This is a genomic window from Streptomyces sp. NPDC090106, assembly GCF_044747265.1.
Lineage (GTDB): Bacteria > Actinomycetota > Actinomycetes > Streptomycetales > Streptomycetaceae > Streptomyces.
The window spans coordinates 55,422-111,549 of sequence record NZ_JBIVDS010000005.1 but is presented as its reverse complement, the minus strand read 5'-3'; the positions used below and the strand labels follow the sequence as shown (position 1 = coordinate 111,549).

At 72.2% G+C, this 56,128-nt stretch carries 50 protein-coding genes, 1 other RNA gene and 1 pseudogene (1 of these 52 running past the window's edge); 25 read left to right on the top strand and 27 right to left on the bottom strand.

Annotated elements, in window-relative coordinates:
• Positions 1–1,354, bottom strand: partial view of a BTAD domain-containing putative transcriptional regulator gene (locus tag ACIPSE_RS17565; protein ID WP_401663370.1) — the 5' portion only. The gene continues 1,913 nt to the left of window position 1, outside the view; 1,354 of the gene's 3,267 nt are visible here — the first part of the coding sequence; its start codon is at positions 1,352–1,354; its stop codon lies beyond the left edge, outside the window.
• Positions 1,355–1,378: 24 nt separating this feature from the next.
• Entirely contained in the window at positions 1,379–2,608 is a 1,230-nt protein-coding gene (locus tag ACIPSE_RS17560) for a DUF6578 domain-containing protein (RefSeq protein WP_401663368.1), read from the bottom strand.
• A gap of 113 nt (positions 2,609–2,721) precedes the next feature.
• Between ACIPSE_RS17560 and ACIPSE_RS17555 the strand changes: the two genes are divergently transcribed.
• On the top strand, positions 2,722–3,519 hold the full coding sequence (locus ACIPSE_RS17555; protein WP_401663365.1) for a site-2 protease family protein: 798 nt from the start codon (positions 2,722–2,724) through the stop codon (positions 3,517–3,519).
• On the opposite strand, the gene ACIPSE_RS17550 is transcribed toward ACIPSE_RS17555, so the two are convergent.
• Both ACIPSE_RS17550 and npdG read right to left on the bottom strand, forming a co-directional pair.
• On the bottom strand, positions 3,509–3,679 hold the full coding sequence (locus ACIPSE_RS17550) for a hypothetical protein (protein WP_401663364.1): 171 nt from the start codon (positions 3,677–3,679) through the stop codon (positions 3,509–3,511). The two genes, ACIPSE_RS17555 and ACIPSE_RS17550, sit on opposite strands and share 11 nt — an antisense overlap.
• An 84-nt stretch (positions 3,680–3,763) precedes the next feature.
• A complete protein-coding gene (gene npdG, locus ACIPSE_RS17545) occupies positions 3,764–4,468 on the bottom strand; it encodes an NADPH-dependent F420 reductase (RefSeq protein WP_401663362.1) in 705 nt (234 codons plus the stop codon).
• Between the two features lie 317 nt (positions 4,469–4,785).
• Here npdG and ACIPSE_RS17540 point away from each other — a divergent pair, with 317 nt between their 5' ends.
• Both ACIPSE_RS17540 and ACIPSE_RS17535 read left to right on the top strand, forming a co-directional pair.
• Positions 4,786–5,388 carry a hypothetical protein gene (locus tag ACIPSE_RS17540; RefSeq protein ID WP_401663360.1) on the top strand — a complete coding sequence of 201 codons (603 nt, stop codon included), beginning with the start codon at positions 4,786–4,788 and terminating at the stop codon, positions 5,386–5,388.
• 42 nt (positions 5,389–5,430) lie between these two features.
• On the top strand, positions 5,431–6,726 hold the full coding sequence (locus ACIPSE_RS17535; RefSeq protein ID WP_401663358.1) for an MFS transporter: 1,296 nt from the start codon (positions 5,431–5,433) through the stop codon (positions 6,724–6,726).
• Between the two features lies 1 nt (position 6,727).
• Here ACIPSE_RS17535 and ACIPSE_RS17530 read toward each other — a convergent pair whose 3' ends face one another.
• A complete protein-coding gene (locus ACIPSE_RS17530) occupies positions 6,728–6,955 on the bottom strand; it encodes a hypothetical protein (RefSeq protein ID WP_401663356.1) in 228 nt (75 codons plus the stop codon).
• Between the two features lie 58 nt (positions 6,956–7,013).
• Between ACIPSE_RS17530 and map the strand changes: the two genes are divergently transcribed.
• Together map and ACIPSE_RS17520 are read left to right on the top strand one after the other, a co-directional pair.
• On the top strand, positions 7,014–7,871 hold the full coding sequence (map, locus tag ACIPSE_RS17525; RefSeq protein WP_401663354.1) for a type I methionyl aminopeptidase: 858 nt from the start codon (positions 7,014–7,016) through the stop codon (positions 7,869–7,871).
• A gap of 135 nt (positions 7,872–8,006) precedes the next feature.
• Positions 8,007–8,654: a heme oxygenase (biliverdin-producing) gene (locus ACIPSE_RS17520; RefSeq protein WP_401663351.1), complete on the top strand. Its 648-nt coding sequence runs from the start codon at positions 8,007–8,009 to the stop codon at positions 8,652–8,654.
• Between the two features lie 46 nt (positions 8,655–8,700).
• On the opposite strand, the gene ACIPSE_RS17515 is transcribed toward ACIPSE_RS17520, so the two are convergent.
• The 3 genes from ACIPSE_RS17515 to ACIPSE_RS17505 form a co-directional block, all read right to left on the bottom strand.
• Positions 8,701–9,357: a PhzF family phenazine biosynthesis protein gene (locus ACIPSE_RS17515; protein WP_401663349.1), complete on the bottom strand. Its 657-nt coding sequence runs from the start codon at positions 9,355–9,357 to the stop codon at positions 8,701–8,703.
• A gap of 97 nt (positions 9,358–9,454) precedes the next feature.
• Positions 9,455–10,957 carry an HtaA domain-containing protein gene (locus tag ACIPSE_RS17510; RefSeq protein WP_401663346.1) on the bottom strand — a complete coding sequence of 501 codons (1,503 nt, stop codon included), beginning with the start codon at positions 10,955–10,957 and terminating at the stop codon, positions 9,455–9,457.
• A 107-nt stretch (positions 10,958–11,064) separates the two neighbouring features.
• Positions 11,065–12,486: an HtaA domain-containing protein gene (locus tag ACIPSE_RS17505; RefSeq protein WP_401663344.1), complete on the bottom strand. Its 1,422-nt coding sequence runs from the start codon at positions 12,484–12,486 to the stop codon at positions 11,065–11,067.
• A gap of 132 nt (positions 12,487–12,618) precedes the next feature.
• Between ACIPSE_RS17505 and ACIPSE_RS17500 the strand changes: the two genes are divergently transcribed.
• From ACIPSE_RS17500 to ACIPSE_RS17475, 6 genes are all read left to right on the top strand, one after another.
• A complete protein-coding gene (locus ACIPSE_RS17500; RefSeq protein WP_401663342.1) occupies positions 12,619–13,707 on the top strand; it encodes a FecCD family ABC transporter permease in 1,089 nt (362 codons plus the stop codon).
• 73 nt (positions 13,708–13,780) lie between these two features.
• The gene (locus ACIPSE_RS17495; RefSeq protein ID WP_401663340.1) at positions 13,781–14,605 is read left to right on the top strand and encodes a heme ABC transporter ATP-binding protein; all 825 of its coding nucleotides are present in this window, start codon (positions 13,781–13,783) and stop codon (positions 14,603–14,605) included.
• Between the two features lie 104 nt (positions 14,606–14,709).
• A complete protein-coding gene (gene efeO / locus ACIPSE_RS17490) occupies positions 14,710–15,864 on the top strand; it encodes an iron uptake system protein EfeO (protein WP_401663337.1) in 1,155 nt (384 codons plus the stop codon).
• Positions 15,865–15,880: 16 nt separating this feature from the next.
• On the top strand, positions 15,881–17,119 hold the full coding sequence (efeB, locus tag ACIPSE_RS17485) for an iron uptake transporter deferrochelatase/peroxidase subunit (protein WP_401663335.1): 1,239 nt from the start codon (positions 15,881–15,883) through the stop codon (positions 17,117–17,119).
• Positions 17,119–18,000 carry an iron uptake transporter permease EfeU gene (efeU, locus tag ACIPSE_RS17480; protein ID WP_401663332.1) on the top strand — a complete coding sequence of 294 codons (882 nt, stop codon included), beginning with the start codon at positions 17,119–17,121 and terminating at the stop codon, positions 17,998–18,000. The genes efeB and efeU overlap by 1 nt, the downstream gene beginning before the upstream one ends.
• Complete coding sequence (locus ACIPSE_RS17475; RefSeq protein WP_401663330.1) at positions 17,951–18,955, top strand: hypothetical protein; 1,005 nt, start codon at positions 17,951–17,953, stop codon at positions 18,953–18,955. The genes efeU and ACIPSE_RS17475 overlap by 50 nt, the downstream gene beginning before the upstream one ends.
• Before the next feature lie 21 nt (positions 18,956–18,976).
• On the opposite strand, the gene ACIPSE_RS17470 is transcribed toward ACIPSE_RS17475, so the two are convergent.
• The 5 genes from ACIPSE_RS17470 to ACIPSE_RS17450 form a co-directional block, all read right to left on the bottom strand.
• Entirely contained in the window at positions 18,977–19,711 is a 735-nt protein-coding gene (locus tag ACIPSE_RS17470; RefSeq protein ID WP_401663327.1) for a bifunctional DNA primase/polymerase, read from the bottom strand.
• 164 nt (positions 19,712–19,875) lie between these two features.
• The gene (locus ACIPSE_RS17465) at positions 19,876–20,499 is read right to left on the bottom strand and encodes a TetR/AcrR family transcriptional regulator (RefSeq protein ID WP_401663324.1); all 624 of its coding nucleotides are present in this window, start codon (positions 20,497–20,499) and stop codon (positions 19,876–19,878) included.
• A gap of 159 nt (positions 20,500–20,658) precedes the next feature.
• Positions 20,659–21,654, bottom strand: a complete 996-nt coding sequence (locus ACIPSE_RS17460) for a small ribosomal subunit Rsm22 family protein (RefSeq protein ID WP_401663321.1) — start codon at positions 21,652–21,654, stop codon at positions 20,659–20,661.
• 621 nt (positions 21,655–22,275) lie between these two features.
• A complete protein-coding gene (locus tag ACIPSE_RS17455; protein WP_401663319.1) occupies positions 22,276–23,451 on the bottom strand; it encodes a serine hydrolase domain-containing protein in 1,176 nt (391 codons plus the stop codon).
• Positions 23,403–24,758: a multidrug effflux MFS transporter gene (locus tag ACIPSE_RS17450; protein WP_401663317.1), complete on the bottom strand. Its 1,356-nt coding sequence runs from the start codon at positions 24,756–24,758 to the stop codon at positions 23,403–23,405. The genes ACIPSE_RS17455 and ACIPSE_RS17450 overlap by 49 nt, the downstream gene beginning before the upstream one ends.
• A 126-nt stretch (positions 24,759–24,884) precedes the next feature.
• Between ACIPSE_RS17450 and ACIPSE_RS17445 the strand changes: the two genes are divergently transcribed.
• Positions 24,885–25,898, top strand: coding sequence for a Gfo/Idh/MocA family protein (locus ACIPSE_RS17445; RefSeq protein WP_401663315.1), 1,014 nt, complete (start codon positions 24,885–24,887; stop codon positions 25,896–25,898).
• A gap of 66 nt (positions 25,899–25,964) precedes the next feature.
• On the opposite strand, the gene ACIPSE_RS17440 is transcribed toward ACIPSE_RS17445, so the two are convergent.
• Positions 25,965–27,605: an alkaline phosphatase D family protein gene (locus tag ACIPSE_RS17440; protein WP_401663313.1), complete on the bottom strand. Its 1,641-nt coding sequence runs from the start codon at positions 27,603–27,605 to the stop codon at positions 25,965–25,967.
• Positions 27,606–27,756: 151 nt separating this feature from the next.
• Between ACIPSE_RS17440 and ACIPSE_RS17435 the strand changes: the two genes are divergently transcribed.
• The gene (locus tag ACIPSE_RS17435) at positions 27,757–28,515 is read left to right on the top strand and encodes an SDR family oxidoreductase (protein ID WP_401663311.1); all 759 of its coding nucleotides are present in this window, start codon (positions 27,757–27,759) and stop codon (positions 28,513–28,515) included.
• A gap of 264 nt (positions 28,516–28,779) precedes the next feature.
• Here the strand turns inward: ACIPSE_RS17435 and ACIPSE_RS17430 are convergent, their stop codons facing one another.
• The gene (locus ACIPSE_RS17430; protein WP_401663309.1) at positions 28,780–29,913 is read right to left on the bottom strand and encodes a D-alanyl-D-alanine carboxypeptidase family protein; all 1,134 of its coding nucleotides are present in this window, start codon (positions 29,911–29,913) and stop codon (positions 28,780–28,782) included.
• A 213-nt stretch (positions 29,914–30,126) separates the two neighbouring features.
• Between ACIPSE_RS17430 and ACIPSE_RS17425 the strand changes: the two genes are divergently transcribed.
• Together ACIPSE_RS17425 and ACIPSE_RS17420 are read left to right on the top strand one after the other, a co-directional pair.
• Positions 30,127–31,605: an ABC transporter permease gene (locus tag ACIPSE_RS17425; RefSeq protein WP_401663307.1), complete on the top strand. Its 1,479-nt coding sequence runs from the start codon at positions 30,127–30,129 to the stop codon at positions 31,603–31,605.
• A 127-nt stretch (positions 31,606–31,732) separates the two neighbouring features.
• Positions 31,733–32,485: an ABC transporter ATP-binding protein gene (locus ACIPSE_RS17420; RefSeq protein ID WP_401663305.1), complete on the top strand. Its 753-nt coding sequence runs from the start codon at positions 31,733–31,735 to the stop codon at positions 32,483–32,485.
• 228 nt (positions 32,486–32,713) lie between these two features.
• Here ACIPSE_RS17420 and ACIPSE_RS17415 read toward each other — a convergent pair whose 3' ends face one another.
• A complete protein-coding gene (locus ACIPSE_RS17415) occupies positions 32,714–33,040 on the bottom strand; it encodes a nuclear transport factor 2 family protein (RefSeq protein ID WP_401663302.1) in 327 nt (108 codons plus the stop codon).
• A 126-nt stretch (positions 33,041–33,166) separates the two neighbouring features.
• Between ACIPSE_RS17415 and ACIPSE_RS17410 the strand changes: the two genes are divergently transcribed.
• The 3 genes from ACIPSE_RS17410 to ACIPSE_RS17400 all read left to right on the top strand — a co-directional run bounded on the left by ACIPSE_RS17410 (position 33,167) and on the right by ACIPSE_RS17400 (position 34,936).
• Positions 33,167–33,736, top strand: a complete 570-nt coding sequence (locus ACIPSE_RS17410; RefSeq protein ID WP_401663299.1) for a DoxX family protein — start codon at positions 33,167–33,169, stop codon at positions 33,734–33,736.
• A 46-nt stretch (positions 33,737–33,782) separates the two neighbouring features.
• On the top strand, positions 33,783–34,286 hold the full coding sequence (locus ACIPSE_RS17405) for a DUF6153 family protein (protein ID WP_401663297.1): 504 nt from the start codon (positions 33,783–33,785) through the stop codon (positions 34,284–34,286).
• A 74-nt stretch (positions 34,287–34,360) separates the two neighbouring features.
• Complete coding sequence (locus ACIPSE_RS17400) at positions 34,361–34,936, top strand: DUF305 domain-containing protein (RefSeq protein WP_401663295.1); 576 nt, start codon at positions 34,361–34,363, stop codon at positions 34,934–34,936.
• A 71-nt stretch (positions 34,937–35,007) separates the two neighbouring features.
• Here ACIPSE_RS17400 and ACIPSE_RS17395 read toward each other — a convergent pair whose 3' ends face one another.
• From ACIPSE_RS17395 to ACIPSE_RS17380, 4 genes are read right to left on the bottom strand one after another with little or no spacing between them, the layout of a single operon-like run.
• Positions 35,008–36,348 carry a hypothetical protein gene (locus ACIPSE_RS17395; RefSeq protein WP_401663293.1) on the bottom strand — a complete coding sequence of 447 codons (1,341 nt, stop codon included), beginning with the start codon at positions 36,346–36,348 and terminating at the stop codon, positions 35,008–35,010.
• The gene (locus ACIPSE_RS17390; protein ID WP_401663291.1) at positions 36,345–37,703 is read right to left on the bottom strand and encodes a dipeptidase; all 1,359 of its coding nucleotides are present in this window, start codon (positions 37,701–37,703) and stop codon (positions 36,345–36,347) included. Before ACIPSE_RS17390 ends, ACIPSE_RS17395 begins: the two co-directional genes overlap by 4 nt.
• Positions 37,700–38,143 carry a hypothetical protein gene (locus ACIPSE_RS17385; protein WP_401663289.1) on the bottom strand — a complete coding sequence of 148 codons (444 nt, stop codon included), beginning with the start codon at positions 38,141–38,143 and terminating at the stop codon, positions 37,700–37,702. The genes ACIPSE_RS17390 and ACIPSE_RS17385 overlap by 4 nt, the downstream gene beginning before the upstream one ends.
• Positions 38,140–39,612: an APC family permease gene (locus ACIPSE_RS17380; RefSeq protein WP_401663287.1), complete on the bottom strand. Its 1,473-nt coding sequence runs from the start codon at positions 39,610–39,612 to the stop codon at positions 38,140–38,142. Before ACIPSE_RS17380 ends, ACIPSE_RS17385 begins: the two co-directional genes overlap by 4 nt.
• 299 nt (positions 39,613–39,911) lie before the next feature.
• Between ACIPSE_RS17380 and ACIPSE_RS17375 the strand changes: the two genes are divergently transcribed.
• From ACIPSE_RS17375 to ACIPSE_RS17350, 6 genes are all read left to right on the top strand, one after another.
• Entirely contained in the window at positions 39,912–41,225 is a 1,314-nt protein-coding gene (locus ACIPSE_RS17375; RefSeq protein ID WP_401663285.1) for a threonine/serine exporter family protein, read from the top strand.
• A gap of 28 nt (positions 41,226–41,253) precedes the next feature.
• Positions 41,254–42,381 carry a M24 family metallopeptidase gene (locus tag ACIPSE_RS17370; RefSeq protein WP_401663283.1) on the top strand — a complete coding sequence of 376 codons (1,128 nt, stop codon included), beginning with the start codon at positions 41,254–41,256 and terminating at the stop codon, positions 42,379–42,381.
• Positions 42,382–42,555: 174 nt separating this feature from the next.
• Entirely contained in the window at positions 42,556–43,020 is a 465-nt protein-coding gene (locus ACIPSE_RS17365) for a hypothetical protein (protein WP_401663280.1), read from the top strand.
• A gap of 7 nt (positions 43,021–43,027) precedes the next feature.
• Positions 43,028–43,273 carry a hypothetical protein gene (locus ACIPSE_RS17360; RefSeq protein WP_401663278.1) on the top strand — a complete coding sequence of 82 codons (246 nt, stop codon included), beginning with the start codon at positions 43,028–43,030 and terminating at the stop codon, positions 43,271–43,273.
• Between the two features lie 102 nt (positions 43,274–43,375).
• On the top strand, positions 43,376–44,878 hold the full coding sequence (locus tag ACIPSE_RS17355) for a DUF4246 domain-containing protein (protein ID WP_401663276.1): 1,503 nt from the start codon (positions 43,376–43,378) through the stop codon (positions 44,876–44,878).
• 275 nt (positions 44,879–45,153) lie between these two features.
• Positions 45,154–45,282 (top strand): DUF6408 family protein, encoded by a 129-nt coding sequence (locus tag ACIPSE_RS17350; RefSeq protein WP_401663273.1) that lies wholly within the window; start codon positions 45,154–45,156, stop codon positions 45,280–45,282.
• 48 nt (positions 45,283–45,330) lie between these two features.
• Here the strand turns inward: ACIPSE_RS17350 and ACIPSE_RS17345 are convergent, their stop codons facing one another.
• From ACIPSE_RS17345 to ACIPSE_RS17315, 7 genes and pseudogenes are all read right to left on the bottom strand, one after another.
• Positions 45,331–47,445, bottom strand: a complete 2,115-nt coding sequence (locus tag ACIPSE_RS17345; RefSeq protein ID WP_401664446.1) for a DUF2075 domain-containing protein — start codon at positions 47,443–47,445, stop codon at positions 45,331–45,333.
• A 177-nt stretch (positions 47,446–47,622) separates the two neighbouring features.
• Positions 47,623–49,533, bottom strand: a complete 1,911-nt coding sequence (locus ACIPSE_RS17340) for a DNA/RNA helicase domain-containing protein (RefSeq protein WP_401663270.1) — start codon at positions 49,531–49,533, stop codon at positions 47,623–47,625.
• A gap of 251 nt (positions 49,534–49,784) precedes the next feature.
• Positions 49,785–51,020: an HNH endonuclease gene (locus tag ACIPSE_RS17335; protein ID WP_401663268.1), complete on the bottom strand. Its 1,236-nt coding sequence runs from the start codon at positions 51,018–51,020 to the stop codon at positions 49,785–49,787.
• A 393-nt stretch (positions 51,021–51,413) separates the two neighbouring features.
• An RNA gene (gene rnpB, locus ACIPSE_RS17330) (RNase P RNA component class A) lies at positions 51,414–51,821 on the bottom strand.
• A 103-nt stretch (positions 51,822–51,924) separates the two neighbouring features.
• Positions 51,925–52,674, bottom strand: a pseudogene (locus ACIPSE_RS17325) (DMT family transporter); the annotation flags it as partial.
• Positions 52,675–52,711: 37 nt separating this feature from the next.
• Positions 52,712–53,557, bottom strand: coding sequence for an AraC family transcriptional regulator (locus tag ACIPSE_RS17320; RefSeq protein WP_401663266.1), 846 nt, complete (start codon positions 53,555–53,557; stop codon positions 52,712–52,714).
• A 71-nt stretch (positions 53,558–53,628) separates the two neighbouring features.
• Positions 53,629–55,056, bottom strand: a complete 1,428-nt coding sequence (locus tag ACIPSE_RS17315) for an RNB domain-containing ribonuclease (protein WP_401663264.1) — start codon at positions 55,054–55,056, stop codon at positions 53,629–53,631.
• Between the two features lie 97 nt (positions 55,057–55,153).
• On the opposite strand from ACIPSE_RS17315, the gene yaaA reads away from it, so the two are divergent.
• On the top strand, positions 55,154–55,936 hold the full coding sequence (gene yaaA, locus ACIPSE_RS17310) for a peroxide stress protein YaaA (RefSeq protein WP_401664445.1): 783 nt from the start codon (positions 55,154–55,156) through the stop codon (positions 55,934–55,936).
• Positions 55,937–56,128: the final 192 nt, after the last annotated feature.

Here is a 56,128-nt window from a genome sequence, read left to right as displayed (position 1 = left end):
CGGCCACCGAGAACCCGGGCCGTGCCGAGGCCCCCCGGTCGGCGAGCAGGCGCAGCGCCACGGGTTCCGGCAGGGGTTCCACGGGGCGCAGCAACTCCCCCGGTACGCCGAGGGGTTCGCGGCTGGTGGCGAGGACGGTGAGATGCGGGCAGCGTTCCAGCAGGGCCTCGACGACCCGGGCGGCGGCCTCGACGACGTGCTCGCAGTTGTCGAGGATGAGGAGCATCCGGCGCCGTCCGCAGTGCTCGGCGAGCCGCTCCAGGGGGTCGTCGTGGCGTTCGTTGCTGGCCCGCATGGCCTCGGCGCCGGCGCCGTACAGGACGGTCTCGCGGGCGCCGACGGCGGTGAGCACGGCCTCGGGCACGGCGGCCGGGTCGTCGACGGGGGCGAGTTCGGCGAGCCACACCCCGTCCCGGGCGGCGTCCCGCACGGTCTCGCCCGCCTCCTGCGACAGCCGGGTCTTGCCCGCCCCGCCGGGCCCCAGGAGGGTGACCAGGCGGGCGGCGGCCAGGTCGCCGCGGATGGTCGCGATGTCGTGCTCGCGTCCGACGAAGGAGGTGAGGCGGGCGCGGAGATTGCCGGGCGCCGGGGAAGGGGCCGGGGAGGGGACCGGCGCGGGCGCCGCCGGGAGCGCGAGCAGTTCGGCGTGCAGGGCCCTGAGTTCGGGTCCGGGGTCCGCGCCGAGCCGGTCGGCGAGCAGCCGCCGTACGTCCTCGTAGGCGGCGAGGGCCCGGGCGGTGCGGCCGGAGTCGCGCAGGGCGCGCAGCCGCAGGGCCTGGAGGGGTTCGTCCAGGGGATGGCCGTCGCACAGGGCGGTCAGTTCGGGCAGGGACCGCTCGGCGTGGCCGAGGGCGAGGGCGGCGGTGTGGCGGGCGCGCAGGGCGTCCAGGCGGCGGGTCTCCCAGCGGGCCGCCTCGGCGGTGCGGTCGGGCAGGTCGGCGAGGGCGGGGCCGTGCCACAGGGCGAGGGCGTCGTCCAGGACGACGGCGGCCTTGGCGGGGTCGCCGTCGGCGAGCGCGTGGGCGCCCTCGCCGGTGAGCCGCTCGAAGCGGTGCAGGTCGATGTCGTCCGGTGCGGCGACGAGCCGGTACCCGCCGTCCACGGAGGCCACGGCGTCGGCGCCGATCGTCCGCCGCAGCCGGCCCACCAGGGCCTGGAGCGCGGCGGGGGCGTCCGCGGGCGGGTCGCCGTCCCACACCTCGTCGACCAGGGTGCCGGGGCCGACGGTGCGGCCGGGCCGCAGCGCCAGCACGGTCAGCAGCGCGCGCAGCCGTGCGCCGCCGACCGGGAGGGGGGTGCCGTCGGGACGCAGTGCCTGGGTGGTGCCGAGAATGCGATAGCGCACGAGGTCCATTGTCCCTTGGTGGTTCGGGGCCGGTCACGGGGTTCGGGGGCGGGGTGTGTCGGCACGGCCTGCGCGGGTGTCCGCCGTGCCGGGCGTCTCCGGCAGGGCCACGAGCACGGGGCCGTCGCCGCCCGCGGTCCCCACTCCGGGCGGAGCGTCCGAGAGCAGGCCTCGCGAACGGCGTGGGAGAGCCAGGCATCGGTGCCAGGGACCTCCAGGGCGCCCGCGCCGACGTCCCGCAGGGGGCGTCCGTCCGGGCCCGGCCCGGCCTCCCGCCCGGAGCGGAGACCACGGGCGGGGTGTTTCGGCACGGCCTGCGCGGGTCTCCGCCGTGCCGGGCGTCTCCGGCACGGCCACGAGCACGGGGCCGTCGCCGCCCGTGGTCCCCACTCCGGGCGGAGCGTCCGAGAGCAGGCCTCGCGAACGGCGTGGGAGAGCCAGGCATCGGTGCCGGGGACCTCCAGGGCGCCCAGGGCACCCGCGCCGACATACCGCCGGGGCCGACCGTCCGGGCCCGGCCCGGCCTCCCGCCGGGCGCACCGCTCCGTGCGGCCCGCCCCGGCCCGGGGCACCGGTTCCCAGGCCGCGCCGGGCCCGGGGCGGGCGTGGCCCTGGGTCACCGGCCGGACGGCCCGGACCGCGTCGACGTACCGCCGGGGCCGACCGCCCGGACACGGACCCGTCCGCCGCCCGACGCACCGCTCCCGGCGGCACGCCACGCCCCGCAGCCGGGCGTCCCCGGGGCACCGGCTCCCCCGCCTCGCCGGGCCCGGGACGGGCGTACCCCTGGGTCACCGGCCGGACGGCCCGGACCGCGTCGACGTACCGCCGGGGCCGACCGCCCGGACACGGACCCGTCCGCCGCCCGACGCACCGCTCCCGGCGGCCCGCCACGCTCCGCAGCCGGCGTTCCCGCGGCACCGGTTCCCAGGCCGCGCCGGGCCCGGGGCGGGCGTGGCCCTGGGTCACCGGCTGGACGGCCCTCACCCGGCCCCGTACCGGGGGCGGCACGGTGCCGTGGGTCCCGGCGGTGAGCATCCCGACGAGCCGGACCCGGTCCCCGGACCCGGGCCCGCACCTCCGCGACGGCGGCCTGAAGCCCGTTCCCGTCCGGTCCGCCCGTGAGCGGCCCCGCGGCCTTGGTGAGCTGGTCGTACCAGCCGCCGCCGAGCACCCGCTCCACCTCGCCTCGTCGCCGACCGGGAACGGCTCCCCTCGGCGTTCCGTCCGCCGGTCCTCGCAGAACCCATGCCACAGCCCCATGGGCCCACCTTCTACGGAACCAAGGACGGACCGCGAGACGTTTTCGGCACGGGACGGGTACCGTCGGGCCGTCCCAGAGGCCAGTAAGCGCGTACGAGAGTCGGGGGAACCCCATGAGCACCACAGCAGCCCGCCGCAGCGACCGGCGGATCAGTCCCGTCTTCGCCGGGCTCCTGGCCGTCACCGCGGTGACGGGCTGGGCCACCTGGACCGGCTTCGCGGAGCAGCCCGGGGTCGCGGTGTTCCTGTTCGTGACGGCCGCGTGGATCGTGTCCCTGTGCCTGCACGAGTACGCGCACGCGCGCACGGCCCTGCACAGCGGTGACATCTCGATCGGCGCGAAGGGCTATCTGACGCTCAACCCGCTGAAGTACACGCACGCGCTGCTGAGCATCGTCCTGCCCGTCCTGTTCGTGATCATGGGCGGGATCGGTCTGCCGGGTGGCGCCGTGTTCATCGAGCGGGGGCGGATCCGGGGCCGGTGGAAGCACAGTCTGATCTCGGCGGCGGGCCCGCTGACCAACGTGCTGTTCGCGATCGTGTGCACGGCGCCGTTCTGGCTGGACGCGCTGGACGGCGTCCCGGCGGACTTCCGGTTCGCGCTGGCCTTCCTCGCGCTGCTCCAGGTGACGGCGGCGATCCTGAACTTCCTGCCGGTGCCGGGCCTGGACGGCTACGGGGTCATCGAGCCGTGGCTGTCGAACAAGGTCAAGCGGCAGGTGGAGCCGTTCGCCCCGTTCGGTCTGCTCTTCGTGTTCGCGCTGCTGTGGGTGCCCTCGCTCAACAGCGCGTTCTTCGACATCATCGACTCGATCCTGAGCGCGCTCGGGATCAGCGACTTCGAGACGTACTGCGGGCAGGACCTCTACCGCTTCTGGCAGACGAGCGACTTCTGCACGGTCAACCCGTGACCTTGGCCCGCTTCACGTAGTACCAGCACATGTTGCTGGACAGGCCCACGATCAGCACCCACACGACGCCGACCAGCCAGCTGCCCTGCACGAAGGACACGACCGCGGCGGCCACGGCGAGAAGGCAGACGATCAGGGCGTAGACGGCGAGGCGGGGCATGGGGAGGGTTCTCCTGTCGGGGGACACTGCGGTGCCGGGCCGGGTCGCGGACCCGGCCCGGGGCCTCCAGTGTCCCCCATCGCCTCACACGTCCGTGACGCGCAGGCCCGCGTGCGCCTTGTAGCGGCGGTTCACGGAGATCAGGTTGGCGACCAGGGACTCGACCTGGTGGGCGTTGCGCAGCCGGCCGGCGAAGACACCGCGCATGCCGGGGATGCGGCCGGCGAGGGCCTGGACGATCTCGACGTCGGCGCGCTCCTCGCCGAGCACCATGACGTCGGTGTCGATCTCGTCGATCTCCCGGTCCATCAGCAGCACGGCCGACAGGTGGTGGAAGGCGGCGGCGACCCGGGAGTCGGGGAGCAGGGCGGCGGCCTGCTCGGCGGCGCTGCCCTCCTCGGGCTTCAGGGCGTAGGCGCCCTTCTTGTCGAAGCCGAGCGGGTTGACGCAGTCGACGACGAGCTTCCCGGTGAGTTCCTCGCGCAGTGATTCGAGGGTCTTGCCGTGGCCGTCCCAGGGCACGGCGACGATGACGATGTCGCTGCGGCGCGCGGTCTCGGCGTTGTCGGCGCCCTCGATCCCGTGCCCGAGCTCCTCGGCGGCGGCCAGGGCGCGGTCGGCGGCCCGCGAACCGATGATCACCTTCTGGCCGGCCTTGGCGAGGCGGTAGGCGAGGCCCTTGCCCTGCGGCCCGGTGCCGCCGAGGACGCCGACGACGAGCCCGGAGACGTCGGGCAGGTCCCAGGGGTCCTTGGCGGGGGCCTTCTGTGCACTGTCGGTAGAGGTCATGGCCAGACTGTACGTGCGCCCCACGGCCCCCGGCCGGTCGGGTGAGCGGCGTCACCGGCCCCCGCGCGGCACGCTCCGCCCGCGCGCGCCCCGAAGCCGCCTCCACCGTCCGTCGCGTGGGCGTCGGCCCGGCCGTTCGGCCAGGGGCGGCCGTCGCGGTGCCGAAGTGGGCTCGGCCGTCAGGGAGTTGACTTCGGGAGCCGTCACGGTGAGGACGGACCGCCTCGATCGGCGGCCGGCGCCCCCTGTGCCCGAGTCGGGCGAATCCGGGGTGAACTTCATGTGGTGAGCGCTCTGTTGCGGCAGGATGGCGTGGCATGGACGCCGTACGGGTCGCGTTGCTGCGTGAGGTGCTCGCCGGGACCGAGTGGCTGGGGGCCACCCGGGGGTTCGCCGGGGTGCTGCGCGGTTCGGTGGTGTCGCACGGGGGCGGGCTGCTCCTGGTGGGCACCCCGGAGTACCAGCCGTGGCACTTCGCCGCGCATCTCGTCGACGAGGCGGCCTGGTCGGGCACCCCGGAGCTGGCCCCGACCCTGGTACGGCACGGCGCGCGTCCCTCGGACCCGGCCCATCTGGCGGTCGGGCCGGGCAGGCTGGCGGCGGCGCGGCGCGGCGAGACGGTGCTCGTCGTCTCCCCCGAGGCGCCGGGTGCGCCGCTGCTGGAACGGGTGCACGACGCGCGGCGCGCGGGGGCGACGGTGCTGGCGCTCGGTCCCGGCGGGGCCGAACTGGGGGCGATGGCCCATGAGTCGCTGGCCGTCCCCCAGGGCACGGACCTGGACCTGGACACCGTGCAGCATCTGGTCAGCGCGGCGGCCGGGGAGGACGCCCTGCCCGCGCCCCGCGGCCCGCGCCGCTTCCGCGACCGGCTGTCCCGTCTCACCGATCATCTGACGGCCCCGCCCCCGGCCCGCTGGTAATTCGGTTGCCCCGGCCCGCTCGCGCGTCGAGCATGGCCTCTCGTGACCGCGCGCGACCTGCTCCCCGACCTGACCCCCTGGCGGGCCTCCGCCGACTTCCGGCGGCTGTGGGTGTCGGGGCTGATCTCGAACTTCGGCAGCTTCCTGACGTTCGTGGCGCTGCCCGTGCAGATCAAGGATCTGACGGGCTCGGCGGCGGCCGTGGGCGCGATCGGCGCGGTGGAACTGGTGCCGCTGATCGTCTTCGGGCTGTACGGCGGCGCGCTCGCGGACGCGCTGGACAAGCGCGGCCTGATCGTGTGGACGGAGGCGGGCCAGGGGCTGCTGAGCGTGCTGCTGCTGGTCAACGCGCTGCTGCCGGAGCCCGCGGTGTGGCCGCTGTACGTGGTGGCGGCCCTGTCCTCGGCGCTGGTGTCGGTGCAGCGTCCGGCGCTGGACTCGCTGTGGCCGCGGATCGTGGCCCATGAGCACCTGCCGGCGGCGGCCTCCCTCAACACCTTCCGCTGGACGGTCGGCGGGGTCGCGGGCCCGGCGGTGGCGGGTGTCGTGGTGGCCTACGCGGGCATGGGCTGGGCGTACGCGGCGGACGCGGTGACGTTCGCGGTCTCCGTCGTGCTGATCCTGCCGATCGCCTCCTCCCCGGCCGCGCACGAGGCGGTGAAGCCGTCCCTGCGGGCGATCGCGGAGGGCGCGCGGTACGCGTGGAGCCGCAAGGAGCTGCTGGGCACCTACGCGGTGGACCTCGCGGCGATGTTCCTGGCGATGCCGCTCGCGCTGCTGCCGTTCCTGGCGGACGACCTGGACGCGCCGTGGTCGCTGGGGCTGATGTACGCGGCGGTCCCGTTCGGATCGTTGCTGGTGAGCGTGACGAGCGGCTGGACGGCCCGGATCCACCGGCACGGCCGGATGGTGGTGCTCGCCGCCGCGCTGTGGGGCCTGGCGATCGCGGCGGCCGGGGTCGCGGGGAACGTCTGGCTGGTGCTGCTGTGCCTGGCCGTCGCCGGGGGCTGCGACATGGTCAGCGGGGTCTTCCGCGGGGTGATGTGGAACCAGACGATCCCGGACGAGCTGCGCGGCCGGCTCGCCGGGATCGAGCTGCTGTCGTACTCGGTGGGCCCGACCCTCGGCCAGGTCAGGTCGGGCTCCTTCGCCGCGTGGTGGGGTGTGCGGTCGTCGGTGTGGTCGGGCGGGCTGCTGTGCGCGGGCGCGGTGGGGCTGCTCGCGCTGTGCCTGCCCAGGCTGATGACGTACGACGCGCGCACGGACGTGCACGCGGCCCGGGTGCGCGAACAGCGGGCGGCGACGGCCGCCGCCCGGGCCGGCGCCGCCGGGGCGTGACTCAGTCGCCGTCGCCGCGGGCCGCCGCGTCGTGCCACTTGGGGTCGTTCTCCCACTGGAGGTTGCGCTCGGCGGCGGTCTCCATCGCGTGCTGCGCCTCCTGCCGGGAGGCGTACGGGCCGAAACGGTCCTTGCCGGGGCAGTCGGGCCCCTCCTCGACCTTCTTGTGCTCCAGGCAGTAGTACCACTCGCCCGGCTTGCCGACCGTGCGCTTCTTGAACAAGGCCATGAGCTGCTCCTCTCGCCTCCCACATGTTCCCCCATGCCCGCTGGTTAGACTCGCTGGCATGTCTGGCCAGTCGCTGCTCGTTCCAGGGGAGCTGTCCCCCACCCGTTCCGTTCCCGGAAACATCCGCCGTCCCGAGTACGTGGGCAAGCCCGCGCCGACGCCGTACACCGGCCCGGAGGTGCAGACGCCCGAGACGGTCGAGGCGATGCGCCGCGCCGGGCGGATCGCCGCGCGGGCGATGGCCGAGGCCGCGAAGCTCATCGCGCCCGGCGTCACCACCGACGAGCTGGACAAGGTGGCGCACGCCTACATGTGCGACCACGGCGCCTATCCGTCGACGCTCGGCTACCGCGGCTTCCCCAAGTCGCTGTGCACCAGCGTCAACGAGGTGATCTGCCACGGCATCCCGGACTCGACGGTCCTCAGGGACGGCGACATCGTCAACCTCGACGTGACGGCGTACATCGGCGGGGTGCACGGCGACAACAACGCGACCTATCTCGTCGGCGACGTCGACGACGCGTCGCGGCTGCTGGTGGAGCGGACCCGGGAGTCCCTGGACCGCGCGATCAAGGCGGTCCGGCCCGGCCGGCAGATCAACGTCATCGGCCGTGTCATCGAGTCCTACGCCAAGCGCTTCGGGTACGGGGTCGTGCGCGACTTCACCGGCCACGGCATCAACTCGTCGTTCCACAGCGGCCTGATCATCCCGCACTACGACAGCCCGCACGCGACGACGGTCATCCAGCCCGGCATGACCTTCACGATCGAGCCGATGCTGACGCTGGGGACGCACGAGTACGACATGTGGGACGACGGCTGGACGGTCGTCACGAAGGACCGCAGGCGGACGGCCCAGTTCGAGCACACGCTGGTGGTGACGGACACCGGCGCGGAGATCCTCACGCTGCCGTGACGGCGGCCCCGGAGCCTTCCGGGACGCCGTGGACCCGGTCCCCTGCTGGGGCCGGGTCTTTTCTTGTACGCTTTTACCGACAGGCTGTCGGCAACCCTATTGACTTAGGCAAGCCTTACCTTAGAGGATATGGGCATGGACTCCTTCTCGACAGCGATCCGCACCGCGTCCCACGAACAGCACGTCGAGGCGGAGACCTCGACGTTCATGAGCGATCTGCTCGGCGGCCGACTCGGCGTCGACGCGTACGCCCGCTACACCGAGCAACTGTGGTTCGTGTACGAGGCGCTGGAGTCCGGCGCCGACCGGCTCGCGGCCGACCCGGTGGCCGGGCCCTTCGTCCAGCCCGAGCTGTACCGCCTGGGCGCGCTGGAGCGCGACCTGGAGCATCTGCGCGGCCCCGGCTGGCGGACCGGCCTGTCCGCGCTGCCCGCCACCCAGGCCTACGCGGACCGGGTGCGGGAGTGCGCCGCCGAATGGCCCGGCGGGTACATCGCCCACCACTACACGCGCTACCTCGGCGACCTCTCCGGCGGCCAGATCATCCGCGACAAGGCGGAACGGACCTGGGGCTTCGAGCGCAAGGGCGACGGCGTCCGGTTCTACGTCTTCGAGAACATCGCCAACCCCGCCGCCTTCAAGCGCGGGTACCGCGAACTGCTGGACGGGGTCCGCGCGGACGACCTGGAGAAGCAGCGGATCGTGACCGAGTGCAAGCGGGCGTTCAGCCTGAACACGGCCGTGTTCCGGGCGCTGGGCGACGAGTTCCCGCTCAGCGCGTAGCGGCACCGCCTCCCCTCGCGCCCCGGCCGTCCGACGGCCGGGGCGCTCAGCGTTCCGGCTGGCGTTCCAGGACGACCCGGCCGCCGATCTCGACCCAGCCGAAGGGCTGGGGGGCGGTGAGGATCTGGGAGCCGGCGCCCTGGGTGATGTTCAGGGCGCGGCCGAGCCGGTCGGTGAGCAGGAGGGCCGCGGCGCCCGTCGCCTCGTCCTCGTCGATGCCGTCGTCGCGCCCGGGGAAGGCGCGGGCCCGGACCCGGCCGGCGGGCTCGTCCTCCCAGGCCCAGGCGTAGATCCACTCCCCCTTGGGCGGCACGGGCAGATCGTCGACCTCGGCGGCGGACGCGTACTGGCGCAGGGTCCTGGGCGGGGCCCATTCCGCCCGCGCCTCGATCCAGCTGAACTCCCCGTCCAGCCGGGCGCCGACGGGTCCTGCGGGCGTGAGGAGTTCGGGCACGTCCAGCAGCCAGGCGGTACCGACGCAGGGGTGCCCGGCGAAGGGCAGCCGCAGGGTGGGTGTGTAGATGTCGATGACTCCGCGCTCGGGGTCGTCGACGAACACGGTCTCGCTGAAGCCGAGTTTGCCCGCGAACGCCTGCCGCTCCTCCCGGTCGGGCATGACGGAGCCCTCCCGGACGACACCGAGCTCGTTGCCGTAGCCGCCGTTGGGTGCGCAGAAGACGCGGAGGACGTCGTAATCGGTCACGGGGGCATTGAAGCACCGCCCGGCCCGGGACGTCGTCCCAGGTGGGCGCTCGCGTGCCGGCGAACGCCCACCCGTCCCGGACGGCCCGGGGCCGGCCCTACGCCTGCGTGCGGCGGCGGCGCATCGCGAAGACGGTGCCGGCGCCCGCGGCGGCCGTCAGCGCGGCGGCGGCGCCGAGGGCGGCGACGGGGGTGTCCGAGCCCGTGCTGGCGAGGGCGCCGGTGCCGCCGGTCGTGGAGCCGGTGGTGCCGGTGCCGCCCGTCGTCCCGGAGCCGGTGCCGGTGCCCGTGCCGGAGCCGCCGGTGGAGGGCGAGGCCGAGCCGCCGCCGGTGGGCAGGGTCGCGTCGTCGGTGACGGCGACCGCGAGGTCCACGGGGTCGAGCGCGGTGCCGACCGTGTAGAAGCCGCCGAAGGCCTTCGCGCCGGCCTCGGTGAGGGTGGCCGTCACGTCGTCCGCCTCGATGACGTCGTCGGTGACCGTGAGGGCGGCGGAGGACGCCTTCAGGTCGGCGAGGACCACGTCCTCGGACTTCTCGCCGAGGCTCGTGACGTCGGCCGTCAGCTTGCCCTTGCCCTTCGCCAGCGACACCTTCAGGTCGCTCAGGGTCAGGTCGAGGCCGTACTCGCCGTTCGCCTCGTGGCCCTTGAAGTTGACGGCGCCCTCGAAGGCGGCGGAGAGCGTCGCGGCCTCCGTGTCGTACGCGCCGGTCGCGTCGGGGAACGTGAAGGCGCCGTTGCCGGACGCCTGGGTCGCGCCGCCGGAGGCGGTGATCTCGCCCTTGGCCACGGTGCCGACCACGTAGGTGCGGAAGGACTCCTTCACGCCCCAGCCGAGCGTGCCGTCGGCTATCGCGCCGGCCGTCGCGGGCTCGGTGGCCGTCGCGGAGGGGGAGGCCGTGGTGGACGCCGAGGGCGAGGCGGACGCGGACGCGGAGGGGGACGCGGACTCCGAGGCCGTGGCGCTGGGCGTCGAGCTCGGGGAGGCGCTGTCGGACGCGGTGGCCGTCGGGGTCGGGGACTGCGTCTGCGTGGTCTGGGTCAGCGTCAGCGGGTCGCCCGCCGCGCCCTCGTAGCCCGCGCTGCCGAGGACGTCCGCGGCCTCCTTGGTGAGCTTGGTCTCCATGTCCGTCATGGCCCGGGTCACCGTGACGTCGGCGAGCGGCACGTCCTGGGTGGTCGTGCCGGACTTGGTGACGTCGGCGGTGATCTCGGCGGTGGCGCTGTCGAACCGGACGTCGGTCAGCGTGATGTCGAAGCCGTGCAGCTTCGACTCGATCTTCAGGGCGCCCTGGAAGCCGAGGGCGAGGGTGTGCGCGGTGGAGTCGTAGGTGCCGGCGCCGTCGGTGAAGGTGAACGCGCCGTTGTCGGCGGCCTGGGAGGCGCCCGCGGTGGCGGTGAAGGTGCCGGCCGCCATGCCGGTGACGTACGAGCGGTAGGACTGCTTGATGCCCCACGTCAACTCGTAGCCGCTGAGCGGGACTTCGGCCGCCGCCGCGCTGGTGGCGCCGGTGAGGGCGAGCGCGGTGGCGCCGATGGTGGTGGCGGTCGCGACGGCCGCGGCGAGGGCGAGGGGGCGGCGGCGGGAGGATCTGACGGGCATGGGTGGCTTCTCCTTGGAAGGGGGCGCCCGGCGACGGGCGCCCGGGGTAGAGGCGTTCGGGTTCGGGAGGCTCGGGTACGGAGAGCTCGCGTACGGGAGCCCCCGGGTCAGGAGGTCGGGGTCTCGTCGGCGGGTGTGCCGGGCGAGGAGGCGCGGCGCCTGCGGATCACCGCGTAGGCCGCGGCGGCCAGCAGCAGCGCCCCGGCCGCGAGGCCGATCGGGAGCGCCGGGCCCGTGCCGCCGTCGCCGGAGGCCGAGGTGTCGGCCACGGGTTCGGCGGAGACGTCCGGGGAGGGGGACGCCTCGCTCGGCGTGGGGGTCGGGGTGCTGCCCAGGTCGGGCAGGGCGGGAAGACGGGCGGCGTCGGTGAGGGCGACGGCGAGGGAGACCGGGTCCATCTCGGTGCCCTCCGTGTACAGGCCCGTGAAGGCCTTGGCACCGCGGGCGGTGAGCGTGGCGGGTGCCTCGGTCAGCCGGACGAGGCCGTCCTCGGCCTTGAGGTTCTTCGCGGCGAAGGTGACGAGGGGGACCTTCGCGCCGGTGAAGCCGGTGGTGGCGACGTCGGCCCAGAGGGTGCCCTTGCCGTCCTCGACGGTCGCCTTCACCGCGCTCAGGGTCAGGTCCAGGCCGTGGGCGCCGGTGAAGCGGAGCGTGCCCTTGAAGGACGCGGTCAGGTCACCGCCGGTGAAGGTGCCCGTGCCGGAGGGGAAGCGGAAGAGGGCTCCGCCGTCCTGGGCGCCGGAGGACAGGGTCCACTCGCCCTTCGCGATGTCGCCGGTGACGTACTCGCGGAAGGTGCGGCGCACGCCCCAGTCGACGGCGCCGTCCTTCAGCGAGCCGCTCTTCGACGTCCCCTTCTTCGCGGCGGACTTGGAGGACGTGGGCGTCGGAGACGCGGTCGCCTTCGGCGCGGCCTGGACGTCCGCCGACAGGCTCACCGGGTCGAGCGCGGTCCCGGCGGTGTAGTACCCGGCGAAGGACTGCGCGCCCTGGGAGGTGAGGGTGGCGGGGAGGTTGTTCAGGACGACCGCCGAGCCGCCGCCCCGCATGTCGATGCCGCCCAGGGCGAGGGAGGCGAAGGGCACCTGACGGGACGTCGTGACCGTCCCGGTGCCCTTCGCCTTGCTGGTGACGTCCAGGTAGAGGGTCCCGGAGGAGCCCGTGATCCGGACGGTGGGGCGGGCGAGGGTCAGGTCGAGCTCGTAGGAGCCGTCGTCCGCGCGGTGGCCGACGAAGCGGACCCCGCCGGAGAAGGACGCGGCGAAGGCGCCCGTGCCGCCGTCGTAGGTGCCGGCCGCCGAGTGGAAGCGGAACGCTCCGCTGCCGACGGTGGCGGCGCCGCCGGTGAGGGAGTAACTCCCCTTGGCGATGGGGCCGGTGACATAGCTCTGGAAGGACGCCTTGACGCCCCAGTCGAGCCGGCCGCCCTGGACGGTGCGGCTCGCGGCGTGCGCGGCGGCAGCCGGGAGCAGCGCCACCAGGACGGCGGCGCAGACCGTGGTGACCAGGGCGCGGAGGCGTGCGGGCATGGAAGGTCCTCCGGGGACGACAGCCGGTAGCGAGCGAAGGTAAGGCTAACCTAAGCTCATCTGGTCGCATCCGGTCGAGTCAGTCGTGGAGCATCCGTAGATGGATCATCTGTACAGAAAGGGCGGTACGGCGTGACCGTGCTGGACAAGCCCTCCGCCCCCGCGGCGGCCCCGCAGGCCCCACCCCGCAGGCGGCGTTCGGCCGCCTGGATGCTGACCGCGGGCCTGGTCGCCGGGCTGCTCGCCCTCGTCCCGGTCGCCGCCGGGACCGGCGCCTACCCGATCCCCGTGGGCGACGTCCTGTCCTCCGTGCAGCACCGGATCGGCCTCGGCGGCGGCGAACTCGACCGCGTCGCCGAGTCCGTGCTGTGGAACGTGCGCTTCCCGCGGATCGTCCTCGCCCTGCTCGTCGGCGCCTCGCTCGGCTGCGCGGGCGCGCTGATGCAGGGCGTGTTCGGCAACCCGCTCGCCGAACCCGGGGTCATCGGGGTCTCCTCGGGCGCGGCGGTGGGCGCCGTCGCCGCGATCGCCCTCGGCGTCAACTTCCTCGGCACGTGGACGGTCTCGGTGTTCGCGTTCGTCGCGGGGCTCGGCACGGTGCTGCTCGTGTACGCGATGTCCCGGTCCGGGGGGCGTACGGAGGTGGTGACGCTGATCCTCACCGGGATCGCGGTGAACGCGTTCGCGGGGGCCCTGATCGGGCTGTTCCTGTTCTTCGCGGACCCCGCCGCCGTCAACCAGATCACGTTCTGGCAGCTGGGGTCGCTGGCGCAGTCGACCTGGCCCAAGGTGCTGGCCGTCCTGCCCTGCGCGGCGCTGGGTCTCGCGGTCGCGCCGCTGTACTCGCGCCGGCTGGACCTGCTGGCGCTGGGCGAGCGGCCCGCGCGGCATCTCGGGGTGGACGTCGAGCGGTTGCGGATCGTCCTGGTGCTGGTGATCGCGCTGCTGACCGCGGCGGCGGTGAGCGTCTCCGGGATCATCGGGTTCGTGGGGCTCGTCGTGCCGCACCTGCTGCGGATGACGGCGGGACCGGGGCACCGGTTCCTGGTGCCGGGCAGCGCGCTGCTGGGGGCGCTGGTGCTGCTGGCGGCGGATCTCGTCGCCCGGACGGTGGCCGTCCCGGCGGAGCTGCCACTGGGGGTGCTCACCGCGCTGCTGGGCAGCCCGTTCTTCTTCTGGCTGCTGCGGCGCACGCGGCGGCGGCAAGGGGGGTGGGCGTAGTGCGCCGCCCGCCGTCCGCGGCCCGCGGGACCAGCAGGTCCGCCGTCTCCCCCTCGCTCCCAAGGAACCCCGCATGAGGCTTCTCCGGTCCCGCCCCGCTCCCCCCGCCCCCGCCCGCCCCGGTGACGTCCTCGCCGAGGCCGAGGGGGTGCGTGTCCGGCTCGGCTCCCGGGAGGTGCTCTCGGGCGTCTCGGTCGCGGTCCGCGCCGGTGAGGTGCTCGCTCTCGTCGGGCCCAACGGGGCGGGGAAATCGACCCTGTTGTCGGTGCTCGCCGCCGATCTGCCCGCGAGCGAGGGGGTCGTGCGGGTGCACGGGCGGCCCGCCGCGCAGTGGTCGGCGCCCGAACTCGCCCTGCGCCGGGCGGTGCTGCCGCAGAGCGCCGGGCTGTCGTTCCCGTTCAGCGTCGAGGACGTGGTCCGGATGGGGCGGGCGCCCTGGGCGGCCGTCGGGCCCGACGAGGACGACGCGGTGGTGGCCGAGGCGATGCGGCGCACGGAGGTGGCCGAATTCGCGCCCCGGTCGTTCTCGGCGCTCAGCGGCGGCGAGAAGGCCCGGGTGGCCCTGGCCCGGGTGCTGGCGCAGCGGGCGCCGCTGCTGCTCCTGGACGAGCCGACGGCCGCACTCGATCTGCGCCATCAGGAGCTGGTGCTGAGGGTGTGCCGGGAGCGGGCGCGGGCGGGGGACGCCGTGGTCGTCGTCCTGCACGACCTGGGGCTCGCGGCGGCGTACGCGGACCGGGTGGCGGTGTTGCGGGAGGGACGGGTGGCGGCCGACGGGACGCCGGCCGGCGTCTTCGAGGACCGGCTGCTGTCGGAGGTCTACGACCAGCCCGTGGAGGTGTTCCCGCATCCGCTGCGCGACGGGGAGCTTCTGATCACCCCCAGACGAAGCATTTGAGCCATCCTCACCTTTCCTTTGAACTTCCTTTGACCTTCCTTTGGGCATCGCCCATATAAGGCTCGCATAAGTTAGGCGAGCCTCACCAACCCTCAGGAGCTCGTATGCCCGCCCCCAGACTGTCCCTCGTCACCGCCACCGCCGCGGTGGTGGCCCTGACCGCCCTCACCGGCTGCACCGAGAAGGGCGGCTCGGGCGACGGCGACCGGGTGATCGACGTGACCGCCACCGACACCGCGTGCACGGTGTCGAAGAAGGAGTTCCCGGCCGGGCACGTCGAGCTGGCCATCGAGAACAAGGGATCCAAGGTCACCGAGGTCTACGTCCTGTTCCCCGACGACCGGGTCGTCACCGAGCGGGAGAACATCGGCCCCGGCACCAAGCAGCGGGTGACCGCCGAGGTCAAGGCCGGCACGTACACCATCGCCTGCAAGCCCGGCATGAAGGGCGACGGCATACGCCAGGAGGTCAAGGCCACCGGTGGCACCGTCGCCAAGCGCGACCCCCGCCTCGACAAGGCCGTCGCCGCCTACCGGTCCTACGTCCAGGCCCAGGCCGACGAGACGCTGCCGCTCGCCGAGACCTTCGCCAAGGCCGTCAAGGCCGGGGACCTGGAGGCGGCGAAGAAGGCGTACGCGCCGTCCCGCATCGGCTGGGAGCGCACCGAGCCGGTCGCCGAGTCCTTCGGTGACATCGACCCGAAGGTCGACGTGCGCGAGGACGGTCTGGAGGAGGGCCAGGACCCGGCCACGGACTGGACCGGCTGGCACCGCCTGGAGAAGTCCCTGTGGAAGGACAAGAAGCTCACCGCCCGGGACTCCGAGCTCGCCGACCAGCTCATCACCGACCTCACCGACTGGCAGAAGCGGGTCGGCAAGGCGGAGATCACCCCGACCTCCATGGCCAACGGCGCCAAGGAACTCCTCGACGAGGTCGCCACCGGCAAGGTCACCGGCGAGGAGGAGCGCTACTCGCACACCGACCTCGTCGACTTCAAGGCCAACGTCGAGGGCGCGGAGAAGTCCTTCGAGCTGCTCAAGCCGGTCGCCCAGGAGAACGACGCCGCCCTGGTCACCGAGCTGGACAAGCAGTTCGCCGCGCTCGACGCGCTCCTCGACAAGTACCGCCCGAACACCTCGTCGTACGAGTTCACCTCCTACGACAAGGTCGGCGACGCCGATCGCAAGGAGTTGTCGGACGCCGTGAACTCGCTCGCCGAGCCGCTCTCCAAGCTGGCCGCCGCCGTTGTCGTCAAGTGACGTGAGGGGGCACCTCATGACGGAATCTCCTTCCCGCCGCGCACTGCTGGGCTGGGGCGGTGCCGGGCTCGCGCTCGGTGCCGCCGCGGCCGGCGGCGCGGTGGCGATGGCCCGGGCCGGCGACGACGCCGGCCCGGCCGGGGCCGAGGCGGGCGGCGCCGTCGCCTTCCACGGCGCCCATCAGGCCGGGGTCGCCACCCCGGTGCAGGACCGGCTGCACTTCGCCGCGTTCGACGTACAGACCGAGGACCGCGCCGAGTTCGTGCGGATGCTGAAGGACTGGACGGTCGCCGCCCGGCGGATGACCGGCGGACAGACCGTCGGCGAGGGCGCGTTCGGCGGACTGCCCGAGGCACCGCCGGACGACACCGGCGAGGCGGTGGGCCTGAAGCCGTCGCGGCTGACGCTCACGATCGGGTTCGGGCCGTCCCTGTTCGAGAGGTTCGGGCTGGAGGACTCCCGTCCCGAAGCACTCGTCGAGCTGCCGAAGTTCGCCGGGGACGCCCTGGACGCCGGCCGCAGCGACGGCGACCTGTGCGTCCAGGCCTGCGCGGACGACCCGCAGGTCGCCGTGCACGCGATCCGCAACCTCGCCCGCATCGGCTTCGGCAAGGTCTCCGTCCGCTGGTCGCAGCTCGGCTTCGGCAAGACCTCCTCGACGACGCCCGAGGCGCAGACCCCGCGCAACCTCATGGGGTTCAAGGACGGCACCCGCAACATCGCCGGGACGGAGACGGACCGGCTGGACAAGCACGTGTGGGTGGGCGACAGCGACGGCCCGGAGTGGATGGCAGGCGGGTCGTACCTCGTGGCCCGGCGCATCCGCATGCACATCGAGACCTGGGACCGCACCTCGCTCCAGGAGCAGGAGGACATCATCGGACGCGACAAGGGCGAAGGCGCCCCCGTCGGCAAGGCCGAGGAACGCGACGAACCGTTCCTGAAGGCGATGCTGCCCACCGCCCATGTCCGGCTCGCCCACCCCGACTCCAACCACGGGGCGACGATCCTGCGCCGCGGCTACTCCTTCACGGACGGCACGGACGGGCTCGGACGGCTGGACGCGGGACTGTTCTTCCTCGCCTACCAGCGGGACGTGCGCGAGGGATTCGTCCGGATCCAGCGCAACCTGGCCACCGACGACCTCAACGAGTACATCCAGCACGTGGGTTCGGCGGTCTTCGCCGTCCCGCCGGGCGTCCGGGACTCCGGCGACTGGTGGGGCAGCACGCTGTTCACGGCCAAGGAGGTTTGATGTTCTCCAACTACCTGATCGGTCTGCGGGAGGGCCTGGAGGCCTCGCTCGTCGTCTGCATCCTCATCGCCTACCTGGTCAAGACGGACCGCCGGGACGCGCTGAAGCCGATCTGGATCGGCATCGGGGTCGCCGTCGCGCTCGCCCTCGGCTTCGGCTGCGCCCTCGAATTCGGCTCCCAGGAGCTGACGTTCGAGGCACAGGAGGCGCTCGGCGGGTCGCTGTCGGTCCTCGCGGTCGGCCTGGTGACCTGGATGGTCTTCTGGATGCGGCGCACCGCCCGGCATCTCCGTTCCGAACTGCACGGCAAGCTGGACGCGGCGCTCCGGATGGGCACCGGCGCGCTGGTCGCCACCGCGTTCCTCGCGGTCGGCCGGGAGGGCCTGGAGACGGCCCTGTTCGTGTGGGCCTCGGTGCGTGCGGCGGGCGACGGCACCCCGCGCCCGCTGATCGGCGTCGCGCTCGGCATCGCCACGGCCGTGGTGCTGGGCTGGCTGTTCTACCGGGGCGCCCTGCGCATCAACCTGGCCAAGTTCTTCACCTGGACCGGCGGCATGCTCGTCGTGGTCGCGGCGGGCGTCCTCGCGTACGGCTTCCACGACTTGCAGGAGGCGGACTGGCTGCCGGGCCTGAACACCAAGGCCTTCGACATCAGCGACACGATCCCGCCGGACAGCTGGTACGGCACCCTGCTCAAGGGCGTCTTCAACTTCCAGCCGGACCCCACGGTCCTCCAGGTCACGGTGTGGCTGCTGTACCTGGTCCCGACGCTCGCCCTGTTCCTCGCCCCGGTAGGGTTCGCCTCCGGTAAGGCGAAGGTGAAGGGATCCGATGAGCAGGGATCGCAGCCCTCGAAGGCTACGTCGACTTCGGCGGATTGACCGGAGGGTGCTGATAGCGGCCTCGGCGACCGCTCTGTCTCTGACCGCGAGCGGGTGCGTGGTGGTCCACGGGGAGCGCGAGGTCCTCCCCTCGGCCACCCGCGCCGAGGCCGCCAGGGCGCTGGAGGAGTTCACGAGCGCGTACAACGCGGCCGACAAGGCGTACGACAGCTCCCTGGACGCCGACTACGTCACGGGCGCTCTCGGTGACATCGACTCGGCCCGGCTGAAGGCGGGTTCGGTGACCCACCCGGACGGCAATCCCGCGCACACGCCGCTGGAGCTGTCCGACCCGGAGTTCACGATCCCGAAGAAGGCGGGCTGGCCCCGCTGGTTCATCGCCGACGCGACCGCGAACAAGGGCGGGAGCGCGCACTGGCTGTTCGTCTTCACCCGTGACGGCCTCGACGAGCCGTTCCAGGCCGCGTACTTGACGCTGGTCCCCCCGGACGACGTACCGCGGTTCAAGACCGACCAGGACGGCTGGGCCGAGGAGATCCCCGCGAACAGTGCCCAACTCGCCGTGTCCCCGAAGGACTTGAGCCAGGACTACGCGCGGTACCTGGACGACGGCGAGGGCGAGGCCTTCGCGGACGGCGCGCACACCAGCGGCTGGCGCGCCCAGCGGCAGAAGGACGCCAGCAAGCCGGGCCGGGCCACGCAGTACATCGACGAGTCGCTGACCGGCGGCGACCACGCCCCGCTCGCGCTGCGCACCGCCGACGGCGGCGCGGCCGTGTTCTTCGCCACCCGGCACTACCAGAAGCAGACCGCCGCGACCGGTACGGCCCTGCCCACGACGCCGTCCATCGAGGCCCTGATGACCGGCGAGGTCAAGCAGTCCCTGACGCTGGAGTACGTGTCGAACGAGATCGCCCTGGACCCGGCCGGGAACGGGGGCCGGGTGACGGTGCTCAGCCGTATCCAGGGGCTGACGGCGGCGAAGGGCGAGTAGCGCCCGCCGCCCGTCGGCGCATCAGTGGCGCAGGGGCCAGCCCGCCGACACGTGGTCCTCGGACTCCTCGCCCGCGTGGCGGGAGCAGGCGTCGGTGAGGACCTCCAGCAGGCTCAGCGGGTCGGGCAGCGGGTGTTCGGGCCCGCGCATCCACCGCACACTCCCGTCGCCGGGCAGCCTGGCCGGGGGGACGAGGACGTAGGAGCCGCGGCAGTGCCAGCGCAGGCCCGGGTGCTCGTCCATCGTCTCGGGGTGGCAGTCCAGCTCGCAGGGCCACCACTCGTCCTCGTCCTCGGGGGTGCCGCGGGTGAGGGTGAAGAAGAGGAGGCGGCCGTCGCTGGTCACGGCGACCGGACCGACCTCGACACCGGAGCCGAGGAGCCGCTCCAGGGCCTCCTGACCGGCCTCCAGCGGCACGTCGAGCACGTCGTGGACCATGCCGGTGGCGGTGATGAAGTTGGCCTGGGGCTGATGGCGGGCCCAGCGTTCGATCTGGGCGCGGTCGGTGGTCGACTGCGTCTGCCAGGCGAAGGAGACCGGGTGCCGGCCCGGCGTCGGACAGCCGACGCGGTCGCAGGAACACCGGTAGGTGGGCGTGGGGTGCGCGGCGGGCGCGAGCGGCAGTCCCGCTCCGGCGGCGGCCAGCAGCAGGGCCTCACGTCCGCCGGTGTCGGCGGGCGGCTCCGCGTCGCCGCCGCGCAGCCACCGGGTGAGTCTGCCCCGCAGACCGGTTCGGCCGCCGAACTCCGCGCTCATCTATCGCCTCGCCTCGCTGTGGTGCGGACAGCATGCCCTATGGTCCCACCATCCTGCGCCTCCGGGGGCCGGAGCCCGCAAGCGGGGTGGGTGGGGCAGGGCGCATCGCGAGTGAGGACGGGCGACATCACCCGCTTTGCGGGCATGTGAAGGTGCCGGATCTCTCATGTGGCGTCCCTCGGCGCCAGCCCGTGGAGCGCGTAGTCGACGAGGGTGTCCGTGTAGGCGTGGTCGACGGGGCCGGTGCGCTGGAGCCAGCGCTGGGCGAGCGGGGAGACGAAGAGTTCGAGCGCGATCCGGGGGTCGACGCCCGCGCGCACCTGGCCCGCGTCCTGGGCGGCGCGCAGCCGGTCCACGTAGAGCTGGAGCGAGGGTTCGAGGAGCCGGGCGACGAACCGCCGGCCCACCTCCTCGTTGACGACGCCCTCCGCGGCGAGAGCGCGGGAGGGGGCCTCGAAGGCGGGGTCGTAGAGCTGATCCACGGTGAGCCGCAGGACGCCCTTCAGATCGGCGGCGAGATCACCGGTGTCCGGAATCGTGTACGGCACCTCGCCCGCCGCCCGGTCGGCCTGCTCGCTCAGGTCGAGGAACGCCTCCAGCAGGACGTCCGCCTTCGAGTTCCACCAGCGGTAGATCGTCTGCTTGCCCACGCCCGCGCGGGCGGCGATGCCCTCGACGGTCGTCTTCGGGTAGCCGACCTCGGCGACGAGGGCGAGGGCGGCGGCGTAGATCGCGCGACGGGACCTGTCGCTGCGGCGCGCGGTGTCGGGGGTGGGCCGGTTGGACATGGGGCGACGGTACCAAGCGGGTGAGACGGGGCGTCTCGCCTCGGCCGCCGGTTCCCGCAGGGGGGTCCGGGGGCGACAGCAGGGTCCGGGGCCGACAGCGGGGGTCCGGGGGCGGCAGCGCCCAGGGTCGGGACGGGAAGGGGCGGCCGGGGGGAGACGTCAGTGCGGGGGCCAGGCGTCGCCCCAGTCGGCGTCCCGGGCCGCCTTGTACAGATCGCCGTGGCGTTTGGTGACCGTGGCGCGGGTCAGGGACGGTTCGGTGCCGCAGAGGTCGAGGAGGACCTGGCCCTTGCGGATCTGGGGGCGGCGGACCACCCGGGAGGGCGCCGGGGACACCGGGACGCGGGTCGCGGCGACGTAGCTGAACTTCTCGTCCTCGTACGGGAGGGAGCCGCCCTTGACCTTCCGGTGCAGGGAGGAGCGGCTGACCCGGGCGGAGAAGTGGCACCAGTCCGCGCCGGGGACGATCGGGCACGCCTCGCTGTGCGGACAGGGCGCGGCGACGCGGAACCCGGCCTCGACGAGCCGGGTCCTGGCCTCCAGCACGCGCGCGTACCCGTCCGGCGTCCCCGCCTCCACGATCACGACCGACCGGGCGGCGGTCGCGGCGGCGTCGACGAGGGCGGTGCGGTCGGCGGGGGTGAGTTCGTTGAGGACGTAGGAAACGGTGACGAGATCGGTGCTCTCGATCGTGAGCGCCGCTCCGATACGAGAGCGCTGCCACACCGCCCCCGCCAGCGCCGGGTTCGCCGCGGCGATCTCCCGGCCCAGGGCGAGCGCGGGCTCGGCCCAGTCCAGCACCGTGACGCTCCGCTCCCCCGGCCAGGTCGCCCCGACCGCCCAGGTCGCGGCCCCGGTGCCGCCCCCCACGTCCACGTGACTGGACGGCGTCCACCGCGGCACGGCGTCCGCGAACGCGCCCAGCGCCGCCCGCACCGCCTCGAACGTCGCCGGCATCCGGTACGCGGCGTACGCGGCCACGTCCGCGCGGTCCCGCAGGATCGGCGCGTCGGTCGGGGTGGCCCCGCGGTAGGCGGCGATCAGCCGGTCCACGGCCTGCGCGGCCCGCTTCGGCGGAAGACCGTCGAGAAGCCCGGCGAGGGTGGCACGCAGGGTCTCGGCCGGGGAGACGGACGGGGGTACAGGGGCGTTCACCCGGGCGATTCTAGTTCCGCCGGCACCCACCGGACTCCCGCCGGGCGCCCCCACCGATCCCGCCCGGCGCCCCGGGACGAACCCGCGACCTCGCCTCGGCCACCGCATGGATCACACCCGACCTCCCGTGGCCCCGGCCCAGCCCCTGAATCCCGCCCGGCACCCCGGAACGGGTCCCGCCGAGCCGCCCCTGAGGCTCACTCGGCTCCCCGGGGCGGGTTCACCGCACTCCCCTGAATCCGCTCAGCCTCCCGTGGATCCGGGTCGGCTCCCCAGGACGGGTTCCGCCGCGGTCCACCGTGACCTTCCCTCGGCCGCCCCGCGGATCGCGCCCGTCACCGCCGTGGATCCCGTTCGACGCACCAGGACAGGTCCCGATGAGCCCCTGCCCCATGGCATCCCGGTCACCTCCCCGTAGAGCCCCACCGCGTTCCCCGCGAAACCTCGCCCGGCTCCCCGGGACAGCTCCCCTCAAGCTCCCCGAGACCCCCGCCTGGCTCCCCCGGTGCACCGGGGAACCCCGCCCGGCCTCCGGTACGGGTCCCGCCACGGGCTCCCTCCCGCGAACGCCGGCCCGCTCCCTCTCCCCCTTCGGTCCCTCCCGGCTCCCCCGACCCCCGCTCAGCTCCCCCGTACCGCCCGTGCCACCCGTGTCGCCGCTCGGGCCCGGGGGCCGCTGTCCGGTGGTCTGCGCCGGGGGTGGACCGTGTTCGCGAGCAGGATCAGGAACGTGTCCGTGGCCCGGTCCAGGACCAGGGACGTGCCGGTGAAGCCGGTGTGGCCGGCGGCACCGCGGCCGGCGAGCTCGCCCATGAACCAGGGCTGGTCGAGGGCGAAGCCGAGGCCGGGCGGGGTGAGGAGGAGGTCGACGAAGTCGGGCCCGAGGACGCGGGCGGTCCCGTACGCCCCGCCCCCGAGCAGCGCCCGGCAGAAGACGGCGAGGTCCTGGCCGGTGGAGAAGAGGCCCGCGTGCCCGGCGACGCCCCCGAGCGACCAGGCGTTCTCGTCGTGGACGACCCCGCGCAGCATCCCGCGCTCGGCCTTGGCCCAGGGGATGCGCTGGTCCTCGGTGGCCGCCGCGCCGGGGCAGGGGCCGAAGCGGGTGGCGGCCATGCCGAGGGGGCGGGTGATGCCGTCATGGACGAGGGTGTCCAGGCCCCGCCCGGTGACCCGTTCCAGGACGTGTTGCAGGAGCAGGAAGTTGAGGTCGGAGTAGCAGTAGGTGCCGGGCACGCCGACGGGCGGCTCCGCGCGGAGCAGGGCCAGCCGTCCCTCGTCGTCGGCACAGTCGTACAGGGGGAGTTCGGGGCGCATCCCCGAGGTGTGGGTGAGGAGTTCGCGGACCGTGGTGCCGTGTGCGGCGGCAGCGGCGAAGTCGGGCAGGTAGGCGCCGACGCGGGCGTCGATGCCGAGGGTGCCGCGCTCGATCTGCTGCACCGCGGCGACGGCTGTGAAGAGTTTGGTGAGGGAGGCGAGGTCGAAGGGGGTGTCGCGGGTCATCGGGACACGGGTGCGCCCGGCGAGTTCCAGGCCCTCGTCGGTGCCGGGGTCGTAGGACGCGTAGCGGACCGCCCAGCCGCTCGCCTCCTCCACGGCCACCACGGGGCCCCGTCCGGCGACCAGGACCGCGCCGGGCGCCCAGGGACGCTCGCCGGCGGTGAGGCCGTGGACGTCCTGGACGAGGTGGTGCAGCTCCCCCGGGTCCAGTCCCGCCCGTTCCGGTGTGTCGTGGCGCAGTCTCGGTGCGCTCAGCTCTCCACTCCCTCCACACTCGCACGTCTGTTCCAAGGACGGCACATTCCCATGAAACAGGCAAGCGCTACCAGTGCGGCCACCGTCTGGACGACCGCCATGGGGACGGCGGTGTCCTCGCCGGCCACTCCGACCAGCGGGGAGGCGACCGCGCCGATGAGGAAGGAGGTGGTGCCGAGCAGGGCGGAGGCGGCGCCGGCGGAGTGCTTGGTGCGCAGCAGGGCCAGGGACTGGGAATTGGGCAGGGTGATGCCCATCGCGGACATCAGGACGAAGAGGGCCGCGGCGACGGGCACCAGGCCCACCTCGCCGAAGACGCCGGTCGCCATCAGCAGCAGCGCGACCGCCGCGATCACGACGGTGACCAGCCCGACGCCGAAGACCTTCTCCAGGCTGACGCGGCCGACGAGCACCTTGCCGTTGAGCTGGCCGACGGCCACGAGCCCGACCGAGTTGACGCCGAAGAGCAGGCTGAAGGTCTGCGGGGAGGCGCCGTAGATCTCCTGGATCACGAACGGGCTCGCCGCGACGTACGCGAACAGCGCCGCGAAGGCGAAGCCGCCCGCGAGCGTGTACCCGGTGAACAGGCGGTCCGCGAGCAGCGCGCGCATCGAGCGCAGCGCCTCGCCCACGCCGCCCGCGTGGCGCGACTCCACGGGGAGCGTCTCGGGCAGCCTCGCCCACACCAGGAAGGCGAGCGCGGCCCCGATGACCGTGAGGACGGCGAACACGCCCCGCCAGTCCGTCACCCGCAGCACCTGGCCGCCTATGACCGGCGCGACGATCGGCGCGACGCCGCCGATGAGCATGAGGGTGGAGAAGAAGCGGGCCATGGCCACGCCGTCGTAGAGGTCGCGGCCGACGGCCCGCGCGATGACGATCCCGGCCGCGCCCGCGAGCCCCTGGAGCAGCCGGAAGGCCACGAGGGTCTCGACGGTCGGGGCGAGGGCGCACAGGACCGTGGCGAGGACGTAGACGACGAGGCCGGTCAGCAGCGGGCGGCGACGGCCCCAGCGGTCGCTCATCGGGCCGACGACCAGCTGCCCGAGGGCCATGCCGGCGAGACAGGCGGTGAGGGTGAGCTGGACGGTCGCGGCGGGGGCGTTCAGGGACCCGGTGACCTCGGGCAGCGCGGGCAGGTACATGTCCATCGCCAGCGGCGGTGTCGCCGTCAGACCGCCGAGCACGAAGGTGACGAGGAGGCTGGTGCGGCGCCCGGCGGGAGCGGCGGAGCCCTCCTTGGGCACGCCCGCCCTCGGTCCGGCCGCTTCCGGTCCACCCGCCTGCGGTCCGCCCGTCTCCGGTCCGGCCGCCTGTGGTCTGTGCGCCATCGGCACCCGGCGCTCGGGCATGTGCCCCTCCCCTGTCGCCGGTCGGCTGTCCGCGGCCGGCTGTCCCTGATCGTTCGTGCGGTGCGCCACCTATGCTCTCAGTTCGTACAAGGTGGCGAAGGCCGGGCGAGTGAGGGCGGGACCGGGATGACGGAGCAGGGCAGGGTGCGCTGGGGGATTCTGGCGACCGGCGGGATCGCCGCCGCGTTCACGGCCGACCTGGTCGATCTGCCGGACGCGGAGGTGGTCGCCGTCGCCTCGCGCTCGCAGGAGTCGGCGGACGCGTTCGCGGAACGGTTCGGGATCGGGCGGGCGTACGGCGACTGGGCCGCGCTCGCGGCCGACGAGGACATCGACGTCGTGTACGTCGCGACCCCGCACTCGGCGCACCGCGCCGCCGCCGGGCTGTGTCTGGAGGCCGGGCGGAACGTGCTGTGCGAGAAGGCGTTCACGCTGAACGCCCAGGAGGCCGGGGAACTGGTCGCGCTCGCGAAACGGCACGACCGGTTCCTGATGGAGGCGATGTGGATGTACTGCAATCCGCTCGTCCGGCGCATGAAGTCCCTGGTGGACGACGGCGCCATCGGCGAGGTGCGCACCGTCCAGGCCGACTTCGGGCTGGCCGGGCCGTTCCCGCCCTCGCACCGGCTGCGCGACCCGCTCCAGGGCGGGGGCGCGCTGCTCGACCTCGGGGTGTACCCGGTGTCCTTCGCGCATCTCGTCCTCGGTGAGCCCTCGGACATCGCCGCGAGAGCGGTGCTCTCCCCCGAGAGCGTCGATCTCCAGACCGGAGCACTGCTCTCCTACGAGAGCGGCGCTCTCGCCTCGGTGCACTGCTCCATCGTCGGCGGTACGTCGAACTCGGCATCGATCACCGGGTCGCTCGGCCGGATCGACGTGCCCAACGGCTTCTTCTTCCCGGACCACTTCGTCCTGCACCGCGACGGTCGCGATCCCGAGACCGTCAAGGCCGACCCGTCCGACGGACCGCGCAACAGCCTCAAGCACGAGGCCGCCGAGGTCATGCGCGCGCTGCGGGCCAGGGAGAGCGAATCCCCGCTCGTCCCGCTGGAGGGCACCCTCGCCGTGATGCGGACGCTCGACGCGATCCGGGACCGCGTCGGCGTCCGCTACCCCTCCGAGACCGGCACCGCGGCCTGAACCGGGACCTGGACCAAGACCGGGAGCCGAACCGGGCCGGGACCGGGAGCTGGACCGGGGGCGGGGTCACGCCGGCTTGAGCCCCTGTTCACCCGCCTCCGTCACGAAGGACGCGTACGTCGTGAGCGGCGCGCCCTGCGTGGTCACGTACGGCACGGTCTTGTAGTCGATCCGCGCCAGCTCCCGGTCCAGGGCCACCGTCGCGTAGCCGCGCTGCCCGTTGTAGAACCTCAGATGCGGGTTGGCGGCGAGGTGGGCGGCCCAGTTCGACGGCTTCTCGGAGCCGTCGCCGCCGCTGCTGACCGAGGTGGTGACGATCTCGGTGCCCAGCGTCCTCGACCCCGGGTCCTCGAAGTCCCGCTTGATGTCGAAGCCGTAGGCCACGTGGACGTCGCCGGTGAGGACCATCAGGTTCCCGATCCCGGCCGCCTCGGCGCCCGCGAGCACCCGCTCGCGGGAGGCCGGGTAGCCGTCCCAGGAGTCCATGGAGACCTTGGCCGGCAGCGTGGTGGTGGTGTACCGGCGGGAGAAGGTGACCTGCTGCGGTACGACGTTCCACACCGCGTCGGAGCGGTGCCAGCCGTCGATCAGCCAGCGCTCCTGCGCGTCCCCCGTGAGCGTGCGGGCCGGGTCCTGCGACTCCGGTCCCGGGTACTGCCAGCCGTCGCCGTAGGCCTGGTTCGAGCGGTACTGGCGGGTGTCGAGGACGTCGAACTGGGCGAGCCGGCCCCAGTGCAGACGCCGGTACAGGCGCAGGTCGGGGCCGTCGGGCAGCTGGGGGCGGCGCAGCGGCATGTTCTCCCAGTACGCCCGGTAGGCGGCGGCCCGGCGCAGCAGGAACTCCTCGGCGGGGCCGCCGCTCTCGTCGGTGTCGCCCGCGTAGTTGTTCTCGGTCTCGTGGTCGTCCCAGGTGACGACGAAGGGGTGGGCGGCGTGCGCGGCCCTCAGGTCGGGGTCGCTCTTGTAGAGGGCGTACCGCAGCCGGTAGTCCTCCAGGGTCTTCGTCTCGTGGCCGAAGAGGTCGGGCAGCGTCCCGGCGGGGTAGGCGCGGGCGCCGCCGACGGAGGAGACGGCGTACTCGTAGAGGTAGTCGCCGAGGTGCAGGACCACGTCGACGTCGTCCTGGGCGAGGTGCCCGTAGGCGGTCCAGTGGCCCTGGTCGTAGCGCTGGCAGGAGGCGAGCGCGAAGGTGAGGCCGGGGCCGTGGGCGTGCTCGGGGGGCGCGGTGCGGGTGCGGCCGACGGGACTGATCCAACTGCCCGCGCGGAAGCGGTAGTAGAAGGTGCGGCCGGGGGCGAGGCGGTCGACCTCGACGTGCAGGGTGTGGTGGAACTCGGGGTGGGCGGTGCTCTCGCCGCGCCGGACGACCGCGCGGAACCGCTCGTCCAGGGCGACCTCCCAGCGCACGGGGACCCGCTCGGCGGGGAGCCCGCCGTCGGGCTGGTAGGGGGCGGGCGCCAGGCGCGTCCAGAGCAGGACGGAGTCGGGTCCGGGGTCGCCGGAGGCCACGCCGAGGGTGAACGGGTCGGCGGTGAGCCGCGCGGGGTCGAGTTCGGCGGCGGACGCGGTGCCGGCGGCGGGCAGGTTCACGGCGAAGGCGAGCGCCGCCGCGGCGGCGGTGCCGGTGAGGAACCGACGGCGGCTCACATGGCGTGCGACGGAGCGGAGTTCGGGGGCGTGCCGGGACGGTCGTGCGGCGGAGGTCATGGACGGTCCTTCCCCTGTGGCCCGGTGGAATGTCGGTGCACGAGGCATTGGAGTGGCCGGGGACGACATCAGCCAGACGCGTACATGACATCCACGTGGCGGACTCATGAGTTCCGCGGTGCGGGACACCCCTCCCGTACGCTGCGATGCCATGACTGCAACCGCATCGAGGATCGCCGTGGTGACCGGCGCCGGTTCCGGCATCGGACGCGCCGTCGCCGTGGAACTGCTGCGCACCGGCTGGTCGGTGGCGCTGGCCGGACGACGCACCGAGGCCCTGGAGGAGACGTCCGCGCTCGCACCCGACGGCGACCGTCTCGCCGTACGGACCGACGTCTCACTGCCCGACGAGGTGGCCGCGCTGTTCGCGGCGACCGTGGAGCGGTTCGGGCGGGTGGATCTGCTGTTCAACAACGCGGGGACGTTCGGGCCCGGCGGGGTGCCGGTGGAGGAGCTGTCGTACGACGCGTGGCGGCACGTGGTGGACACCAACCTCAACGGGGCGTTCCTGTGCGCGCAGGCGGCGTACCGGCAGATGAAGGAGCAGGAGCCGCGCGGCGGGCGGATCATCAACAACGGGTCGGTCTCCGCGCACACCCCGCGCCCGCTGTCCGTCGCCTACACCGCGACCAAGCACGCGCTGACCGGGCTCACCAAGTCGCTGTCGCTGGACGGGCGGGCGTACGGCATCGCGGTCGGGCAGATCGACATCGGCAACGCGGCGACGGACATGACCCGGCGGATGGGGACCGGGGCGCTCCAGGCGAACGGCGAGGTGGCACCGGAGCCGGTGATGGACGTCGCCGACGTGGCGCGCACGGTGCGGCACATGGCGGAGCTGCCGCTGGAGGCGAACGTGCAGTTCGCGACGGTGCTGGCGACGGCGATGCCGTACGTGGGGCGCGGCTGAGCCGGCGCGGTGGCCGCCGGGGCCGTCAGGACGGTCCGGAGGCTCCACAACGTGCACAACCGGAGTTGTTCACTCCGCACCCATTGCGGCCGATGGCGGACTTATGCTCAACTCTCCTACACCAAAGCTTCACACTTGGAGCCGACGGCTCCCACGGACCAAACCGAGGGGGGAGACGGCAGCCGTTCCCACGCACCGGGTGGGGGTGGGCCTCGCGTGGGACCGCGAGGTGCACACCGGTGCGGGGAACGGCTGCCGCAGACGTCAGCCCCGGCGGAGCCTGCGCAGCGCGTACGCCCCGCCCGCCGCCAACGCGACGACACCCGCGGCCCCTTCGAGCAGCGGCAGGGACGACGAGCCACCGCTCCTCGCCGCCGCCCCCGACGCCCCGGCCGCACCGCTGCGGGCCGGTGCGGGGCTCGCCTGGCTCGCCGCGGTCACCAGCTCCCCCACCGCACGCGCCGAACTCCCCTTGCCGAAGCCCCAGTCGAGCAGCGCGGCCGTCTCCTCGTAGACGGCGTTGTAGCCGCTCGTGGGGTGCAGCACGGTGACGATCAGGGTGCGGCCGTCACGGGTGGCGGCGCCGGTGAAGGTGTTCCCGGCGTTGCTGGTATAGCCGTTCTTGACGCCGATGAGCCCGTCGTACGTCTCGACGCCGTAACTCCCCGTGAGCAGACGGTCGGTGTTCTGGATCTGGAAGGTCTTCCGGCCGCTCGCGTTCGCGGGGAAGTCGGCGGTCCGCGTCGCGCAGTACTCGCGGAAGTCGGCGTCCTCAAGTCCCTTGCGGGCGAAGAGCGTGAGGTCGTACGCGGAGGAGAGCTGGTTCCTGTGGTCGAAGCCGTCGGGGCTGGCGACATGGGTGTCCAGGGCCAGCAGGTCACCGGCCGCGGTCTGCATCTCGGCGACGGTCCGGTCCAGGCCGCCGTTCATGTGGGCGAGGACGTGGACGGCGTCGTTGCCGGAGCGCAGGAAGACGCCCTGCCACAACTGCTCGACGGTGTAGGTGAATCCGGCCCGGACGCCGACGAGGCTGGAACCGGACGGAACATCGGCGATCTCGGCGGCGGTGACCTTGTGCCGGTCGGTGCGCTCGAATTTCGGCAGGACGGTCAGCGCGAAGAGCATCTTCAGGGTCGACGCCGGGGCCATGCGCCGGTGCGCCCGGTAGGAGGCGAGGACCTCCCCGGTGTCGCCGTCGGCGATCATCCAGGCGCGGGCGCTGAGCTTCTTCGGCAGACCGGTGGCCCCGCTGACCTGAACTCCGTCCCGGGCGAGCCGTGCGCCCCCGACGACCGCGGAGGCCGCCTCCGCGGGAGCCGCGGCGGCCGGGGGAACGGACGCGGCGAGGGGAACGGACGCGGCGAGGGCCAGCAGTGACCTTCTGGACAGGTGGTTCAAAGAAAAGCCGCTCCTCGCGAAGGGAAACCCGATCCAACAACGGTTTCCTGGCAACAGACCCTCCACAGCTTAGGAATGAGCTGTCTTATCCAATTCTGAAAACGGCTCCCGCATTCTCAGTTCTCACACATCCTTTACTCAGTGCCGCTCAAAGGTTCCTCCCTAGGTTGTGGCCGCGCCCACAGCGGGCGCCAAGAACCTTCGAGGAACGGGATGTTTGGCATCTATCTCAAGCGCGAACTGGGTCGGCGCAAGAAGGCCGCTCTGGTCATCGCCCTCGGTCTGGCGCTCGGTATCGCGCTGGTCATCACCGTCAACTCGGTGTCGGCCGGCATGACGCAGGCTCAGGACAAGGTCCTGCAGTCCCTCTACGGTCTCGGCACCGACATGACGGTGACCAAGGCCCGTTCGGCGCCCACCGACAACAGTTCCGGCAGACCGAACTTCGAGTTCGACGCCACGTCGAACGACTCCGACGACACCCAGAGCTCGGACCGGGTGATGACCCAGGGCGGCCAGGCCCTGAAGTCCGCGCTCGTCACCAAGGTCGCCCAGCAGGCCGGTGTGGCCAACGCGGTCGGCGCGATCAGCCTGAACGTCACCAAGGTCGACGGTTCCTTCACCCAGGGCAAGGCGCAGTCCTCGTCCGGCAGCAGCGGCCAGTCCCAGGGCGGCCCCGGTGGCAGCGGCGGCGGCAACAGCACCGCCATGCCGAACGTCCAGGGCGGCGGCGCCTCCTTCGACGTGAACTCCTACTCCGTCTCCGGCGTGGACGTCACCGACCAGACGGTGGGCCCGCTGGCCGGCATGGAGATCACCTCCGGCAAGACCTTCTCGGCCTCGCAGACCAACGCCAAGGTCGCGGTGCTCAGCAAGTCGTACGCCAAGGAGAACAAGTACAAGCTCGGCAAGACCATCAAGATCTCCGGGACCAAGTACACGATCATCGGCATCGCGACGGCCTCCAGCAGCGAGTCCACCACGGACGTCTACCTCCCGCTGAAGCAGGCCCAGACGCTCGCCGACGCCAAGAACCAGGTCACCACGATCTACGTCAAGGCGACCGACTCCCAGAAGATCGACTCCGTCAAGGCCGCGATCCAGAAGAACATCTCCGGTACGACGGTCACGACCTCCGCCGATCTCGCCGAGACCGTCTCCGGCTCGCTGTCCACCGCCTCGAACCTCGCGACCAGCGTCGGCAAGTGGCTGTCGATCGCCGTGCTCGTCGCCGCGTTCCTGGTGGCCGCGCTGCTGACCTCGTCCGCCGTCTCCCGCCGGGTGCGTGAGTTCGGCACCCTGAAGGCGCTCGGCTGGCCCAGCCGCCGGGTGACCCGGCAGGTCGTCGGCGAGTCCATCGTGAACGGTCTGCTCGGCGGCGCCCTCGGTATCGCCCTCGGTCTCGCCGCGGCGTACACCGTGACCGCGATCAGCCCGACCCTGACCGCCCAGCTCGGCAGCTCCGGCGGCGGTGGCGGTGGCGGCATGGGCGGCGGTCCCGGTGGCGGTGGCGGCATGGGCCAGCAGTCCGCGCAGAACACCATGGAGATCGCGCTCACCGCGCCCGTCCAGCTCACCACCATCGCCCTCGCCGTGGGCCTCGCGGTGGCCGGCGGTCTGATCGCCGGGGCCATGGGCGGCTGGCGCGCCTCCCGGATGCGCCCGGCGGACGCGCTGCGCAGCGTCTCGTAGCACCCCCCGGGCCGGGCCCGTTCGGCCCGCTCCTCCCCTGAGCCGGGGCGCCGCCTCCACTCCCCCCGGGAGACGGCGCCCCGCCCCCTTCTCCACTCACACGTACTCACGTCCTCACGGAGCACCCATGTACAGACTGACCGGCGTCACCAAGCGGTACACGCGCGGCAAGGAGACCGTGGAGGCGCTGCGCGGCATCGACCTCACCATCGAGGACGGCGACCAGCTCGTCATCCAGGGCCCCACCGGCGGCGGCAAGTCGACCCTCCTTCAGATGATCGGCGGCCTCGACCGCCCCACCGAGGGCAGCGTCGAGCTCGACGGCGTCGACCTCGCGAAGATCAGCGAGGCGAAGCTGACCCGGCTGCGCGCCGAGAAGATCGGCATCATCTTCCAGTCCTTCAACCTCATCCCGACGCTGACCGCGCAGGAGAACGTCGAGACGGCCCTGGTGCCGCTCGGCGTGAAGCCGGCCGAGCGGCGCGAGCGGGCGGCGGAGGCGCTGCGTTCGGTGGGTCTCGGCGAGCGGCTGGGCCACGCCCCCTCGGAGCTCTCCGGCGGCCAGCAGCAGCGTGTCGCGATCGCCCGCGCCCTGGTCAAGAAGCCGAAGGTGCTCCTCGCGGACGAGCCCACCGGCAACCTCGACGAGGGCACCCGCGACGACATCATGGCGCTGCTGGAAGGGCTGTGGCACGAGTACGGGCTGACGTTCATCATGGTCACCCACGACTCGTCGATCGCGAAGAAGGCCCCGCGGCTGGCGACCATCAAGGCCGGCCAGATCACGCTGACCGAGCGGGCCCGGCCGCAGGCGCAGGCCCAGCAGCCCTACGTCCAGCAGCAGTACGCGCAGCCGCAGTACGGCGGCCACGGCCACTGAGCCCGCGTGCGGGCCGTGTGAGGCGCCGGTGCGCGGAGGTTCGGCACGCGATGCCTCGACGGGCCGCTCGGCGCGCGGTGCCCCGGTCGGCCGCTCGGCGTGCGGGGACGGGGTCGGCTCGGGCCGGCTCCCGCGCGCCGGGCGGCCTTTCGCGATCCCCTCGCGCGGGACCGCCCGTTGACCGGGTGAACAGGTGAACGGGTGAACGGGTGAACGGGCCGTCGGCGGTTACGCCTGGCCCGTCTCGAAGCGGCTGATCTTCCCGTCCTCGGCGACCTCGAAGTGCCAGCGGGTGCGCATCTCGCCCCAGGCGTCGTTGCGGTAGCGGGCGACGAGGTCCCGGCCGCCGCGGGACTCGTTGTCGACCTCCATGTGGCCGTGGGAGGAGAAGATCTCCCGGTCGATCCACTCGTCGAGGTCCCGTTCCGAACCGTCGTCCGCCATCGTCGCGTCGGGCGCGAGCAGCGCCATGAAACCGTCGCGGTCATGGGCGTTGACGGCACCGACGAAGGCGCGGACGGCCGGGTCGGTGAGTTTGGACGTCTGAATCGTCATGCCAGCCAGACTCACACCGCCGTGCGGCGCCCGCCACCCGAACGGCGGGCATCGGTACGCCCGAGGCGCGGCGGCGGTGCGACGGTGGAGGCGAGGGAGGGACCTGTCTCTGCTCCGGGAGCCATCGTGACCTGCTACGACCGACGTGATCTGGGCCTGCTGCTGCTCCGGCTGGGCACCGGGGGTGTGCTGGCCGCCCATGGCGCGCAGAAGCTGTTCGGCTGGTTCGGCGGCCACGGACTGGAGGGGACCGGCCAGTTCATGGAGTCCGTCGGCTACGCCCCCGGCCGGGCGAACGCGACCGCCGCGGGCCTCGCCGAGGCCGGTGGCGGCGCCCTGCTCGCGCTCGGTCTCGCCACCCCGGCGGCGGGCGCCGCGGCGGCCGGCGCGATGGCGGGCGCCGCCGCCGTCCACGCCCCCAACGGCTTCTTCAACACCGGTGGCGGCTACGAGTACGCCGCCACCCTCGGTCTCGCCGCCACCGGCCTCGCCGTCGTCGGCCCCGGCCGCCTCTCCCTCGACCACGCCCTCGGCCACGCGTTCGACCGGGGCTGGATGGTCCCCGCGGCCCTGGCGGCCACGGCCGCGGCGACGGCGGTCGTCGTCGGGGCGCGGAACCGGCGGGTGCGCGAGGAGTCGGGGGCGGGCGAGCAGGGGGCGCTGTTCGACGAGGCCGAGGCCCTCCACGAGGAGTAGGGCGAAGAGGGCGGGCAGGGTTCCGGGGCCGCCTAGGGTGTTCCCCGTGAACCGTCCCGAGCAGCACCCCGCGCGACCGCCCCGGCGGCCGTGGTGGGCGCTGCTCGTGCTGGTGGTGCTGGCCGGACTGCTCGGGATGCACGGGCTGGCGCCGGGCGGGGCGATGCCGGACGGTGCCCTGCCGGGTGAGCACGGGCGGGCCGCGCCCATGGCCGTCGCCGTCTCCCCTGCCTCCGCCTCCCCCGTCGCCGTGTCGGTCGTCTCCGCGCCGGTCTCCGTGCCGGTCGTCTCCGTGTCGGTCTCCGTGCCGGTGGCGCATGACGGGTGCGGTGGGGCGGAGGGGCACTGCGGTGGCTCGGGGCACGCGGCGCACGCGGACTCGACGTGCGCGTCGGGGGCGCCCGCCGGGGCACCCTCGCTGCCCGTGCCGGTGCTCGACCCCGTCGCCGTCGCCGTACCGGAGGAAGCGGCGCTCCTGTGCGCCGCGGCGGGGACGGAGGGTGCTCGCGCGCCGCCGTCCCTCGCGGAACTGCAACTCCTGCGGATCTAGACAACTCCCGCGCCCCGCACCGCAGGGCGCGCCTCGGCATGTCCAGATCCCTTTCATCCAGCAGGAGTTCACCCATGAGTCACACCCGTACGCGGCGGGCCGCCGTCCTGGCCGCCGCCACCGTCACCGCCGCTCTCGTCCTCACCGCGTGCGCGGGCGAGGGCAGTTCGCCGTCCGGCCACAACGCGCAGGACGTCGCGTTCGCGCAGGGCATGGTCCCGCACCACCGACAGGCCGTGGAGATGGCCGGCCTCGCCGCGGACCGGGCCGGGTCGGCCGGGGTCAGGGACCTGGCCGCGCGGATCGAGAAGGCGCAGGACCCGGAGATCGAGACGATGTCCGGGTGGCTGGAGTCGTGGGGCGAGGAGACCTCGGCCGGCGGGTCGGGGCACTCGGGGCACTCCGGGACGGCCGGCATGCCCGGGATGATGGACGACGCCGCCATGGGCGAGCTGGAGAAGGCGTCCGGCACGGCCTTCGACACCCTGTTCCTGACCCTGATGACCGAGCACCACGAGGGCGCCGTCGCGATGGCCGAGACGGAGAGGGCGAAGGGCGAGTACGCGCCCGCGACCGGTCTGGCCGACGACATCGTCACCGGTCAGACGGCCGAGATCGCCGAGATGAACCAGCTGCTCGGCAAGGACTGACGCGGAAGCGCCGAGGGTGCGGGCGGACATCGTGTCCCGCCCGCACCCTCGGAGGCCCGCCGCCGGCGCTCTCAGGCGTTCGCCGGCCGGTCGCCCGGCGACGAACGGTCTCCCGGCGACGAGCGATCTCCCTTCGACGCCAGGAACTCCAGCACCGCCAGCGCGAACAGCAGCGTCAGGGCGAGCCCCACGACGACCCAGCCCGTCGGGTAGGACCACAGGAGGTAGACGAGGAGGACGACGGCGACCAGCACCCAGGTGATCCAGGTGCGGTAGCGGCGGACGAACGGGCCGACCGGGCCGGTGCGCAGCCCCGCGCGGTCGGTGACCCCGCGGACCGCGTCGATGGACGAGGTCCACAGTCCGCGCACCCAGGTCGCCCGGCGTCCGGGCCCGGTGAGCCAGGCCGCCAGCGCGACGATCACGCCCAGGGCGATCGCGACCCGCACGCTGGTGCGCAGGAAGCGGGTCAGGACGTCGTAGACGGACCCGGCGGCGGGCTGCGAGACCCCGGACGGCAGCCGGTCGAGGTAGATCGCGCGGCCGATGGTCAGACCGATGCCGAGCAGCGCGGTCGCGACGGCGAAGCCGAGCGCCCCGGCGACCAGCGCCCGACGGCGCCGGCCGGCCAGCAGCACACCGCCCGCGATCAGCGCGACGGCGACGAACGGCAGCCAGGTGCCCGCGAGTTGGAGCAGCCGGACGTACGTCTTGACCTGGCCGATGTCGTCGGCCTTGACGAGGGTGATGTCGGTGTGGACCTCGGGGATGTTCCCGGCGACCGTCATCCCGTCGTCCACGAGGCGTTGCTTCACCTGCTCGACGACGGGTCCGAGGTCCAGGGTGACGGTGTCGTCCTTGAGTTCGACCGCGCCGCCGCCGCTGCCGGTGAGGGCCTTGTCGACGGCGCCGTGGACCCGGCGGTTGGCATCGGTCCAGATCGTGCGGAACGCGTCGGAGGCGACGACCGCCTTCGCCTTGTCGTGCACGAAGCTGCGGACCGCGCCCTCCAGGGAGTCGCCGAGTCGGCCCAACGCCTTCTCCAGGAGCGGGCGTTCGGTCGGGGCGACGCCGGAGAGCAGGGTGGTGAGGTCGAGCCGGGTCATCACCGCGTCGGTGACCCGGTTGGCCGCCGCGTTCTGGATGTCGGGGTCACCGGCGAGGGGGGCGACGGTGTCGACGTAGCGGTCGGTGTCCCCGACGATGCTCGCGCTCCACGCGGCGACCGCCGACAGCGGGGCGAGGACACAGCCGAGGACGATGAGCAGGGCGGCGAGGAGGGAGCGTATGCGGTGCTTGGGGGGCCGCTGTCCGGCCGCCTCCAACTCCGCGACGCGTGAGCGCAGTTGTTCCAGCTCGGCGTTGGCGCCGGCTCCGTCGCGCGGCTCGGGGGCCGCCTGCTCGTCGCTCATCGCCGGCGCCCGGCCGCGTACGCGCGCAGGAACAGGGCCTCGACGTGCGCCATGTGCTCGATCTCGGTCGGGTCGACGCTCTCGTTGGGCGCGTGGATGAGGCAGCGGGGTTCCTCGACGCCCATGAGGATGATCTCGGCGCCGGGGTAGGTGGTGGCGAACACGTTGCACAGGGGGATCGAGCCGCCTTGGCCGAGGAAGGCCAGCGGTTTGCCGTACACCTCCCGCATCGCCTCGCCGAGGGCCGCGTAGGCGGGGCCGTCGGTGGCCGCCTCGAACGGCGATCCGGTGCCCTCGGTCTCGACGGTCACCCGGGCGCCCCAGGGGGCCGCCTCGGTGAGGTGGTCGGTGAGGGCGCGGCGCGCGGTCTCCGGGTCCGTGCCGGGCGGGACGCGCAGGCTGACACGGGCGCGCGCGGTGGCCGGCACGGCGGCGGCGGAGCCCACGACGGGCGGGCAGTCGATGCCGAGGACGGTGACGGCGGGGCGGGCCCAGAGCCGGTCGGCGACCGTGCCGGTGCCGGTGAGCCGGACGCCGTCCAGGACTCCGGCGTCCGCGCGGAACTGTGCCTCGTCGTAGCCGACGCCGTCCCACGTGCCCTCGCAGTCCAGGCCGTTGACGCGGGTGGCGCCGGTCTTGGGGTCGCGGAGGGTGGACAGCATCTGGATCAGGGCCGCGAGGGCGTCGGGGGCGGGGCCGCCGAACATGCCGGAGTGGATCTCGCCGTCCAGGGTGTCGACGGTGACGACGAGGTTGGCGAGGCCGCGCAGGGTGATGGTCGCGGTGCCGGTGCCGACCTCGGCGTTGCCGGTGTCGCAGACGAGGAGCGCGTCGGCGAGGAACTGCTCGGGGTGCTGGGCGACATACGCCTCCAGGCCGCCGGTGCCCTGCTCCTCGGAGCCCTCGGCGACGAACTTCAGGCCCACCGGGATGTCCTCGCCGAGCGCCCGGAGCGCGGTGAGGTGCATGACGATGTTGCCCTTGCAGTCGGCGGTGCCGCGCCCGTACCAGCGCCCGTCGTCGCCCTCGGTGAGGGTGAAGGGCGGGGTGGTCCACGCGGCGTCGTCGAGCGGGGGCTGCACGTCGTAGTGGCAGTAGAGCAGCACGGTGGGGGCGCCCGGCGGGGGCGGGCGGTGGCCGATGACGGCGTGGCTGCCGTCGGGGGTCTCGGCGAGGTGGACGTCGCGCAGTCCGGCCGCGGCGAAGGCGTCGGCGACCCACTGGGCGGCCCGCCGGCACTCCTCGGGCGGGTACTGGCGCGGGTCGGCGACGGACGGGACGGCGACGAGGTCGGCGAGGTCCTGTTTCGCGCGCGGCATCAACGCGGCGATCCTGTCGCCGAGTTCGCTGGTCATGCGGACCGCCTCACCGTGTCGTCGAGCTTGAGGTCGTCGAGCTCGTCCTTGATGTCGTCGAGCTTGTCCGGGCAGTAGATCTGGAGGATCTTGGCCTCGGCCCGCAGCGCCTTGCGGTCGCCGATGACCGGGCGCTGGCCCACGAACGCGGCCCCGTTGGAGATGTTGATCTTCCAGAGGGCGGACTTCAGGGCGGTGGCGGGGTCCTTGCAGACCTCTCCCCCGTCGGTGCCGAGCGCCCGTTCGATGACCTCGGTGTCGGGGCGCGGATAGCCGGCGTCGACGGCGGCGTCGGCGAGCTTGTTGGCCTTCGTCGCCGCCTCGTTGGTGCTCTTGACGCTCTCGTACTGGACGACCCCGACGATCGCGAGGGCGACCAGGACGACGATGGCGCCGATGTAGATCCACTTGTGCTCGGAGGCGAACCTGGTGGGGCTCATGCGGTCCCCCCTTCCTGGGCACGTTCCTGCGAACGCCAGCTCGGCTTGCGGAACTTGAGGAACGCGAACGGGATGAGCAGCCCGAGGACCACCAGACCGCCGCCGATGAACAGGACGTACGACAGGACGCTGCTGCCGCCGAACTGGGAGGGCGGCACGAAGCCGATGGCGAGCGCGGCGAGGGAGGCGAGCAGACCGACCGTGCACACGAGGGGCAGGGCGGGCACGCGGTAGCCGCGCGGGTGGTCGGGCTGGTTCTTCCGCAGGCGCATCGCGGCGGCGAACATCAGCAGGTAGACGATGAGGTACACCTGCGTGGTGATCGTCGAGAAGATCCAGTAGACGCTGGAGACGTTCGGGATGAACGCGTACATCAGGGCGATGACGGTGGTGACGACGCCCTGGGTGACCAGGATGTTCTGCTGGATGCCGAACTTGTTGAGCTTCTGCAGGTACGGCGGGAGGTAGCCCTCGCTGCGGGAGATCTCCAGCAGGCCCTTGGACGGTCCGGCGAGCCAGGTCAGCATGCCGCCGAGGGAGGCGGCCACCAGCATCACGGCGGCGATCGGGGTCATCCAGCCGATGTGGAAGTAGGAGAAGAAGGCGTTGAACGCCTGCATCACACCGGCGGTGAGGCTGGTCTGGTCGGCCGGGACCACCCAGCTGATCGCCAGCGCCGGGAGGATGAAGATGAGCAGCACCAGCCCCATCGCCATGAACATCGACTTGGGGTACTCCTTCGCCGGGTCCTTCAGCGAGGAGACGTGGACGGCGTTCATCTCCATGCCGGAGTAGGAGAGGAAGTTGTTCACGATCAGCACCAGGCTGGCCAGGCCCGCCCACTGCGGCAGCAGATGGCTGGAGTCCATCGGCGCGGCGGACGGGTTGCCCTGCCCCAGGAAGACGATGCCGAGCACGACGAGAAGCGTGCCGGGCACCAGGGTGCCGATGATCAGACCCCAACTGGACAGTCCCGCCAGGGCCTTGGTGCCCCGGGACGACACCCACACGCCGGTCCAGTACAGGACCATGATGACGATGGCGGTGTAGAGGCCGTTGGAGGCGAGGGCGGGGTCGATGACGTACGCGATGGTGCTGGCCACGAAGGCCAGCAGGCTCGGGTAGTAGAAGATCGTCATCGCGAACTGGCACCACACGGCGAGGAATCCGAGCGGCTTGGACAGCCCCTCGCTCACCCACCGGTAGACGCCGCCGTTCCATCCGGACGCCAGTTCCGCCGAGACCAGCGCGGTCGGCAGCAGGAACACGATCGCCGGGACGAGGTAGAGGAAGACGCAGGCGAGGCCGTAGACGGCCATCGTCGGCGCGGCCCGCAGGCTGGCCACCGAGGCGGTCGTCATCAGGGCCAGCGTCATCCAGGAGATGAGCGGCGCCTTCGTGGCTCTCACCGCCGTGCGCGCCGCCCCCCTCTCCTGCGGCACATCGGCGGGCACGTCCATCGACGCCATGAGGCCCTCCCGGAACTGTCACGTTGGGGTGCACGGTGGGGTGCACGGTGAGGTGTCTGCCAGCCTCGACGCACCCTCGGCCGTCCGCATGACGGGCTACGCCGATGGAGTGAGCACGCTCCGTGTCCCCCGGACGGCCCACCCGTCTCGCCGTCCGGGCGGAGCGGCCAGCAGGCTGGAGCGACCGGCGCCGGAGCGCCGGACCCCGCCCGCCCGGCGCGGACGCGCCCCGTCCAGGCACCCGCCCGTCCCAGGAGCCGCCCGTGGAACCGTCCAGGGAACCGCCCGTGGAACCGTCCGTGGAGTCCCCCGCATCCGGTTCCGGCGCGGGTTCCGCAGCCGCCCCCGCACCCGCACCCGCCGGTCTCGACGACCTCACCGGGTTCCTGACGCGGTTGACGCGGCTGCTGCTGAACTGCAGCGGGGAGGGCGCCGAGGGGATCGAGGAGACGGTGACCGGGACGGCCAGAGCACTCGGCGGCGACGCGTCGCTGCTCCTGGTGCCGGACGGCGCCGCGCTCACCGTCACCGCGGCCGACGGCACGCCGCGCACCGTCACGATCCGCGGCTTCCCCGAGGTGTTCCGCCTGGACCAGGTGACCGCGCTGAAGCCGCTCCTCGCCGACGTCCGCGCCGGCCGCACGGACCTGGCGGGCGCCGACCGCCGGCTGACCCGGATCGTCGAGTCGGACCCGCCCTACCCGTGGTGGGGCAAGCTCCTCGGTGTCGTGCTGTTCTCGCTGGGCTTCGCGCCGCTGATGCAGCCCACATGGTGGGAGATCGCCGCGACGGCGGTCCTCGCCACGATCGCCGCGTCGCTGGCCGTCGCCGCGGACCGGGTGCCGCGGCTGGCGACGGTGCTGCCGCTGGTGGTGTCGACGGTGATCTCGGTTGTCACGCTGGAGGTGTTCGCCCGCAGCCCCTCGCACGGCGGCCCGGTGCTGCTGATGCTGCCCGCGCTGTTCTTCTTCGTCCCCGGCGACTACCTGAGCGCGGCGACCGCCGAGCTGGCGGCGGGCCGGATGACGACGGGCGCGATCCGCCTGGTCTACTCGGTGTTCCTCCTCGTCCAGCTCTATCTCGGCGTGATGCTGGGCGTGTTCGCGACCGGCACCTCCACCCGCGCCCTCTTCGACGTGGCGGCGGACTCCGATCTGCCGCGCTGGGCGCTGTTCCTCTCCTGGATCGTGTTCACGGCGGGCACCGTGCTGGCGTTCGCGGTGCCCCGCCGCCTGTTCTGGCCGCTGCTCGCGCTGGTGTACCTGACGGTCGCGGTGCAGTCGCTGGTCACCAAGGCGATCGGGGAGGCGGGCGGCACCTTCGTCGCCGCGGTGATCCTGACGGCCGCGGCGACCCTCCTGGCCCGCGCCGCGCACATGCCGCCCCGGCTGGTCCTGCTCCTGCCCGGCTTCTTCACCCTGACCGTCGGCTCCCTGGGCATGCGCGGGCTGACCACGCTCGCGGGCGGCTATGTCATCGAGGGCTTCCGGGACCTGCTGAAACTGGTGACGATCGTGACGGCCATCGCCGTGGGCATGCTGCTGGGGGCGACGCTCGTCCAGCCGCGAGCGACCACCGGGGATCACCCGGACGGAGTACGCCGCCGGGCATGAGGGATCCCCTGGCCCGGACGATGAGGCAATGAGCGACGACACGCCCGAGCCCTTCACGGAGCAGGACTACGCGGACCGGATGGCGCGAGCCGCCCAGGACGCCGCGGCGGCCGGACTCGCCGGTCTCCTCGTCGCGCCGGGCCCCGACCTGGTCTGGCTGTGCGGCTACCGGCCCACCGCCATCACCGAGCGCCTCACCCTCCTCGTCCTCACGCCGTCCGCCGAACCCCGGCTGCTGGTACCGGCGTTGGAGCTGCCGGACGCGCAGGCCGCGCCGGGTGCGGGCGCGGTGCGGATGTCCGACTGGCGCGACGGCCAGGACCCCTACGCCGCCGCGACCGGCCTGATGCTCCCCAACGGCCGCTACGGGGTGTCCGATTCGACCTGGGCGCTGCATCTGCTCGGCCTCCAGGAGACGTTGCCGCTCACGACGTACCGGGCGCTGACGACCGCGCTGCCGATGCTGCGGGGCGTGAAGGACGCCCACGAGGTGGCACGGCTCGCCGCGGCGGGCGCGGCGGCGGACCGGACGTACGAGGAGATCCTCTCCGTCCCCTTCACCGGCCGCCGGGAGACGGAGGTCGCCGCCGACCTGGCCCGGCTGCTGCGCGAACACGGCCACAGCCAGGTCGACTTCACGGTCGTCGGCTCGGGCCCCAACGGCGCCAATCCGCACCACGAGGCGGGCGAGCGGGTCATCCGGCCCGGCGACATGGTCGTCCTCGACTTCGGTGGCCTGAAGGACGGTTACGGCTCCGACACCACCCGCACGGTCCACGTGGGCGAGCCGACGGAGGAGGAACGGCGGGTGCACGGCATCGTGCGCGCCGCCCAGCAGGCCGCGTTCGAGGCGGTCGCGCCGGGCGTGCCCTGCCAGGAGATCGACCGGGTGGCCCGCAAGGTCATCACCGACGCCGGCTACGGCGAGTACTTCATCCACCGCACGGGCCACGGCATCGGCGTCACCACCCACGAACCCCCCTACATGGTCGAGGGCGAGACCCAGCCCCTCGTCCCCGGCATGTGCTTCTCCATCGAGCCCGGCATCTACCTCCCCGGCCGCTTCGGCGTCCGCATCGAGGACATCGTGACGTGCACGGAGACCGGGGGCCGCCGCTTGAACGACACGGCGCACGAGATGGCTGTGGTGGAGTGAGACCGTCTTCATCCCCTTCGGGTTGACGGGCAAGGCCACCACCATGAACGTTTCCGCAGGTCACCGCCACGCACCTTGATCACTCAATCGCGGTCAATGAGACGTGTACGTGTAACCGACGATCACAGGACCGGGTTGTCCGAGGTACTCACACAAGAGCACCAGGAGGCAACCTTGATCCGCCAGTACCTCACGCGCCTGACTGCGGCCTTAGCTGCCGCGGGCGCCCTCACCCTCGTCGCGCCAACGGCCGCTCACGCCACGGCGATCGGCTCGACGCCCGTGCGCACCTTCGAGTACAGCGTCGGCGGCATGACGATGAAGGTCCCGACCGGTTGCATGTTCACCCACGCCATCCGGGGCAGCGGAAAGAAGATCACCTACCAGAACGCCGGCGTCGACTGCGGCTTCGTCGCGGCCCTCAGCAGCGGCTTCTGCAACTGGCGCATCGACTTCACCTACGCGGACACCAACAACCGCATCTACCGCACTTCACGGGGCAAGACGCACAGCGAGTGCAAGATTGACCCAATGCGGAACAACTCTCCTCAGAGGCTGCCTCGTTACGGCAAGGCCTGCGCCCACCTCAGTGTCAGCGGAGTGCGCCGCGTAAGTCAGTGCCACCACATCACGAAGTGAGCCGCGCATGGTCGAGCAGCAGCAGGAGAAGAACATGGACGAGACCGGGGAAGTACGGCGACGGAAAGCCGGAATCGCCGCGTTCCTCACCGGCCTGATCATCACGCTCGCCTTCTTCGCCTTCTGGCCCGGACTCCCGCACGTCATCGACTGGGGGGCGATCCTCGTGGCACTCGCGGTGGGCGTCATCGCCCGCTGGCTGTGTCGATCGCAGATGGCGAAGGCAGCGCGGAGGAAGTCCGAACGCCCGTGACCACCTCGGTGGAGCCTCCCGGCTCCACCGAGCGTTCTCCACGCTGTCATGGGCTGAAGTATCCTTCCGGCCGCCGCACCCCGCCTGGGAGGATCAAGAGAATTGACTGCCCTGTCCGCATTCCCGCTGCCGTTCAACGCCGCATCGTCCACGTCATACGAACCGCCCCGGACGCTGCGGGAGCTTCAGATGATGGAGTGCAGCGCCCATCTCCGGTCCAAGCCGGGCTGGTTCGACAAGATGAACGACCCGGAGATCGCGGCCAGGTGGAGGCGGGAGGCGATCGACCAGGGCCTGACCGAGGCGCAGGCCGACTACGTACTGGCTGAACTGGCGCACTACGCCGGGCTCAGGGACGCGCAAACAGGCATAGAGGTCTCGGCGGTCGACGGGGTCTGGCAGTCAGACACCCTGATCGACGCCGACCTCAGGTCGCGGCTGCGTGAGGCGGTCCGTGTCCTGGAGGAGGTCCCCGAGGCGGAGAAGGACTGGCACCCCGGTTCCGACGGCCAGGTGCTGGACCTGGTCCACCCGTCCTTGTTCTGCCTGACCCGCGAGGCGAGCGGAGCCCCCGAACAGGCCTGGCACAACCCGACGGACCGCTACTCGCGGTACGAGTTCTCGGAGAAGTTCCAGTGGCTGCCGACGGACGTGGACGTCAACGACGAGGGCGACGCCGCCTTCCGCTCGTACGTGAACAACGTCCACCCGGAGACGCACAGCGAACTGGCCGCCGTCCTCCCGGACTTGCTCGGCCGTATGCGCCCGCTCCTGGAGAACGTCCTCACCGACCTGCGCCACCCGCGCCCGCTGCGCATCGAGGCCGACCCGTACGGCTGGTACGAGGAGGGCCCCAAGTACCCGAACAAAGCGTCCTACGGTGACGCGACGGCCTTCGAGGAGGCCCGCCGCGCCTGGAGCGAGGCCCACGACGAGTGGTGGGAGAACCGCCGCCCGACCATCCCGGACGCCCCGTCCTTCACCCCACCCCCGGAGAACCCGGCTCGCGTCGACCTGCGAGGCCGCCGCCTCCAGGTGATCACCAAACTGGCCACCATCCACCTCACCCCGGACAAGCCCGAGTACGCCGGCGGCTCCTGGCACGTCGAGGGCATGCTGAACGAACGGATCGTCTCGACCGGCATCTACTACTGGGACAACGAGAACATCACCGAAAGCACCCTCAGCTTCCGCACGGCCCTGGACGAGCCGGAGTACGAACAGAGCGACGACGACGGCATGCGCGAGGTCTACGGCCTGGAGAACGAGGAAGCCCTCAACCAGGTCCTGGGCGCCGCCTCCACCCCGACGGGCCGCTGCCTGGCCTTCCCGAACGTCCTGCAACACCGGGTCGGCCCCTTCCGCCTCACGGACCCGACCCGCCCGGGCCACCGCAAGATCCTCGCGTTCTTCCTGGTCGACCCGTCGACGCCGATCGTCTCGACCTCCGACATTCCCCCGCAGCAGCCCTGGTCCCCCACCTCGACGATGACCCTCGCCGAGGCGAAGGCCTTCCGCGAACAACTCATGCAGGAACGCAAGTTCTTCGTCGACGAACACAACGAACAGCTCTACGAACGCGAGTTCTCGCTGTGCGAGCACTGAGTCACTGAGTCACTGGCCCAGGGAAGCATTGAAGGGGGTTCGACCGGAACGCATCCGCCCTACGGCGTCCTAAATGGATCTGCGCCAACCAGCCGATGCACTAACGTGATTACCCGCTGCGCACCTTCCCGGAGGGTACGTCGGCGGTGTTCCAGGTGCCGTTTCTCGGCGATGAGCGACGAGTGGTCTCCGCCGCGTGCAACACGCGGTGTGACTGCGGATGCCCGGTAGGGCGATCCCTGCCATTCCCAGCTCACGCTCAGGAGTGGAAACCGATGAACCCCGTTGAGTACAAGCCTGCACGTCGTGACCGGATTCGTCAGATTCTGGCCGACGTCACGGTGGGAGTCATCACCAATCTGCTGGTGATGACTCTGACCGTGGTGGCACGCCTGGTCTTCTGACCGGCATGTGGCGGGCCCGGGAGCCCGCCACACTCCATCGGCCCGCCTTCAGAAGAGCATCTCTCCGGGCGGGGTGTCCTTCGTCTGACGCTTCCTGCGGCGGCGCCGCCCTCGGGCAGGACGGGGCAGATGCGGCTGTCGCGCCTGTTCAGGCAAGTTCTCCCAGGTGGGTCGCAGGCCGTGGATCTGGACGTCGCCGACCAGCCGCTTCAGGTACTCGCGGGTCTCCTGGTCCGTGGAGTAGAGCACGGTCGCCCGGCTCGCCCGGGTCATCAACACGTGGTAGGCATGACGGACGAGCCGGGCGAACTCGTCGTCGTCAACGCTTTTCGGCTTCACCTTGGGATCGAACGACCCCGGAACGGCGACCCGCTTCACGCCCGCCTCCTTGTCCGCCCGGTCCTTGCCCCGGTTGAACACCCAGCGGTCGCCCCGGCGCACCATGTCCTCACCCATGATCACGCCGCACCAGTCCCACTCCAGTCCCTGCGCGGTGTACACACAGCCGATCTGGCCCAGGCCGTTCTCGTGCACGGACCAGATCTTGGAGGGCGGGACGGTCTTGTTCTCGCAGAAGGAGTCGCTGTCCGCGTTCCACGGCCGGTGCCAGTCACCGATCCGGACATCGGGCTCGAGCCGCTTCTCCTGACCGAGGGGTTTCGTCCAGGGCCAGCAGTACCCGGCGACCATACGCGCGGAGGCTCCCGCGCCGGCCTCGGAACGGATGATCCGTTCCAGTTCCTCCGGGCTGTCCACGACCTCGACGTGCATCAGGCCGTCCGGGGTCCACGACTCCGGCACCGCGTCGGACACCCCGAGCGCGCCACGTACCCAGCGGATGTAGCCATCGCTGCCACCGCAACGGAACTGCTCCCGCAGCCCGAAAGGGACAAGTTTCGCGTTGTAGCGTCGCGCCGCGTCTGCCACGAGAGCGACGGTGCCGACCTCCTGCGGGCGCACGGACTGGCCTTCGTCGAGGAAGAAGACCGTCAACCGGGAAGCGTCGAGGAGTTCGTCCACCTGGGCTTTCGTGCCCCAGTCCTCCGGCTTCCAGAAGCGGTTGGTGGAGCGTGCACGCAGACGGTGTGCCTCGTCGCAGATCAGCACGTCCAGGGGCGGGTCGGGCGGGGTGACGAAGTTGCTGAAGTAGGTGAAGCTCTCCTTGAACTCCCGGTCGCCGTAGCCGACATGCTCCTGCAGGGCTCCGTTGAACGCCCGGCTGCCGCTCGCGTACTTGACCGTGCGGCCTTCCGCCTCCAGTTCAGCCTTGAGTTGGAGGCCGATGGCGCTCTTGCCCGTACCCGCGCCTCCCGTGACGAGGAACACCACCCGCCGCTCGTCGGGGAGGAGCGCCGGCTGCCGGGGATCAGGAAGTACCTTGGCGGCAGTGTCGAGGATGTCGTCCGCGACCTTCTTCTGACGGCCCCGCAAGGTGAAGACCGTGTCCTGGCCATTGGAACGGATCATGGCGTCGAGCAATGGGGTATTGCGCAAGCCCATGTTCCGCAAAAGGATCTCGGCGGCCGAGTCCGCACCATCCGTGCCAAAGCTGCTCCGCATGTCCGCGAGGAGTTGGGCGCGGCGGTCGTTGGTGTAGACGCGGGCGTAGGAACCGGTCGGCGCGTCCACACCGATCAGCGGGAGCACCGAGGCATCGGTGGCGTTGTGCAGATAGGCGAAGCCGCCGCACTCGAACTCGAGCCCACGCAACGGACCACGGTCGCTCGTGAACGCCTCGTAGTATTCACGCAGTTGCAGCGCCGGGTGCTTCTTCTCCCCCATGCCGGGGACATGCACCAGTTCCGCGGTCGCCTGCTCCACTCGGGTCACCGTGGACCAGCGCTTCAGCTCGACGAGTTGGACGGACAGCCCGCTCCCTTCGGGGTGGTGGCCGACGAGGACGACGTCGATGAGCCGTGGGGCTCCGGCGCGCTCGGCCTCGTCGAGAGTGGCCGCGCACTCGACGATCATCTCGACGTTACCGCGGTCGGCGGCGACCAGATCCTCGGCGAGATGCACCAGGCTCTCCGCCCAGGCGGAGCGCTCAGTCAGCGAAGCATCGGTGCTGAGGAAGTGCCTCCACCTCGCGGCGAGGTGGGGCACCATGCGGCGTCTAGAGTTCAGGTTCAGCAGATCCCGCGCTGCCAGTTTCAGCAGGAGCATGGACACGAGGTGGATCCCCCAGGGCACGAGTGACTCGTGCGGATGGGGGCGTGTCCACCTGGGAAGCCCGTCGGGCCGCAATGACGTTTGGGATCTTAGGCAACTGACGTATCGTCACGGGGCATATGACACGGCGGTCGGCCGGAAGCACAACCATCATGGCCGGATATCGCACGCTCACCGCCGCAGGGAGGGCTCCTCAACCGCGGCAGGCCGCGGCTCCGGGCTGCCGGACACCAGTTCCCTCAGCTTCTCCCGGGTCTCCCGATCGGTCGAGTACACGATCGTGCCGACCATGCCCCGCGTCAGCAACACCTTGTACGTGTTCCGGATGAGACGGTCCACATCGGTGTCCGGTGTGGACTTCTTGAAGACCGGGTCCCGGGACGCTGTGCGGTCGGTGACCCAGCGGTCACCCCGCCAGACCAGGTCCGGGCCGATGATGACACCGGACCAGTCGTACTCGAAGCCCTGGGCGGTGTAGACGCAGCCGATCTGCCCGAAGCCCGCGGGGTCGGTGGCCCACAGCGCGGACGGGGGCGCTCCCGATACCGAGCGGTCTCCGCGCAGGTTCCAGGGCCGGGCCCAGCCACCGATGACAACGTCCGGAGGCAGTGGTTCTCCGGGCTTGGGCTCGGGAGACCACCGCCAGCAGTAGCCCGCGGACATGCGGGCACCGTAATTCTCGGCGCGACGGGAGGCGAGGAACGCCTCGAGTTCTTCGGGGCTGTCCGCCACCAGCAACTGCATACGGTCGTCGGGTTCCCACCCGACCGGTCCACCGGGCTCAAGAGCGAGAAGCCTGACCACCCAGCGCAGATACGCGTCGCTGCCTCCGCAGCGGAACTGGCTCTCCAGGGAGACGACATGGCACTCGATGCCCCGTCTGGCGGCGGCCTCACGGATTTCGTCCACGGTGCCCATCTCCCCGGGACGCACCACCTGGTGCTCGTCAAGGAAGAAGACCGGAACACGCGCGACGTCGATGAGTTCGTCGATCTGCGCCCTGCCGGTCCGCAGTGCCGCGCGGGTGTAGCGATTGGCGGAGGTCTCCCGGATGCGGTGCGCCTCGTCGCAGATCAGGGCACCCAGGCTGTTCTTCTCCGTGGTCATGAAGCTGTTGAAGTACTTGAAGAGATCCTGGACTTCTCGCTTCCGGGAGCCGGCCACCTTACGCATCGTCTTGGTGAACGACTGCGAGCCGGTCGCATGGACCGCCGCCACACCCCTCCGGTACAGCTCGCCGAGCAGTTGGAGCGCGATCACGCTCTTCCCGGTACCGGGACCGCCGGTGACGATGACTACTTCTTTGTGGTCGGCGCGCTTCGCCTTCTCCACCGCGTTGAGTACCGTGCGGTAGGCGACCTGCTGCTCGTCGAGGAGGACGAACTGCTGCCGCTCACGCACTTCCTGAGCCGCCACGGACATCAACTGCTTGGACGGCACGGTGGCTCCCGCGAGCAACTCGTCAGCCGCACGGGCACCGGGGTACTTGTCGCTCAGTCTGGACCGGAGGTGATCCAGGAACGCGCCCCGTGTCTCTCCCGTGAAGAGCCGGCCCCGCTCGTCCCGCTCGATCTCCCTGAGCCCGCTCACCCCGAACTCGGTGGCGTTGTGCAGGAAGGCCACTCCCTGGATCCGTTCGCCGTGCTCTGCGACCGCACCGTTGAAGTTGACCAGGTAGTCGCGGTACCGCCGCACCTGCTCGATCGGGTTGAGCACGGGGTGCGCGTAGACATCGACGAGGCACAGCGTCGGGTCGTCCTCGTGCGGAGCCGCCTGGCTCCACTGCTTCAACTCGACCACGACGTAGGACGGCTCTCCCGTCACCGGGTGCACTCCGGCAAGGACGGCATCGGCGCGTTTGCTGTTCAGCGGTAGCGCGTACTCCAGCATGAGCTCGACGTCGCCCAGACCGGCGTCGTTGAGCGCGGCGGTCAGCAGTGGGATGCTGCGCTCCCAGGAGCGGGCCTCCGGGGCTCCGGGCCGATAGCCGTGCATGTGGACGAATTGCTCGGTGAGGTGCAGGAACAGCGAACCGTCGAGTGCCATGACGGCGACCGTTTTCGCGGACGCGCGGAACAGCAAGGACTTCCCCCAGGCAGCACGAAAAGACTCGTGCGGGTGGGGGCATGTCCTTCAGGACTCCACCGGGATGGAGCGGAAGCCCGTCGGGCCGCGTTGACGATGTGCTTGAGAGTACCTGGTGGTAGCGACAGCCGGACCAGCGGTCACACTGCCGTCGGCGGACAAGCCGAGTTGCACGCCGGGGAACGACGCCGCAGTGGACGGCTCCCGCGTACGCCCGCCCGCCCGCGAGGCCTCAATGACATCGGCGTTCAGTAACGGCTTCGGCCGCACAACCCGCGGTGGTACTCGACGCACGTCTGGTCGATCACGTGCTTCGGATGGCGGATCAAGGGACGGATCAGTTTCTCGTCCCTGCTTCGGCGCACGTTCCACTCCTCGTCGATGAAGAAGAAGAGCTTGTCGAACTGGACATGGTGGTTGGGGCAGAGGCACAGCATGTTCGACAGTCTGTCCGGCCCTTTGTGAGGCCTTCCGACCCCTTGGATGTGCGCGGCCTCGCTGTAGTGGCCGAACCGTGTCTCCAGACGTTCCCCGCACACCTGGCACCGGTGTCCGTGGAGCAGCTTGATCCGCTCGGCGAGCCGCGGGTCCCGGTCGGGGCGAGATCCGTTGACCGGCCGACGCCCCGGACTCGCCGAAGGCGTCGCACCGACCGCCCCTTCCTCGCTCTCCTCGTCCACGGTTCCTTCGGCGTTCGCGTATCCGGCGAGCCCTACCCGCTCCAGCAGGACTGCCTGGTCGGCATCCTGGAAGTAGGAGGTACAGAGCAGCAGCCCGACCGCCTCCGCACGCGCGAGAGGCGTTTGAAGGAGCCGCGCGACATCCCGTTTCAGGCCCGCTGCGAAGCCGCCACCCGCGCTTTCGGTGTGCCAGAGGCCGGTGTCCTGCAGATGCTGGAAGGTGTGGTCCAGTGCGACGTCCACGTCGTGGGCCCCGAAGTCCAGGAGGAGGGGGCCCATTTCCCTTGCGCAGAGGTCTCGCGGCACCAAGCGGTTGTACCCGGCCACGAGGCGGCCGAGGGCCCACAGCAACATGAGCGACGCATCGCGCGTGTGCTGTTCGTCCGGTGCGCCGGCATCCAGGGTTCCGAGGGCGTGCAGCAACTCCTCGCGCCGCATTGCAGGAACGGAGACAGCCGGCTTGCCGTCCAAGGACCGATGGTGCGCCTGGGGTGCCTGCCCGTCCAAGAGGCTGTTGAACAAGGCCAGATGTCGCCGACGCACCTCAGCAGGTATCAAGGTGAGGCTGCGCAGGATCGGCTGCTTGACCAACTCGGTGAGCAGCGAAGCCGCTGGTACGTCGATCTCCACGATCTCGCCCAGCGCCATGATGTGTTCCCACGTCTTCTGGTCCTCGTCCGCTCCCCAAACGGCTGCAGCCAGCCCAGGGCTGTGCATCAGACCGAGTATGCGGGCCTTGGCGATGAACCGGTCGCCGGCACAGAAGAGGACCTCGTCCCCGACCTTCTGGTCCCGGATGGCCACGGCCTTGGTGTGCCATGGCACTGCCACAGGAGTCGCCCCCCACAGCCTCGCCACCCCATCAGGGAAGAGACGATTCAGCAGCTCCGCGTGACCACCGAGGACATGTTCGTACTCCGCGAGCCGGATTCCCTTGCGCACCGAGTGCTCGAAGTGCTGAGGCCCTCGCTTGGTAGACCTGCCGCGTGGCTGCAGAACCCATTGCACCGCGTCCTCGGTACCGTGACCATTCCCCATGGCGATCAGATTTTCATACTAATAAAGGCTGTTGGAAGCCGCCCTGTCCGGCCTCATCGAGGAGAGGACCAGTCGACGGATGGAGACACCGTCGCGGCGCACGTCGGCCGGTGACAGGGCGCTTTCAGCATCTCGGCGAGGTGATCGCGTGGAGAGCGGCAGACGAGCCGGGCCGTACGCCGGGTTCTGTGTCCGGGGGGACCTCACGGTCCTCCCGGCGACGGCCATCCATCTAGGGCCGGTGTTGCCACCGGCCTCGTGCGGTCTACCCGGGGACTCGGGCGGGCAGCCCTCGAACGTCTCCGCAGAGCGCTTTTTACGGCGCTCCTTTTGACCTTGCTCCAGGTGGGGTTTACCTAGCCGCCTGAGTCACCTCAGGCGCTGGTGGTCTCTTACACCACCGTTTCACCCTTACCCGGTGCCGAAGCGCCGGGCGGTCTGTTTTCTGTGGCACTGTCCCGCGGGTCACCCCGGGTGGCCGTTAGCCACCACCCTGCCCTGTGGAGCCCGGACGTTCCTCGGGAAGCCCTCGTCAGAGGGACTTCACGCGGCCGTCCGCCCGGCTCGTCTGCCGTGGGGTCCATGCTACCGGCCTGCGAGGGGCCGCCGTCGCCAGGACCGATCCGGCGAGGATGAGGGTGAAGGCCGCGCCGATGCCCAGCGACAGTTCCTCGCCCAGGAACAGTGCGCCCGCCGCCACCGCGACCGCCGGGTTGACGTACGTGAAGACCGTCGCCCGCGTCGGGCCCACCTCCTTGATCAGCTCCAGGAAGGCCACGAAGGCGAGGGCCGTGCAGATCGCGCCGAGGACCGCCAGGGCCGTCAGGACCGAGGCCGACGGCATCTCGTCCGGCCAGGTCAGCGCCGCCCCCGGGGCGTACACCAGGGCCGCCAGGGCCAGGCACGGGGCCGTCAGCTGGAGCGTGGGGACGTCCTTGAGGCGGCGGGCGGCGATCAGGGGTGCCGTCGCGTAGCCGAGCACCGTCAGGAAGACCTCGGCCAGCGAGCGGGCGTCCCCGCCGGTCAGGTGGGGGACGGTCAGGACCGCCACCCCCGCCAGGCCCAAGCCCAGCCCGGTCGCCCTGCGGGCACCCAGCCGCTCGGTCGCCCCGAAGAAGCGGGCCAGGAACACCCCCACGATCGGCACGCCCGCGATCAGCAGGCCCGCCGTCGAGCTGGACAGGTGGCGTTCCGCGTCCGTGAGCGTGAACCACGGGCCGATGATCTCGATGCACGCGAAGGCCAGCATCGGCAGCCAGTGCGTCCGCAGAGTGCGCAGGAGGCCGCCCTGGCGGATCGCGAAGGGGAGCAGGAGCGCCGCGCCCAGGGCACAGCGGGTGAACACCACCATGGACGGGGACAGCGGGGCCTCCACCGCCACCTTGATCAACAGGTAGGGGATGCCCCACACCACTCCCATCAGGGAGAACAGGAACCAGCCGCGTGCAGTCATACGGTCATGCTGGCCGCCGCGCGCGTCGCCCGTCTTGAACGCTGTTGCGGTACGCCGCCGGCGTCACCCCCAGCACCCGCCGGAACCAGCGGGTCAGATGCGCCTGGTCGGCGAAGCCCACCGCCGTCGCGACCTCGGCGGGCCGCAGCCCGCTCTCCAGCAGGCGCCTGGCCCGGTGGACGCGGTACTGGGCGAGCCAGGCGTACGGCGGCAGCCCCATCGTCGTACGGAAGGCGCGCAGGAGCTGGTAGCGGGACAGGCCCAGCTCGGCGGCCAGCTCGGCGAGGGACGGAGGGTCGAGCAGTTCGTCGGCGAGGCGGTCGCGTACCGCGTGGGAGACGTGGGTGGCGGTCGCCGCGCCCGGCAGCCAGTCGTCCGCCGGGCGTGCCGTGGAGTGGCGGCGGGCGAGAGCCGTCAGGAGCCAGGGCAGCCGGGACTCGGCCTCCAGGGGGTCGGGGCAGGCGCTGAGTTCCGTGTGGGTCAGACGCAGGGCGTGGGCGAGTTCGGGGTCGTCCAGGGCCGGTTCCGGGAAGTGGGGGACGCCGAGGGTGCCGTCGGAGAGCAGGGACGTCGCCGCGTACAGGGCGCGGTAGGCGTAGCCGTCCGTCGCGTTGCCGGGGCCTCCCGTGTGGACCTCCCCGGGTGCCAGGACGACGATGCTGCCCGGCCCGGTCTCGAAGCGTCCGCCCCGGTAGTCGATGATCTCGCTGCCGCCGACGCAGACGCCGACCGTGAACTCGTCGTGGGCGTGCGGGGCGTACACGTGCTTGTCGAAGCTCGCCGTCAGCAGGTCCAGGCGCGGGCCGCAGCGGCCCAGCCGCGCCCTCGTCCACTCAGCCCGTTCACCCATACCGCGCTCCCCACCGACACAACTGTCAGACAACCGTCAGCGCCGTTTCCCTGTCAGGAATTCCGCGGTGCTCACGCGGGCGTGAAACGCACCGTGCGGGCTTCGGGGTCGGCCTGGGTGAGGCGGACGCGGAGGCGTTCGCCGAGCGGCAGGGGGGTCGGGCCCTCCAGCCGGCCGATGACCGCCGGGGTCTCCAACTGGACTACTCCGACGGCGGGTCGGCGTTCCTCGGTCTCCACGACCGTGCCGTCGAACAGCTCCCCCACCCGGTCCTTGAGGAGCGCCGCCTCCACGATGTCCACGCAGGCGCGCTCGACCGCGTTCGCCCGCCGTCCGCCCTCGGCCATCTCCCGGGGCAGGGTGTCGAGGGCGGCCGTCACCCAGTCGGGCACCTCGTCCCCGGCGACCGCCGCGAGGCAGATCTCCGAGGCGTAGCGGTCGACGAGGCGGCGCAGCGGGGCGGTGCAGTGGGCGTAGGGGGCGGCGACCGCCGAGTGGGTGGTGATCTCGGGCAGGACGCCGTCGCGGAAGACCGTGTAACCGGCGCCGCGCAGCAGGGTCGTGCACTCCTGGAGGAACGCCGCGTGGTGCGGGAGCGCGGGGTCCAGGGAGCGGACCAGCGCCGCGTACGAGACGTGGTGGGGCCAGTCGATGCGCAGGGCGTGGGCGGTGCGGCGCAGCCGGCCGACCGCGCCGTCGGGGGCGGCGGGCAGGGTGCGCAGCACTCCGGTGCCGTGGGTGAGCATCACATCGGCGGCGGCCATGCCGGTGAGCAGGGAGATCTGGGCGTTCCAGGCGTCGGCGGGCAGCGGGGCGCGGTAGCCGAGCTCGTAGACGCCGTCGCGTTCGGCGATCTCCTGTTCGGGGACGTTCAGGGAGATGCCGCCCCGCTCGACCTCCTGTCGCTCGCGCAGCTCGCCGATCTCCTTCAGCAGGGCGAGCGGTTCCTCGGCCGTCCCGGTGTCGATCTCCTTCTGCACTCCCTCGTAGTCGAGCTTGGCCCGGCTGCGCACCAGGGCGCGGCGTACGTCGACGGCGGTGGTGCGGCCGTCCGCGTCCAGGTCGATCGTCCACAGGGCGGCGGGGCACGTCTGGTCGGGGAGCAGGCTCGCCGCGCCCTCGCTGAGCGGGGTCGGGTGCAGGGGGACGCGCTCGTCGGGGAAGTAGAGCGTGGTGACGCGGCGGTGGGTCTCCGCGTCGAGCGCGCCGCCGGGGACGACGAACGCGGCGACGTCGGCGATGGCGTACCGGACGCGGTAGCCGTGGCCGCGGCGGGAGAGGTGCATCGCCTGGTCGAGGTCGACGGAGGCGGGCGGGTCGATGGTGAAGAGGGGGATGCCGGTCGCGTCGTACGACGGGAGGGCGGGCGGACGGGCCGCCTCCGCGAGGGCCTCGGGCGGGTACGGCCCGGGTACGCCCAGTTCGGTGCGGAGTGCGGTGAGGGCGGCCCGGAGGGGGGCTTCGGGTGCGCCGGTCACACGGATGAGGCGGCGGGGCATACCAGCGAGCGTAGAGCCGGGTCCGCCCAGGGGCACCCCGTACGCTGTGCCGGTGCCGCATCGCGTCATGAACCGCCTGGTGAAGGAGATCCCGCCCGTGCTTGTCCTGTTGCCGCCGTCCGAAGGCAAGGCCTCCTCCGGTCGTGGCGCCCCGCTGAAGCCGGAGTCGCTGTCGCTGCCGGGACTCACCGAGGCCCGTACGGCCGTCCTCGGGGAGCTGGTCGAGCTGTGCGCCGGGGACGAGGAGAAGGCGCGGGAGGTGCTCGGGCTGAGCGAGGGGCTGCGCGGCGAGATCGGCAAGAACGCCGAGCTGCTGTCCGCGGGGGCGCGGCCCGCCGGGGAGATCTACACGGGCGTCCTGTACGACGCGCTGGACCTGGCCTCCCTCGACGCCGCCGCGAAGCGGCGCGCCGCCCGGCAGCTGCTCGTGTTCTCCGGGCTGTGGGGTGCCGTCGGGGTCGCGGACCGGATCCCGTCCTACCGCTGCTCCATGGGTGTGAGGCTGCCGGGGCTGGGGGCGCTCGGGGCGCACTGGCGGGCGCCGATGGCCGAGGTGATGCCGGAGGCGGCGGGGCGGGGGCTGGTGCTGGACCTGCGGTCCTCCGCGTACGCCGCCGCGTGGAAGCCGAAGGGCGAGGTGGCCGGGCGGACGGCGAGCGTGCGGGTGCTGCACGCGCCGACGCGGAAGGTCGTCAGCCACTTCAACAAGGCGACGAAGGGGCGGATCGTACGGAGTCTGCTGACGTCCGGGATCGCGCCCGCGGGGCCCGCCGAGCTGGTGGAGGCGCTGCGGGACCTGGGCTACGAGGTGGAGGCGGCGGCGCCGGCGAAGGCGGGGACGGCCTGGGCGCTGGACGTGCTGGTGGACGAGATCCACTGAGCCCTCCGGGGGTCGGGCGGCGAGGTCCGTCGGGCCCGTACCGGGCTCCCCGGCAAGGCCTGTCGGCCCTTGGGCCACCCGGTGAGGTCCGCCGACTTCCGGGCGGGCTCCCCGGTGAGGTCCGCTGGTCCCGGGCAGGCCGCCCGGCGAGACCCTCTGACTCCTGGGCAGGCCACCCCGCGAGGCCCGCCG

Coding starts and splice junctions, on each gene's coding strand:
- ACIPSE_RS17560 (WP_401663368.1), bottom strand. CDS start 2,608: ATGGGGCTGTGGCATGGGTTCTGCGAGGACCGGCGGACGGAACGCCGA.
- ACIPSE_RS17555 (WP_401663365.1), top strand. CDS start 2,722: ATGAGCACCACAGCAGCCCGCCGCAGCGACCGGCGGATCAGTCCCGTC.
- ACIPSE_RS17550 (WP_401663364.1), bottom strand. CDS start 3,679: ATGCCCCGCCTCGCCGTCTACGCCCTGATCGTCTGCCTTCTCGCCGTG.
- npdG (WP_401663362.1), bottom strand. CDS start 4,468: ATGACCTCTACCGACAGTGCACAGAAGGCCCCCGCCAAGGACCCCTGG.
- ACIPSE_RS17540 (WP_401663360.1), top strand. CDS start 4,786: ATGGACGCCGTACGGGTCGCGTTGCTGCGTGAGGTGCTCGCCGGGACC.
- ACIPSE_RS17530 (WP_401663356.1), bottom strand. CDS start 6,955: ATGGCCTTGTTCAAGAAGCGCACGGTCGGCAAGCCGGGCGAGTGGTAC.
- map (WP_401663354.1), top strand. CDS start 7,014: ATGTCTGGCCAGTCGCTGCTCGTTCCAGGGGAGCTGTCCCCCACCCGT.
- ACIPSE_RS17520 (WP_401663351.1), top strand. CDS start 8,007: ATGGACTCCTTCTCGACAGCGATCCGCACCGCGTCCCACGAACAGCAC.
- ACIPSE_RS17510 (WP_401663346.1), bottom strand. CDS start 10,957: ATGCCCGTCAGATCCTCCCGCCGCCGCCCCCTCGCCCTCGCCGCGGCC.
- ACIPSE_RS17505 (WP_401663344.1), bottom strand. CDS start 12,486: ATGCCCGCACGCCTCCGCGCCCTGGTCACCACGGTCTGCGCCGCCGTC.
- ACIPSE_RS17495 (WP_401663340.1), top strand. CDS start 13,781: ATGAGGCTTCTCCGGTCCCGCCCCGCTCCCCCCGCCCCCGCCCGCCCC.
- efeO (WP_401663337.1), top strand. CDS start 14,710: ATGCCCGCCCCCAGACTGTCCCTCGTCACCGCCACCGCCGCGGTGGTG.
- efeB (WP_401663335.1), top strand. CDS start 15,881: ATGACGGAATCTCCTTCCCGCCGCGCACTGCTGGGCTGGGGCGGTGCC.
- efeU (WP_401663332.1), top strand. CDS start 17,119: ATGTTCTCCAACTACCTGATCGGTCTGCGGGAGGGCCTGGAGGCCTCG.
- ACIPSE_RS17475 (WP_401663330.1), top strand. CDS start 17,951: ATGAGCAGGGATCGCAGCCCTCGAAGGCTACGTCGACTTCGGCGGATT.
- ACIPSE_RS17470 (WP_401663327.1), bottom strand. CDS start 19,711: ATGAGCGCGGAGTTCGGCGGCCGAACCGGTCTGCGGGGCAGACTCACC.
- ACIPSE_RS17465 (WP_401663324.1), bottom strand. CDS start 20,499: ATGTCCAACCGGCCCACCCCCGACACCGCGCGCCGCAGCGACAGGTCC.
- ACIPSE_RS17450 (WP_401663317.1), bottom strand. CDS start 24,758: ATGCCCGAGCGCCGGGTGCCGATGGCGCACAGACCACAGGCGGCCGGA.
- ACIPSE_RS17445 (WP_401663315.1), top strand. CDS start 24,885: ATGACGGAGCAGGGCAGGGTGCGCTGGGGGATTCTGGCGACCGGCGGG.
- ACIPSE_RS17440 (WP_401663313.1), bottom strand. CDS start 27,605: ATGACCTCCGCCGCACGACCGTCCCGGCACGCCCCCGAACTCCGCTCC.
- ACIPSE_RS17435 (WP_401663311.1), top strand. CDS start 27,757: ATGACTGCAACCGCATCGAGGATCGCCGTGGTGACCGGCGCCGGTTCC.
- ACIPSE_RS17425 (WP_401663307.1), top strand. CDS start 30,127: ATGTTTGGCATCTATCTCAAGCGCGAACTGGGTCGGCGCAAGAAGGCC.
- ACIPSE_RS17420 (WP_401663305.1), top strand. CDS start 31,733: ATGTACAGACTGACCGGCGTCACCAAGCGGTACACGCGCGGCAAGGAG.
- ACIPSE_RS17415 (WP_401663302.1), bottom strand. CDS start 33,040: ATGACGATTCAGACGTCCAAACTCACCGACCCGGCCGTCCGCGCCTTC.
- ACIPSE_RS17400 (WP_401663295.1), top strand. CDS start 34,361: ATGAGTCACACCCGTACGCGGCGGGCCGCCGTCCTGGCCGCCGCCACC.
- ACIPSE_RS17395 (WP_401663293.1), bottom strand. CDS start 36,348: ATGAGCGACGAGCAGGCGGCCCCCGAGCCGCGCGACGGAGCCGGCGCC.
- ACIPSE_RS17390 (WP_401663291.1), bottom strand. CDS start 37,703: ATGACCAGCGAACTCGGCGACAGGATCGCCGCGTTGATGCCGCGCGCG.
- ACIPSE_RS17385 (WP_401663289.1), bottom strand. CDS start 38,143: ATGAGCCCCACCAGGTTCGCCTCCGAGCACAAGTGGATCTACATCGGC.
- ACIPSE_RS17380 (WP_401663287.1), bottom strand. CDS start 39,612: ATGGCGTCGATGGACGTGCCCGCCGATGTGCCGCAGGAGAGGGGGGCG.
- ACIPSE_RS17370 (WP_401663283.1), top strand. CDS start 41,254: ATGAGCGACGACACGCCCGAGCCCTTCACGGAGCAGGACTACGCGGAC.
- ACIPSE_RS17360 (WP_401663278.1), top strand. CDS start 43,028: ATGGTCGAGCAGCAGCAGGAGAAGAACATGGACGAGACCGGGGAAGTA.
- ACIPSE_RS17350 (WP_401663273.1), top strand. CDS start 45,154: ATGAACCCCGTTGAGTACAAGCCTGCACGTCGTGACCGGATTCGTCAG.
- ACIPSE_RS17345 (WP_401664446.1), bottom strand. CDS start 47,445: ATGCTCCTGCTGAAACTGGCAGCGCGGGATCTGCTGAACCTGAACTCT.
- ACIPSE_RS17320 (WP_401663266.1), bottom strand. CDS start 53,557: ATGGGTGAACGGGCTGAGTGGACGAGGGCGCGGCTGGGCCGCTGCGGC.
- ACIPSE_RS17315 (WP_401663264.1), bottom strand. CDS start 55,056: ATGCCCCGCCGCCTCATCCGTGTGACCGGCGCACCCGAAGCCCCCCTC.